Here is a 57,671-nt window from a genome sequence, read left to right as displayed (position 1 = left end):
GCAGACCAACATAGAGTAATGGCTGGTAACCAATTTGGGCAAAATCCGCATCCCTAAAAACAAACAATAAACCCAGCTCTGCAATCACTCCACCAACTAAGCTACCAAACCCTGCAAACAAAATAATCACTTGTAGATAAGGATACACACCTAACTCATTATTCGTTTTCATTCTATTTATCCCATTAACATTCGTCGTTAATTCAGTATAAATATGGTGTTGCCAAAGCCAATGAAATTCCTGTGGATAATTGGTGGATAAGTATCTTGATTTTATTTAGCCTACTAATTAAGCAAAATGCTTACGAATAGGACAGTCACTATCATTACTATTTTGAGATTTATTCTTTAATTGGTTCCAACGATGATTAATAAAATCTATGACGTTTACCATACTTGGCAATACATGTTCTTTGGTCAGATGTGGCGCTGCTGCATCTAAACGCTTGGCAAGCTCAGGTAAATGATTGGATGGTATGGCAGGAAAGAGATGATGCTCTACGTGATAAAGCAAATTAAAGGTCAGCAAGTTGACCAAAGGATTGCGCTCGGTGCGAGCGATTGTCTCATCACAATCATGATGCACACCCCACACCGCAATGATGCCAACACTGGCATTGGCCAACATCATGGTCAGTAGGTGATACATCAATACTTGCGCTAACTTGGTCAGAGCAGGAACAGTTAAAGGAAATACGGTCAGTACGAAAGCAACCAAGACGACTAAAGCAATCAAGCCAAATTCTAGCCAAGCCAATTTTTGATTGCGACGGCTGCTTAGACGCAGTCCTTGACGATAAATATCGAGTCGATAAGTTATCCCGCCGATCAGCGCTTGCCACCATGAGACCTTTGCTAGACTGCCCTCAATATCACTATCGCCCAATGGATTGCGGTGATGTTCCATGTGGGTGGCTCGAATGCTGTGCAAACTGGTCATTAATAGTACGCTGAGCAATAATAATATAGCGGTGGTCGTGCGTTTACCTGTACCCAAACTATGATGATAGCCATCGTGTGCTTGGCGAAATGCGGCAGCAAAGAATAAATAAGAAGCCCCGCATGCTAAGACATACCAAGAGTGGCTGGCAAACCACCATGACAACAATAAAAAAGGATAAGGCAAAATGAGATTATAAGCAATTTGACCGCGCGTTAACCGGCGCAAGTCTTGCCACTCGACTGCAGCAACAGCCTTTTTAATAGCTTGTTCTTTATTAGCGTGTGTTTGATTGACTGTCATTTTACACATCCATTTGTTATTACTGTTTTTGGTTGCTGCTATTTTATAGAAACTTATCTCACTTAAACTCAACTGGCTTTTATATTTATTACATATATTTCTGTCAAAACAGAAATTATATTGCAAATTTTTTATTTTAAATTACACCGCTAACTATTAACGTAAGACTTTTTTAATACTAGCGCCCAGTTTTAGGACTTTTTTGAGGATGCTTGTGGGCAGTTTAAGCATCTCAGATGACCATGTGGTTAGGGTACTGACGAATTCTTGGGTATCACGAATACGTGACTTTACCTCATTATTTTCATGTTCAAATTCAGGACTGTCCATCAATTCTTGTAAGAACTGCACAGTTGGCTCAAGCTCACGCTTTTGTCGTTCAACCACGATGATGCGTGCCAGCTCCCAAACGTCAGTATTGGTCGTGAAGTGATCGCGACGATCACCCAATATCGAGACCTTTTGTACTAAGCCCCAATGCTGCAACTCTTTAATACTATTTGAGACGTTAGAGCGAGCAACACCAAGTGTTTCGGTGATTTCTTCAGCATTTAATGGCTTACCAATGATGAATAACAACGCATGAATCTGTGACATGGTGCGATTGACGCCCCACTGCGAGCCCATTTCACCCCAATGTAAGATAAATTTTTCGGTCACAGGATTTAGTTTCATGATTAATATATACTCTACTTTATAAGTTTTGGTTATTTATTGACTTATCTTGCGCTATTCTTTTATTTCTGTCAATAGTGAAATCAATAGATGACACTCATCACTTGTTTGACTGTCATGCGCTAACGAATCACTAAACCCGTGGTTGCGTCACGAATTTGGCTCGGTAAAGTATAGCCTAGAGTGTCAGCCTGCAAGTAGCTGATTTGCTCGCCAAAATATCCATAAGCATCAGTGAAAGTCATAGCAGGCGGTTGCCCTGATGGATTACAGCTTGTGGAAACCAATAGTCCAAATGGGTTTTGAACGTCGACCAGTTGTTGGCACAATTGACGAATCATAGGATGCGCAATAACTCTAACCGCCACTGTTTGATGCTGCCCTGTGATCCAACGAGGGATAATCTTTTCAAGTGTCTGAGGGATAGGCAGTAGCCATGTATGGGCTTGCTTACCTTGTAGCTCTATACTGTCAGTATCTGCCTGCCAACTCTTGATGATTTGTTGGCGCAGACCTTCTTCTAAAGGCTCTAGTAACGGCTTTAAACGCTCAGCGCTGTCAGTAATGACGATCATGCCTTTGGCTTGTGGACGCTGTTTAATGGATAAAATACGTTGAACGGCTGCTTCGTCATAAGCGTCACAACCGATACCCCAAACACTTTCGGTGGGATAAGCAAGTAGCTGTCCTTCTTTAAGCCATTTGGCAGCTTGAGTGACAGAATCAGTAATAAAAGATGTGGATTTTTCCATGGCTTGAAGGCTTCAAAAAGGTAGAAATTTAAGCACTCATCATAACATAAGACTAAGAAAAATTAGGGCAGCGAAGTTTAAAGCGACCTTATTAGCAGCTACCTAGGTCGTGTCATCAATTAGCACATTAGTACGTTTAGTGGTCTTAAAGTGGCTAAATTTTGCTAAACATCGTCAGCAATTTTGTCAATATGTTCATATTAACGGCAATTGCTTCCTTGTTTATCTACAATTTTTCTCATTTTAAGCCTCACAATCTAATTGATGACACGCCCTAGATTGTACTGTCGTCAATCACTTGGCAGTAGATAAGTGAAAAGCCTAAAGCGATAGAAAGTACGATTTTAGACGCGCAAATACCGTCCGCCTTGCACACTAATGATGCCTAACAATTCAAGCTCCATTAACTGTCCAATCAGCTGCGGTGTGGTAAGTTTGGTAGCGATAATCAGCGCATCTAAATCCTGCCCGTGCCAATCAAGCTGGTCGTACACAAGCGTCAAATGCTCTGGTACGACGATAGCGCTGGGAGCAGATTTGATATTAGAGGGTATTGGATGGTTAGACATTACAGCGATGTTTTTATCTTTATTTGTATGTTTAGTAGCTTTGCTATGATTCGTTTGAGAGCCATTAGATTCGGTAATATCTATACCAATATCCACAGTATCTTCTGATTTATGAGAATAACTTTCATAACCCAACTGAGCATTGACGTCTTCTAGCACTTGCTGTGGATGATAAATTAAGGTCGCGCCTTCACGTATCAAATGATGACAGCCTTCAGCATTGCTATTATCAATATGACTTGGAATCGCAAAAACTTGCTTACCCTGTTCCGAGGTTAAACGCGCGGTAATCAACGAACCACTCTGAATGGTTGCCTCTGTCACAATCGTTGCTAAGCTCAATCCAGCGACCAAACGATTACGCCGTGGAAACGTATGCTTATGTGGCATTGTATGCGGCAATAGCTCACTAATAATACAGCCGCCTTGCTCAATTATTTGGGCAAACAATTTATCATGATGATTGGGATAATTGACCTCAATACCCGTACCCATTACCCCAATCGTTCGACCTTGATATTCAGCGTCTGCCTGTGCTAAAGCGCCTAGATGTGCTCGCTTATCAACACCCATGGCAAGACCGCTGGTGATGATATAACCCGCTTGCGCCAAATATTGTGCGATATCAAAGGTGATTTTTTGGGCATGGGCAGTGGGTTTTCGGCTACCGACGATCGCAATTTGCGCTTGACGCAAACGCGATTTATTGCCTCGGTAAAATAATAAAGGCGGTGGGTCATAGATTTGCGAGAGCTGTGCGGGATAATCAGGCTGGTCAGCAAATAGCAGACCGTAGCGCCCTTCGATGAGCGCTTGCTGAATTTTATCGATACTGGCTTGCGTATGCTCTGGCTGTTCATGACGGGCAAGATGGCTATGATGAATACCCAATTGCCGCCAAGCATCTACTTTGGCGTACCAAGCAAGCTCTGCTGTGCCAAAAGAAGTAATGAGCTTATGATAAGCAGATAATGATGCATTCACCTCAGTCCACAGCGCCAGTACTGCGCGCTGCTCATCTGATAAAGAAGAAGTAACTGCCATCATAATCATCTAGCTCGTATAGGCTAAGTTAGTATATCCCGTCCAAAAATAAGCATGTTCTCACTTATAGTGTACTCATTTATAGATATGGCGGTGGCAACAGCTGATCGCCGACGTTTAATGGTAGCTCTGAATCAAGCACATAAGCATAGCTAATATTATCGAAAGTATTGAATACCATGACCATACCGCTTGGCTCATTTGGTAAGCGTACTGGCGTGTCATTGTCTTTGGTATCGCGGATCAAGGCCCCTTTTTGATAGACAGTCAATACATCACCAGGCTTAGCACCATGGGTACTACCTAAGTTGATAGCAACGACACTACCCTTCGCCGCTGAGCTGATTGAGTCCATGACTCGGACAATCATGCCACCACGACTGACAATTGCAGGGGCTGGATAAAACACAGGTGGAATAGAGTTATTCAACTCAACGAATACGCGATCACCTTCACGCACTTCTTTGTCGTAACTGTCGGTGAGCTGCAAACTGCTGACGCCGTTGGTTTCTGTCGAAGTAACCAAACCCGTCGCAACTTGCGTGACCTCTAAACCGATAACTTCTTGGGTTTTTGGCTCAACATATAGCTCTCCTTCACGGTAGATACCATAACGCTGACCGACGATCAGTGGCACACCTTTGGCATACACTTTATCGCCACTAGCGGTAATTAAATTGCCTTTTTTAGAGGCCAATATATAAGGGGTGGTATTAAAATCTTGTGGATTAACGATGACTGTCTTATCTAACCAGTGTTGAATAGCAGACCACGGAAGTGCTGGAATACTGTTGGCTGTTGAAGTGACTGAGACTGTGCTAGATACCACGTTACCCGTTAATTGTTTTTCAACCCCAGCACAACCTTCGCCAGTATCAACACCAATTAAGGTCTTACCTTGAATCACGCATAAGATAAGGATGTCGTTAGGATAAATAAGATTGGGGTTTTTGATTTGCTTATTGGTTGCCCAGATCTCTTTCCAGCGCCACGGACTGTCTAAATAACGTCCTGATATGTCCCACAACGTATCGCCTTTTTTGACGATATAGCGATTGGGCGCATCCGCTTTGATGGCTGGTGGTGGATTGTTAGCGTGGGCTGTGGTCATCAACATGGCACTACTAAATGTCGTAACTAATAATCCTTTTGCCAGTGCTTTTGCTGTCTTTTTTAAGCTCATCTTCATTGTTATATCCACAATATGTACCGCTGTTGTCGCCACAATTAGTACCATTTAGATCTATTACTTAACCTTAATCTTTGACTGTCATTAAAATAGTGACTAGCAATGAGGGTCGTAAAAGGACTTAACCGTACGATTATCATGACGCTTATAGGGCAGCTGTTCAGTGTAATTGGCTGGTATGATTACTAAAAAAGCGTCTAGCAAAATGATGAGTCGCCGACGCTGTTTCTAATATTACAATTATATCTACCATAACACAATCATAAACACTTTATTACAATAGCGTAACTTCTATATGAATATTATTTCTATAGTTCGTTATTGAAATTTATAGAGTTCCTCATGAAAATAAGCATTAAAATCAACTCTGATTTATGCTGGATTTGGTATCACATGCTGACGAATTTGCTCAGCGACTAATTCGGCATCATTATCAAGCACCACCACATGCTGCGGTAACGCTTCTAAGCCTTCGGTATGGGCTGGGCGTGCGATTTCTATTTGACCTATCGCTTCAACGATAGTATCTGCAAATTTCACTGGCAGCGCGGTCTCAGCACAGACAATCATTTCTCCCTCGCGCTGTAACTCTTTGGCAACCTTGATGCCATCAGCAGTGTGCGGATCAACCAGCTCTCCATGCTGCTCATACAGCGCTTTAATGGTTTGTAAGCGGTCATTATGGGTCGATTTGCCCGCAGCAAAACCGTAGCGAGTGTTGACCGCCTCCATTAGGTCAGGCAAATCAAAACCTTGACCAGATTTCACCCCTTCAAATAACTCATGAACACGCGCGCTGTCTTTATCTAATAGTAAATAAACAAAACGCTCAAAGTTAGAGGCTTTAGAGATATCCATCGATGGACTTGAAGTGATATAAGTTTTATCAGTCGGACGCGGCTGATAAGCACCTTGATTAAAGAAGTCGTTGAGGACATCGTTTTCATTGGTTGCGACGATTAAACGCTCAATCGGCAGACCAATCTCTCGTGCTATATGACCGGCACAAATATTACCAAAGTTGCCTGATGGCACGCTAAAACTAACTTTTTCGTCATTACTTGAAGTCACGGCAAAATAGGCTTTAAAATAATAAACGATTTGCGCTAGGATACGACCCCAATTGATAGAATTGACTGTCCCTAAGTTATAAGCCGCTTTAAACTTAGCATCCTGTTGTAGCGCTTTAACGATATCTTGGCAATCATCAAACATGCCTTCGATGGCGATATTATGGATATTATCATCGGTCAGGCTATACATCTGCGCGCGCTGGAATTCGCTCATTTTGCCGTGCGGTGACAGCATAAAGACTTCGATGTTTTCTTTACCACGCAGGGCATATTCTGCTGCACTGCCTGTATCACCACTGGTCGCACCAATAATGGTGATGCGCGCGTCTTTCTTCTTCAGTACATATTCGAAAGCATTACCCAAAAACTGCATGGCAACATCTTTAAACGCTAACGTCGGACCGTTCGACAAGCCTAAAATGTATAAATTATTGTCAAGTTTGCGGACAGGAACAATCTCAGCAGAACCAAATACCTCAGCGGTGTAAGTGCGCTCAATAATATCTTGCAGATCAGCCACCGGAATATCAGTAGCAAAACGCTGCATAATCGCCATTGCCAGCTGTGGATAGCTCAGCGCACGCCATTCGGTAAGCGTCGCACTATCAATATTCGGATAGTGCTCAGGCAGCATCAATCCACCGTCTGGTGCAAGACCCATTAATAACACATCACTAAAATCCATCGGCGCTGTCTGACCACGGGTACTGATATATTTCATTAGATTGTCCTGTCTACAATGAGATGATTAATTAAAACAGTTTATTCAGCAGTTTATTCAGCAGTTTTTTGCAGCAAGGCATAATAAAAGCCATCGCCGCTCTCGCTATCAATTGGTAAGCACTGGCGACCAATCGCTTGTTCGATACCCCAACTGCAGTCGTCGCTAAATTCAATTGCTTCTACATTATTATAGTAAGTCATGAAATCCTGCATTTGCTCGACGTTCTCTTGCTTTAAGATAGAACAAGTAACGTATAACAGATAACCACCAACTTTAAGTTGTGGCCATAGATTATGCAAGATATCGGCTTGCAGCAATGCCGTTTGCTCAACGTCTTCTTCAGTACGCAAAATACTGATGTCAGGATGGCGACGAATCACGCCAGTCGCCGTACAAGGTGAGTCTAATAATATAGCGTCAAATACGAGTTTGCTCTTTTTCTTACCAGCGCCTTGCCATGTCGTTGCATCAGCACAGACAATATTGAGTTCGATATTTTTCTCAGCTTGCTGCAAGTCGTGCTGACTTAGGTTTAAGCGCTGTAAATTAGTATGAATACGCTCGATACGTGGCGCCTCATTATCTATCGCAGTAATCTTAACTTTCGAAATCACAGGCGACGTTTCAGCATCGTCTTGTTTCACGTGAAACAACGAAGACTCATTTGAGCCGATTAATTCTAACCAATGAGCAAGCTTACCACCCGGCGCTGCACAAGCATCTAAAATGCGGATCTCGTTGTTATTGGTGTCTATATCGCCGTCTGCATCATCGCTTTTAACACTCAGCTTATTAATTAAAGCGTTATGAATAAGCGGCGCGGCAAGCTGAGCATGCATATCTTGTACACTAGCAGCTCCTTCAGCGAATTGCGGTAAGGCATTGACTGCGGTACTTTGATGTAATCTTAACCCTTTGGTTAATATGCTATTAGATGCGGCTGCATCCGATGAGCTGGCTAAATTAAAACCACTCGTTAGCTCAACCAAATCTGCTTCAACTTCAAATTCCACCAAGGCTTGCTGATAATCCTCTACCGAGGTAACCGCTGTATTCACGCGTAAAAACATCGGTGCAGGTTGACGTAAACCCTGCATCAAATCGTCATACTGCTCACTCCAATCTTGCTTAAGCTGATAGGCAAGCCAATTCGGTAAGCTGTGTTTTTTATCACATTTCTTACGGAACTTACTTGGGTTCTTAGCGACTTTACGCAAGATGGCATTGATTAAACCGGTCGCATGCGCAAATTCGATTTCTTTTGCTGCTTCAACCGTTTCATGAATCGCCGCATGATCAGCCACTTGTAAATAAAGTAACTGCGTTAAACCCACTTGGATCGTCGTACGTACTTCTTTTTCATCAATCGAGTTATCAGCCAGACTATCGAGTAGGCGTTCAAGGGCATACCATTGGCGCAACGTCGTTAACAATAACGCATGAGCAAAACCTTTATCACCGTCATGCAAACTGTTTAATAGCGGATCAAGGACGCTCGCTAGCGACTGACCATTTTGAATAGCCAGTAAAGTGCGAATCACGCGGACGCGGACGCTACCATTCATGATAAGGTTACTTGACGGTTTGAGCTTATTGTTTCTTGGCGCAGTGCTTCTCATTAAATTGAATTTCCTTGACGTCTAATAATTAGCGTCTGATAAAAGTTGGATTGTTTGGTATTAAATAACGAATATAAAAATAAATAAGGTTAAGCTGTATTAAACTGATTTAGGAGCAATTATTTTAAGTCTGCTGTGAACTGGTCGCCATCATTTAATTGGTTACCATGGCAGATTTGCTCGGCTGTCATTGGTTTACCACCAGCAAACTGTAATTCGGTAATGGCTAAAGTGCTGGCTGATTGTTCATCATTACTTTCTTTGCCACAAGCTACCAATATCGCTTTGCGTCCAACGCTGATGACCGTACCAGCAGGCTGATTGGTTTGCTGCGACGGATTCACAGGTAAGCTGGCTAAAATCTTGACACGCTGCCCTGCCAAAAAAGTATAAGCACCTGGCCATGGCGTCAAACCGCGAATTTGTCGTTCGATAATAGTCGCTGATTGTGTCCAGTCGATTTCACCTTCAGTTTTGACGAGTTTTTCAGCGTAATTGGCTTGACTGTCATCTTGAGCGATTGCTTGTGCTTGATAATGTGGCAAGTCCTTTAGCACGGTAATAATAGCCGTTGCACCAAGCTCAGCCATTTTATCATGGAGGCTGGCAGCCGTATCATCAGCCTCAATAGGAGCGCTGATTTTGTAAATCATATCACCTGTATCTAAGCCCTTATCCATCTGCATAATGGTAATGCCAGTCTCGCTATCACCCGCCAATAGCGCGCGATGAATAGGTGCCGCGCCGCGCCAGCGTGGTAATAATGAAGCATGAATATTGAGGCAACCATAAGTCGGTGTGGTCAATACACCAATCGGCAATATCAAGCCATAAGCCGCGACAATCATCACATCTGGCTGATAACTACGCAGAGTCTCACGTGCGATCAACCCTTCACTACTAGATTTTTTAAAGGTGAGAGGCTGCTCAACGGCAATATCATGCGCCAATGCGACTTGCTTTACTGCAGAGGCTGATAATTTTTGACCCCGTCCTGCCTTGCGATCAGGTTGCGTATACACAGAGACGATGTCTATATTCAAGGCTTCTTGCTGGCTGATAAGCGCCTCAAGACTAACGGCGGCAAACTCAGGAGTGCCAGCAAAAGCAACTCTTAAGCGCTTACTAGATGAGCAATCTTTCGTCGTAGATGGCATGGATAAATCGGAGGCAGAAGCAATTGTAGTCATAAACAGGCATTATATAGGGTTGATTGACTCATTATAGGTGAGTTTACGATGTTGTGCCATGGTTGTAATAACGGTAATCGAGCGTTACCAATGATACGGTTTGTCTTTATAATAGAAAGCAAGCAGGGCGCTCTTATTGATGAGTTTATTTACAAAATAATGCGTGATTGAGCGATATTCCACTGCCATTCACCATTTTTTTCTAGATAATAGCGGTAAAACCGTAAAAGTTAAAACGGCTTGAATAAACCAGCTACTGTGCCAAACTGATGACTTACTCACTATGTTTCTTGTGTCGATATAGGACCACGCTTTCATGCAACAGTTTCAGTCCTTACAGCGCTTACTCATATTTTATGCACTGACCTTGCTGGTCATGTTGTCTATCTATTATTTTGCGCTGTTTCACGAGATAAAAAAACACAGTGAACAACACAGTATCGATACTTTCCATACATTGCAGTATGAAGTTACTGAACGTGATGATCTTCTAAACCCTGACATTAAAAGGATTTTAGAAAAACCCGTATTTGAAGACATAAGCTATCAGCTGGTTTTTATGATGCCATCTGGGCAGACTTATATCCATCGCCATACTCAGCCCAATGAGCCTGCTTTTGCTAACGTTACGTTTCCTATCATTAGCTCATGCCCTTCTAATAACGGCAGTCATAGTGCTTACACGCTCAATAATCGCAACTTAACCGGCACCATTAAACTCAAAAGTGGTCATCAGCTTTATATTATATTGCGCCATAAACCGCTTATCATTGACTGGATATCTTATCGCTACTGGTTGCCATTGATGGCAGCGATCATGCTTTTTATTATCGCTTTGCTGTATATGCTCAATCGTCGCACCAATTGGGAACAGCTGCTGATTTATACGGACAATCTAAGTAGCCACGCGAAAGAAGCCTATAGTCCGCCGCCTTTTTTGCAAAAAAAATCTACGCCTGAGTTTTTGCGTTTAGGCCATGCGCTGAGCCGTGTCAGCTACCAGCTGCATAATGACTATCGCCGCATTAAAACCCTAACACACCGTCTTGAACGTTTGGTTGATCAATCCCCTTTACCGATGCTAATGATCATGCGTCATGGTCAAATCAGCTTTTTCAATAAACGCTTTGAACAAATATTCATGTCTTTACCGCAAAGCGATAGCAACTATGAACTGACGGATTTTATCGCGGGTAAAGATGAATCCACGCAACGATTGCTGCAAACGTTATCCAACCTACGCGTCACTCGTACCTTAACAGTCTATGGGTTAGAAAATGAACAGACTTACCAATTGCACGTTACACCATGGTTTGGTGAACATGGTCAGGTTCACGGCTTTACCGTACTGCTGAATAATGTTAATGAATTTGCCAGTCAAATAGGGGAATTACAGCAACAAAATCAACGGCTACAACGCCAAATTAATGAATTTAATACGATTAAATCGACGATGGGTCATGATTTGCGCCTACCGTTAGAAGCAATGATTGACACGCTAGAACCGATTGATCCTGAGACCTTGACTGCTGCGCAGAATGATATTTTAATATCCTTAATTAAAAGCAGTCAGAGTATGCTAACGACGCTTAATGATGTGCTAGACATTGAGGAGATAGCGGTAAGAAAAACCCGCCTAAGCATTGAGCCTGTTGATATTTATAGACTGGGGCAACAGGTCAGTCAGTCATTTATAGAAAGGATAAGGCAGCAAGGACTTGAGCTGCTGTACTTTTTTGCACCTGACGGTCCGCGTTGTATTGATACAGACCATCAGCGCCTACAGCAAATCTTGTACGACTTATTAGATAACGCGGTGAAATTTACCACTTCTGGCTATGTATCACTGACCATCGAAACAGTCAGTAATGCAGAGCTATTAGCAACAAAAAACCGAAGCTTAGTAAATCTTAATAAAGACCTTACACTGATTAAAAATAGTCAAATCAATAAAGACAATCCCAATCATGCCTCACACGACTGGATTCGTTTTAGCATAAAAGACAGCGGTATGGGCATCGATATAGCGAAGCAACATCAACTGTTGGTTCAGCTTAATAAAAGCAGCAATCAAAACACCCATCGAAACGTTAATTACATGCAAAATAACACGACTGGGCAAGGCCTAGGGTTAAATAACGTCAATAGTTTTGCGCGATTATTGGGTGGTTTTATTGAAATAAAAAGCACGATGACTGAAGGCAGCAGTCTGAATCTTTATCTGCCTTGCAGACGTCCAAATTATCAGCCTATTTATCATCATAGTCAGCATTTGACTCATATCCATCTAATAGCAGTGATTAAACAACCACTACGTGCCAAACATCTGCGCGATTTTTGCTCATATTTATCGATGCCAGCTACTATCTACACTTCTATAGATAAATTAGATCTACAACAATTAAACGAAAAATTGGCGCAAGACGAGCAAAGACTCGCCCCTATCTTGCTATTAGATTATGAATATTATGAAACCCTGTCTATTGCTTCCGCTAATCAGGCGATAGGGAATGATGATAGACAACAGGCATTAAATACCTTACTCGATAATCCGTCGCTACCAAAGATACTACTTAGTATGAAACCTGAGCGCCGTATTCCCTCTATACTATTAGATAAATATGAAGGATTCTTGAGCAAACCATTAGATGCGACTTTATTGCTCTCTGAATTACTGCGCTTAACCTTACCAGCGAGACAGAAGCTGGTTCAAACCATAGAGATAAAAGAAGAGTGTAAGCAGCTAGCAAACGAAGTAGATAAAGCTGCCAACGAGAATGTATTGCCACTTATCTTGGTAGTAGAAGACAGTCCAACCAATCAGAAAATAACGTGCAAGATATTGAGTAAACTTGGTTATCGTAGTGTGGTCGCAGAAGATGGTCAGCAAGCGTTAGATATGCTACAACAACAGCGTCAAGATATCTCACTCATTTTGATGGACTGTCGCATGCCTGTCATGGATGGGCTACAGGCTACCCAAGCGATTCGTGCGCAAGGCGATAAAATTGCGATTGTGGCGCTAACTGCAAACAACACCAAAGAAGATCGCGACGCTTGTATAGAAGTAGGAATGGATGAGTTTTTAGCAAAGCCGATCAATAAGAAAGAGCTAGAGTCGGTTTTACAGAGCTTTATAAAATCATGACAATCTGTAAAACTGACTCTTCAGGTTTAAACTATTACTTTATAAATCAATTACTTCATAAATCAGCTATTTCATAAAACCATTATCTGCTAAAAATGCTTCTGTAATTTGGCTTTGCGGACTTGGCGTATTCATACCACTGGTTTGCGACTTATTTAACAAACGTTCTAAATAGCGCGCGACGATATCCACTTCGATATTGACTTTATTTCCAACCAGCCAATGCTTAGCGATATTGGTCACTTGTGCGGTATGTGGAATGATATTTAAAGAGACAATATTATCTCGTACAAGGTTGGTCGTCAGACTAATACCATCAACCGTGATAGAGCCTTTGGTCGCTGTATAGTGCGCCAGCTCTTGTGGTATCTCAATCTCGATATAGATAGAGCGCGCATCTTGTTGCAGCTTACTGACCACGCCGACGCCATCGACGTGACCCGCGACGATATGACCACCAAAACGCGTGGTTGGTAGCATCGCTTTCTCTAAATTCACTGTGTGACCAGCTTTTAAAGTTTCTAATGCGGTACGAGCAATGGTTTCACGTGAGACATCGACCGAGTAATGATTACTACCTAGGTCTACGACGGTTAAGCAGATACCATTGGAAGCAATAGAATCTCCTAGCTTCACATCACTAAAGTCCAAACCATCAGATTCTATCGTCAAACGTATATCACCGCCCGTAGGCTGCATGGACTTAACCTTTCCAACACTCTCTATAATTCCAGTAAACATATCGACCTCATTTCATTATGATGTTGTCTTTATAGACAATATATCTTGATCTATTAAGATTGTGGCAGCATTTGTCTAAGCCAGTTTTTTATGGCAACTTGGGCTTAATTGAGCCTATGATGGGATAGATTGTGGATAAGTACCGATAAATCAACTCATAACGTATTAAAACACTCATTTCCATTAAGTTATCCACAGAAAACAAGATGTTGGCTAATATCAAGAAAGATTAATAGTAAAACCTAAGTTACTGATTACATTAGATTAATATAAAATTTTTTATAAAATACCTAGTTTTCTGTTTCATGTGAAACAAAGTTATACACAGTTTCATGTGGAACCTTGTACGACACTGGCTGTTTATCCACACTTAGCAAAAATTTAGCCCAAACTGTGGATAAGCTGTTTATAAATAACAAGTTATAGCGGTAATAAAGTCAGTTTAAGGTCAGGACTTAATGTTTCATGACTATAAATATTAAAACGCAACTGCTGAGCTAGAGACAATGGGTTAAAATCGACCATCGGTCTGGCTTGCGCGCCTAACAAACAAGGTGCCTGATAAACAATCAACTCATCTACCAATTGTTGGCTTAAGAAACTACCAGCAACACTAGCACCGGCCTCTACCAACACGTCATAACACTGATGATCACTGACTAATTTTTTTAGTAATTCAGTCAAATTATCTTCGCGCCAATAAATCGTATCCGGTCGACGGCATAACTGATAGTCAGACGGTAAGCTGTGTTCTAAGCGCTGACGTCTATCGAGTACGACAATTTTGGGAGTAGGAACTTGTTCAGGTGGCACAGCTAATTGGTTGGAACGTACATTAAGCTGTGGATTATCCGCGATAACCGTTTCACTACCAGTAATAATCGCGCCACTTTGAGCACGTAGCTTCTGCACATCTTCGCGGGCAGCCGCTGAGGTAATCCATTTCGACTCGCCAGATGCCATCGCGGTACGACCGTCAAGGCTGGTGGCAATTTTCAGCCGTACATAAGGCATCTGGGTGCGCATTGTCTTTAAAAACCCACGATTTAAAGCTTCTGCTTGCTCAGTTAATATACCGACTGTCACTTGAATCCCAGCCTGCTCTAACAGTTTTACACCGCGTCCTGCCACTTTCGGATTGGGATCAAGCCCTGCAATCACGACACGTTGCACACCAGCATTAATAAGACCCAAAGCACAAGGTGGCGTACGCCCCGTATGACTACAAGGCTCTAAAGTCACATAGGCAGTTGCACCTAAAGCCCTCGCACCCGCTTCTTTTAGCGCAAATACTTCTGCATGAGGCTGACCAGCTTTCCGATGAAACCCTTGACCGACGATCGCTTCTGCTTGCACGATGACACAGCCTACCGCTGGATTAGGTCTGGTGGTATATAAACCCTGTTTGGCTTGTTCGATCGCAAGCATCATAAAGTAGCGGTCTTGCGCATTCTGAGTATGGTTTGAGAGCGTCATAAAGAGATACACTTAATAAAAAAGTAGAGGGTAAAAGCTATTTAACGTTATCGTCAGCTTTTTCATTTGGACGAATATTGGCAATCTCTTGATGGAAAGCATCAATATCTTGAAAGTCGCGGTAAACACTAGCAAAGCGCACATAAGCAACATCATCTAACGTTTTAAGCTCACTCATGATGATCTCACCCAACACCTTGCTACTGATTTCGCGCTCACCCATCTGTCTAACACGCTTCTCAATACGACTGATCATCGCCTCTTGTTCATCAATGGTGATAGGGCGCTTTTGCAATGGTAATAAAATAGAGCGGCGCAGTTTTTCATTATCATAAGGCTCAATTTTACCGCTTGACTTGATGATTCTTGGCATGACTACTTCTACCATCTCAAAAGTAGTGAAACGCTCTTGGCAGCTATTACATGAGCGGCGGCGACGGACTTGCGCACCTTCTGCCGCCAGACGCGAATCAATAACTTTCGTCTCTGACGCGTTACAATACGGGCAATGCATAGCGTTTCCTTATTTCAATATTAAGCACAAGAATCACAGTCACTATTTATAAGACCGAATGATAAGACCGAAATTTCTGAGAATTAACGAGCTGTATCAGGCAATTCAAAAAAATCGGCTGATTATTTTCCAATACAGAAACTACCAAAGATTTTGCCCAACAAGTCATCCGCACTAAACGCTCCCGTAATCTCACCCAAACTGTTCTGAGCTTGGCGTAAGCTTTCAGCGACTAACTCTCCTGCTTGAAAGACCGTTAACTGCTCGTGCGCCTCTGCTAAAGAGTCGGCTGTGCGTCTAAGTGCATCTATATGACGTGTGCGAGCAATTAGGCTGTTTTCTGGCGGATGAAAACCGACCTTAGCACATAAGGCTTCGACTAAATTATCGATACCAGCACCTGTTTCACATGAAACATTAACTTGTTCATAACCACGTTCTTTTATTGCGATTTGCGAGACAGAGGGTATTTGACTGCTACTATCATCTAGTAAATCACTTAACAAATCACTCTTATTAGCAATAATCAATAAGCGTTTAGCCTCTGGTAACTCACCAAATAATTGTTCTGCAAGCTGTAGCGGCGTACTTTCTTCTTCAAGATCACGAGTCACATCGTAGACCATCAGTAGCATATCAGCCTGTGTAATGGCGGTACGTGCTCGTTCAATCCCAATACGCTCTACCGTGTCTTCAGTCTCGCGCAGACCTGCAGTATCGGTCAAATGCAGCGTCAAACCATTGAGTACTACGGTCTCCTGTAGCGTATCACGAGTCGTACCTGCAACATCGGTAACGATAGCGCGCTCTTGCCCTGCCAGACGATTCAGCAAGCTTGATTTACCCGCATTTGGTCTACCCGCTAAGACCACATGGATACCATCACGTAAGAGCTGACCTTGCTTGGCGGTCGCCAATACTTGCTGTATCTTGTCTTGCGTTTGCTCAAGTTTACTTTGTATAACACCGTCTGATAAAAAATCCACGTCTTCTTCGTCAGGGAAATCAATCGCCGCTTCAACATGCAAACGAAGATGAATAAGCTGCTCTAATAGTTGATTAATCTTGTTTGAAAACTCACCACTTAGCGAGCGAATGGCACTACTCGCAGCGGCAGCACTGGTCGCATCGATGGCATCAGCGATAGCCTCTGCTTGTACCAAATCCAATTTATCATTATCAAAAGCACGATAAGAGAATTCCCCAGCACCTGCTTGTTTTGCGCCCAGCTCAAACACCCTTGCTAGCAGTTGATTTTGTAGAATCATGCCGCCATGCCCTTGCAGTTCAATCACATCTTCCCCTGTGAACGAATGCGGGCCTTTAAAGTACAGCACTAATCCTTCATCAATGACTGTACCATCAGCCTGATAAAAACGACAAAAACTGGCCATACGTGGCGTAAAAGCAGACTTACCCGTTAGTGTACAGGCAATGTCATAAGCACGCGCACCTGACAGACGTACAACACCAACGCCACCTCTTCCAAGCGGTGTGGCAATAGCAGCAATCGTGGCCAAGCCAGATGCTTTAGGTGGTTCAGATGCTTTAGGTACGTTTGACGCCATCTCTAGGGAATCCACAATTACTCTCAATAGCTAAAAACCCCATTATAGACGGCTGGACACAGACTGACAAAGCAAACTTTAAATAGCCATGCTTTGCGCTTATTTTATTTCAAATCAGTGAGCGATGATAGAAATGTCACGCATAAAAAAACCACCGCCGTAGCGATGGTCTTTTATCAATTGATGAGCTACTTAGTCCAATACTTTAACAGTACGACGCTTTTGCTCTTCTTCGACTTTTTTATTGACAATATATTGCTGAGTCATACTGAACAAGTTGTTGACTGTCCAGTACAGTACGAGACCCGCTGGGAAAAACAGCATGAAAGCAGTAAAGATGATTGGTAAGAACTTCATCACTTTCGCTTGCATCGGATCAGCTGGCTGCGGGTTTAGCTGCTGCTGTACAAACATCGAGGCACCCATCAGCAATGGTAAAATAAACCAAGGATCCATCGCCGATAAATCCTGAATCCATAAAATCCAAGGTGCATGACGCAGCTCAACACTCTCAACCAACACCCAATATAGCGCTAAGAAGATAGGCATTTGCATCAAAATAGGCAAACAACCTGCCATTGGATTGACTTTTTCTTCTTTATAAATAGCCATCATTTCTTGCGACATCTTCATTCGATCGTCGCCATGCTCTTCTTTAAGTGCGGCTAATCTTGGCGCAATCGCACGCATCTTCGCCATCGAATAATAGCTCTTATTCGAGAACCACATCAGAGCAATTTTGACTAAAATCGTCAATACAATGATTGACCAACCCCAGTTACCGATGACTTTATGAATACCGTCCAAGATAGCAAATAAAATCTTCGATATTGGCCATAACAACCCATAATCGACTGTTTTATTAAGGCCTACTGCCACATCTTTTAGCTCAGACTGTACTTTAGGGCCAGCGTATAACGTGGCATCTAATGTCACTTGTTTATTTGGCGCGACATTGACAGGTTGACTGTTGAAACCGATGAAGTAATCATCGCCTGTTTCACGGCTAAAGAAAGTAGCGGTAAAGTTTTCAGGTATCCATGCTGATACAAAATAATGCTGCACAACACCAACCCAACCTTTATCACTACTAACAGCTAGCTCACCATCATTAAAGTCTTTAAATTTGAGCTTATTATATGGATCATCAGGAGTACCCCAAGCGCCGCCTAAGTAAGTAGCCATACTAAGCGCACCCTTATCAGACATACCTGGATCTTTACTGTCATCACGTTTCAACTGGGCAAATAGCTGACCTTGCCACGGTTGTTTAGAAGCATTTTGTATTTGATAGCTAATATCAATCGGATATTTATTTTCAGTAAAGGTAAAGGTCTTAGTAACGGTCACGCCATCTTTTTTATAAGTCAGCGGTACTGACAGCGTCTGTTGCCCTGCTTCCATGACGTAATTATTAGCAGTATGGCTGTATTTGGCACGACCTTCTGCAGTATCAATACCATTAGGACCAATAAGACCAGACTGAGCCACATACACGCGATTACTATTATTCTCTAGCAATACGAAAGGCTTATCGCTATCGAGCGTTGCGTCATACTGCTTAAGAGCAGCATAAACAATATCGCCGCCTTCTGGGTTGATCTTTATATCATAACGATCGGTAGTGACCGTGATTAATCCCGTGTCTTTAGCAGGCGTTGCCGTCACAGCATCATTAGCGACTGTATTGTTATCAACAGGCAACGTCTGTACCGGAATATCACCTGCTGCACCAGTTGTCGAAGGGATATCAGCACCTACTGAAGTAGTGGTTTCTGACACCGCATCTACAGCTGGCGCATCGGCATAATCATCTCGCCATGCCAAAATCAGCAGATAAGCGGTGATTAACATCGCAATGATGATCATCACCCGAAATATCTTTTGCATAAACCTTTCCTAGATTAAAAAATTAGGGAATGAAAAATTAGGGCATGTGTCATGACCGTACAATTATCATCATATGTGACAACAGTATTGCCAGTCATTTACATAAAATGTGCATCATTTTACTAAAAATCCGCCTTAAATGATACCAAGAGTGTGGATAACTTGTGGGTAACTAAATAGATATCCACAACTTCGCAGTCGATGACGAATGCTATGTTAGTTTCATCATATGGTTTAAGCGAGACACATAGCCTTTATTATCTCTAAAAACATATAAACCTTGAACTTTGACACTAGTAGCTAGTGCGTTAAAAGGTACATATTGATAATGATAAGAGGATAACGGTAGCGGCACAAAATCAATGCCGTGTCCACCCAAAGGATGACAACTGCTGATACGTTTTAATAATAACCAACTGCCTGCTCGGACTCCATGCCATGCCAAAGCTTGTTTACCATAATTCGAGCACGTAGGGTAATAGCGGCAACGAGCAGGTAATAGTGGGCTTATTAACTTTTGATAAAAAACAATAAAATAATAAATAATTTTATAAAGAATATTATTTAAATTAATAAATAAAAAATCCATCTTATTTTTTTTCTACTTTTTTAATAATATTGATTATTTGATTTTTTAATTCTTTGTTATCTATATCTTTTATAGATTTTTTAACAATAAAAACAATATCTTTGTTTTCTAAAGAATGAGCCTTTACACGAAAGTGCTCACGTATTTGACGCTTGATTAAATTTCGCGCGACAGCCGTAGGAACTTTACGCTTGGTAATAGCCATGCCGACTCGTGGCTTATCATGATCATTGGTACGCACAAATGCCATTAGATGGCTCTGATGAAGCTTACGCTCAGGTGCATCAAAAACCTCACGGAAGGCCGCAGGCGTGAGCAAACGCTGCTCTTTGGTGAAGCGGGCATTAGCTGCCGCTGAAACAGTATTGGACATAGCACAACCTAGTATAAGAGCGAATAACGGTAGCGGAAATAATAGCGCAGAAATAACAACAAAGTACAGAGACAAAAAAAGCGCCGATGTGGGCGCTTTTAATATATGGCTAAGTGTCAGTTGTGGTGATTGACTATCGCAATCTATAAATAATAGAAACACAACAAGCCATGCTTATCGCAATCTACTGATTATACAGTAAGACGATGACGTCCTTTAGCGCGGCGACGAGCTAAGACCTGACGGCCTTTTTTAGTTGCCATACGAGCACGGAAACCGTGAGTACGTTTACGCTTGATCACGCTTGGTTGGAATGTACGTTTCATAACTCACCTATCAAAATAATGGACTAAATTCGTAATAACGGAGGATTATACCACCGCATAGAATCTTGGTCAATGAACTAATTTAATCTATGTCGATGCAGACAGATATTTTGACAGAGGAAATATCATTTTAAATGATTCATCGTGTGTAAATTTCATATTCATAACTAAAAAATAACGACTCAGTTAATTAATTCAGTGATGGATTCCCAAAAGTTATCCACAGTTTTTGTCGAAATCTATAATAATTAACTATTAATATATATAAGTATTGTTGTTATTGGGAGCTCGATTATCTGTGGCTAAGTAAGTTTTCCTTTTTATTATCAACATATTGTACTATGGGTAAACCTGTGGATAACCTGTGGGCTAAATATGGATAACTCAACTTTTAAAGTTATGCACAAAAGTATCCACAGCCTTATCCCCAAAAAACAAGGTTTTATCCACAGGGTATTTGTGTTAGATTAGCCCCTACTTAATATATGGCTTCGTATAGTTTATCAACGTAACTCCCAATATGGTTTCCAACGGAAATAATTGCGGAAAATATTAAGGGCTACGCAACAGATCACACTGCTAAAACACAAATATTATTTCAAATTATAGGGTTAGTATTTTTCATGATAGACACAGCAAATATTTGGGATAAATGTCTAAATGACCTACGATATAACGTCAAAGACAACGTATTTACTATGTGGTTGAGACCATTGTCAGCTCATCAAGAGGCGCAAACGCTGACTATACTTGCTCCTAATGATTATTTTGTGACTTACATCAAAAAAAACCACTTGCAAGAGATACAGCAGCTGGTTGCTAAGCACAGTCAGGGAAGTATCGAAGAGGTGGTTGTGCGTGTTGATAACGCTGGCCGCGATAACGAAGACAATCGTCAATTGCAATCAGGGTCTTTGTTTGATGAAGATAAACCCTCCCCTACCCCTGCAGACCATCAGTTTGAAACCATTCATCATAACAATGCAAAAGCAGATATTGATGCCAATATGCGTCACGCAGAATTGGTTGATTCTGCTGATGCCAAGTCGTTAAGTTATCTAAACCCTGACTTTACTTTTGAAACTTTTGTCACTGGCAAATCTAACAATCTGGCTTATAAAGCCTGTTATGAGCTTGGTAAGCGCCAATCAAAAAATCGACACAATCCTTTATTTATATACGGACCTTCTGGTTTGGGAAAAACACATTTAATGCATTCTGTAGCACATCGCTATTTAAAAAATAATCAAAGTTTTTATTATTTCACTTCTGAAAAATTTATTAATCAATTGGTCTATTCATTAAGAAATAACAAAATAGAAGATTTTAAAAAGAAAATTAAAAAAGTTGATTTGTTGATTGTAGATGATATTCATGTATTGGCAGGAAAAACCAAAAGTAGTAATGAGTTTTTGACATTATTTGCAGATTTTACCAGTGGTGATAAACAACTGATTTTGGCTTCAGATCGTCATCCTTCGCAAATGACCGAATTCGATGAACGTTTTAGATCGCGATTTTCTTGGGGGCTCACTGTAGCAGTTGATCCGCCTGAGATTGATACTCGTGTGCAAATTTTGCAGAAAAAAGCAGCTTCATATGGTATGACACTGCCTAAAGAATGCGCATTATTCATCGCTCAAAATGTGGTTTCAAATGTTAGGCGTTTAGAAGGTGCTCTAAATCAAGTCTTTGCTAATGCTAACTTGACGGGTGCACAGATTACTCTTGAAATGGTGCAATATGCGCTAAAAGACATCGTCGCGATGCGTGTGCAAGCTGTGAATATGGATAATATTCGCAAAGTGGTTGCTGAGTACTATGACGTGACCATCAAAGAAATGATGGGTCGTAAGCGTACACGCAGTATTGCTAGACCTCGCCAAATTGCGATGGCACTATCACGTGAATTGACCGGTGATAGCTTTCCTGAAATTGGTCAGTCATTCGGTGGGCGCGATCATACAACGGTGATGCATGCTTGCGATAAAGTTAATGAGCTACGAGCAGCGGATCCTGCGTTTGATAAGGATTACAAAACACTGGCATTGATGCTGCAAGCGGGTTAGTAGGTCGCGGTATCACTATGTTTTAGTGGATTGATATGGTTTATAATATTAAAAATACGAGTAGACAGACAGCGAATGGATTATAGTCAATAGACAGGGTATGATTAAGCCATTATTGTTAAGTTTTATAATAAAAATCATTTAAATAAGAGTAACCAAGCATGCAATTATCGATTAATCGAGAGTCGTTACTAAAAGCCATTAATTTGATCGCCAAGGCTGCTGATAAACGGCACAATATGGTTATTTTGGGCAATATCAAGCTACAGCTATCCGAATCAACGCTTATTTTGACGGCTTCTGATTTAGAAGTAGAGCTGACATCGACTTTGAAACTGCCTGCTGGTGCTTGTGTTGAAGCTGGTACCACAACTTTACCTGCAACAAAATTAAAAGACATCTGTAAATCATTGCCTGCACAAGCTCAAATTAATTTGGCTACTCAAGAAAATGAACGCTGCTTATTAACCAGCGGCAAGAGTCGCTTCACCTTAGGCACATTACCTAGCGAAGATTATCCGAGTTTGGGTAATCCCGAAAATATCACGCCATTAACCATCAGTCGCAATCGTCTGATCGATTTGATTCATAAAACGCAGTTTGCAATGGCGATTCAAGATGTTCGCTATTATCTCACTGGTATGTTGTTTGACGTGTCGCAACAGCAGCTGACGACGGTTGCAACCGATGGGCATCGATTGGCTTTGGCGCGCAGTGTCATCGATGTCAGTGCTGATTTAAGCATGCAAGCTATTTTGCCCCGTAAAGCTGTTATTGAGCTTGAGCGCTTGGCCTCTGAGCTAGGAAAAATGCTTGGTGAGCAAGACAATCAGGTCACCTTGAGCTTCGGGCGTGAGTTTTTGCAAGTGAGCTTACCGTTTGGTGACGTTGATAGTGCAGGACAGGTCAATCAAAACCTGATGGTTACTTTCACTGCGCGCCTGATTGATGGGAAATTCCCTGATTATCGCCGAGTGATGCCAAGTAATACGGATAAACTGGCTTTATTCAATCAAGAAAAAATGACGGACGTATTGCGCCGTGTCGCGATTTTAAGTAATGAAAAATCTCGCGGTGTGGTGTTTAATTTTGCCAGCGACGGCATGGTAGAAGTTCGTGCTAATAATGCAGAGCAAGATGAAGCGGTGGAGATGATACAGGCGAAGTATCAAGGCGAGCCGATGGAGCTGTCCTTTAATGCGGCTTATTTACAAGATGTGCTTGGCGTTATTCAAGGTGACTTGCAAATGCACATGAGTCAATCAAACGCGTCGGTGCTAGTCAATCAGCTGAATGATGAGTTCCATCAATATGTCATTATGCCAATGCGTATATAGTTTCTGTATATTTTCAATAGGCTTGAGCAAAGAGGCTAAAGACACTCAGTTTACACTTAAAAATTAAGGTAAGCTGAGTGTCTTTGATTAAAATCCGGTATTTTAAATTCAATAATTATTAAACTTTTGCCTATTTTATAGGTAGCGTCAATATGCGGCTGTCGGCATTATGATTGAACGTCTACAAATATCGAACCTACGCAACCTGACGCAAGTCAATCTACATGCAACAGCTTGCAACGTCATTATCGGTGCCAATGGCAGTGGAAAAACTTCATTACTCGAAGCCATATTTCTGCTATCAAGAGGAAAAAGCTTTCGTCATCACCAGCCAAAACGCTACATTCAGCACCACCAAAATGCAGTGACTGTGTACGCTAGACTCAATGATAGTAGTACTCTTGCTATCCAAAAACAAGCTGACGCGACCACAATTCTACGTCTGAATCAAACCACTGTCTATAACCAAAGCATCTTAACTGAGCAGCTACCAACGCTACTGATAGATCCATCGACGATGGATATGTTAGAGCAGGGTAGTGCTAGTCGTCGCCAGCTGCTAGATTGGCTAGTGTTTCACATGAAACAAGGCTTTCATCCGCAATGGCTCGCCTATCAGCGTCTATTAAAACAGCGCAATAGTTTGCTAAAAAAGACACGTCATTTGACCCAAGTGCAGCTCGCTGAACTAAAATCGTGGGACAAAGGACTTAGTAATCATGCGGCACTGATTCATCATTATCGTGAACGGATATTTGCAGAATGGCAGCCTTATTTTGCTGAAAGTATCGCGCAGTTATTGCCTGCTTATGCGGAGCAATTGAGCCTTAGCTATAATGCTGGTTATGATACGAATGTTGCGCTGGATATACAGCTTAACGAGCGCTTAGAACAGGATTTGCAACTGGGATATACTCGTATCGGTAATCACCGTGCTGATATTCATGTGCATTGGCGCTCTAATGACTCGGCAGCGTCGAATAATAATTTCTCAGATACAATGCATGAAGCGGACACTAACCTCAAAGTAGCTGTGATAAAAGAGCAGGCAGCCAATGTGTTGTCGCGTGGTGAAAAAAAGCTATTAATTACAGCACTGCGTTTATCGCAACTGCCATTACTGCTAAATACCCAAAAGACTAATGATCTATCAAATGATAGTGCTCATGTTCAGGTGACACCAGTGGTATTGCTAGATGATATTACTGCAGAGCTTGATGGTAGGGCGATAGATATTCTATTGTCGACGTTAGCGCAGCTGCCATGTCAGGTATTTATGACCAGCTTAACCGATGATATTTTGCCGTTAGTGCATGAATATTGGTCAGAACCTAATATGTTTCATGTGAAACAAGGTCAAACCTTTAGTCCTTAATTATCTCCTTTATTTTATTTCCTTTCTCCATGGTCTTTCATATCGATACTTATCTACCTGTCGTTTCGTAATGATATAGGCTATCTTTGCGAGCTGGTTTTATAGGCATAAAACGCTCAGTAAACAGTGACTTAGAGGCAAAAAAATGCTAAAATAGGGCTTTATTTTTGTCCTGTTCTCAGCAAGTTGTTTGATGGCGTTATATAGGTGTTTTCCAATGCCTGTAAATTTCTAAGTATTTGATAAATAGATGTTTTATTTGCTATCTTGGTTTTTATAATGTTTAAAAAAAGAAGCCGATGTTAGAGAAAAAAAGCGCGGACTTGAAACTCTTTTTAAGTCGCTATCAACACTCAAGAATTTTCAGCTAATCGTGTTTTAGCTGGTAATGCTTATCAAAGGTTTTGACTATAAAAATTAAGTCTAAAATAACGTTATGAGGCGTCATCGTAGTGGTGCGCTAATAACAAACGGCTGATTATGGCTAGATTAAGGAATGCACATGAGTGATTCATTACCTACCGACCACGAGCAACTGACGTCAGACAGCATTGCTGAAACTACGGCACCAGCGGTGGTTCCTGAAAGTTTACCTTCTGATTATAGCTCCAAAGATATTCGTGTATTGCGCGGGTTAGAAGCGGTACGCGTACGCCCTGGTATGTACATCGGTGATACGGATGATGGTACAGGCTTACATCATATGGTCTTTGAGGTGGTGGATAACTCTATCGATGAGGCTCTGGCGGGTCATTGTGATCAAATCGATATCATTATCCACGAAGACGAATCTGTGAGCGTCATGGATAACGGTCGTGGCGTGCCTGTCGATATCCATCCAGAAGAGGGTGTATCTGCGGCGCAGGTCATTATGACTGTCTTGCATGCAGGCGGTAAGTTCGATGATAACAGCTATAAAGTATCAGGCGGCTTACATGGTGTTGGTGTCTCGGTCGTTAACGCCCTATCGAAAAAGCTTGAAATGAATATCTGGCGTGAAGGCTATCACTATCATCAAACCTATACTGATGGGGTGCCTGATGCGGACATTCAGCAAATGGAGCCAACCGACAAAACCGGTACACAAATTCGCTTTTATCCAAGTAGCGATGTGTTTACTGGCACCATCTTTGAGTACGATATCTTAGCGAAGCGTTTGCGTGAGCTATCATTTTTGAACTCGGGCGTACGCATTGTTTTAACGGATGAGCGTATTGATAAGCGTCATGAGTTTGAACACAAAGGCGGCTTGTCAGAATTTGTCAGCTACATTAATGCCGGTAAAGATGGCATCAATGAAGTCTTTCATTTTGTGAGTGAGCAAGATGACGGTATCAGCGTCGAAGTGGCGTTACAGTGGACAGATACTTATAACGAAAAAGTATTTTGTTTCACTAACAATATTCCCCAAAGGGATGGTGGTACGCATCTATCTGGCTTTCGTTCAGCGTTGACGCGTTGTTTGAATACCTATATGGATCGCGAGAATCTCTTTAAAAAAGAGAAGGTCGTTGCTACTGGTGATGATGCGCGTGAAGGTCTAACTGCTATCGTATCCGTTAAAGTTCCAGATCCTAAGTTTTCGAGTCAAACCAAAGATAAACTGGTATCAAGTGAAGTGAAATCTGCTGTCGAATCAGCAATGCATGATAAGTTTAATGATTATCTGCAAGAGAATCCAAGCGCTGGTAAGGCTATTGCTGGCAAAATCATTGATGCCGCTCGTGCTCGTGATGCCGCTCGTAAAGCCCGTGAGATGACGCGTCGCAAGACCACGTTAGATATCGCTGGTCTGCCCGGTAAGTTGGCAGATTGCCAAGAAAAAGATCCAGCATTGTCAGAACTGTACATTGTGGAGGGTGACTCTGCAGGTGGTTCAGCAAAACAAGGTCGTAGCCGCAAAACCCAAGCGATCTTGCCACTGAAAGGTAAAATCCTAAACGTAGAGCGCGCACGTTTTGACAAAATGCTGTCTTCTGCTGAGGTTGGTAACCTCATCACTGCGCTTGGTTGTGGCATTGGTCCAGACGAATATAATCCGGATAAAGTACGTTATCATAAAATCATCATCATGACCGATGCGGACGTTGATGGATCACATATTCGTACCCTGTTGCTGACTTTCTTCTTCCGTCAAACGCCTGAGTTGATCGAACGTGGTTATATTTATATCGCCCAACCACCGCTTTATAAAGTGAAAAAAGGTCGTCAAGAGCTGTATCTAAAAGACGACGAAGCACTTAAAGCGTATTTATTATCATCAACGATTGATAATACTAAGCTGCATATCAGTGCCGATGCTCCTGCTATTACGGGGCAAGCGCTAGAAACGCTACTAAATGACTATAACCAAACGCAGCTGATAAAGGCACGTTTGCAGATTCGTTTCCCAGCGGTGTTATTGGATGCGCTGACGCATACGCCGAAGCTTAGCACTGATATGACTTATGATTTGCCTGCGATGCAAGCTTGGAAAGAGGCAATGCAAGCCCAGCTTGAGCACTTCGGTAGTGATTTGAGTCCGGAGATTGAACTGGTCAATATCCATGCGCCGCAGCCTAAAAATATGGATGCTGCTGCTGATTTATTGGGTATGAAGCCTGTCATTGAAGTTGAAGGCGGGGAAAATGTTGACGCTGAAGCTCCAGTAGCAAAAGCACAGTGGCTACCGCGTATTACGGTGTATGTGCACCAGTTAGCCCATCATTATCTGCTAGATGCTAGCTTTATCAATTCCGGCGAGTACAGCAAGTTGCTGCGTCTGTCTGCTGAATGGAATACCTTGCTTGCAGAGGATGCCTTTATCCGCCGTGAAGCAACGACTGGTACGACCAAAGACATTCCTGTACGCGACTTTGATTATCTCTGGCAGCAGATGATGCTTGATGCGCGTCGTGGTCTAGCAATTCAGCGCTATAAAGGGCTGGGTGAAATGAACGCAGATCAGCTCTGGGATACTACGATGGATCCTGAAAACCGTCGTATGCTACGCGTGACGATTGAAGATGCGATTGCGGCGGATCATATGTTTACCTGCTTGATGGGTGATCATGTTGAACCGCGTCGTATTTTCATTGAAGAGAACGCATTGACGGTGTCTAATTTAGACATCTAGGTTGGGCATCTAAGTTGAACATAAAGAGTTGCGAAATCATTGTTAATTAATTAAAAAACCACCGCTTTGGCAATCAAGGCGGTGGTTTTTTAATGTTAGAATTGTTTCACGTGAAACTTAATTTACAAATTGCTTTAGATAATGGATATAGAAATGATTGAAGTTTTTTTACTTGCGATAGCCTTGGCGATGGATGCATTTGCGGTATCAATTGGGCTAGGGGCTAAATCGCAAAAGCAATCATCTGCTTATGTGCTTCGTTTAGCCATTTATGCAGCGCTGTATTTTGGTATTGCGCAAGGCGTGATGCCGCTGATAGGTTATCTATTGGGTGCAGTATTATTAGGCTGGTTAGCGACTGCTGCACCGTGGATTGGTGGTGGGATTCTTATTGTGCTTGGCGCTAAGATGTTATATGAAGCGTTTAATGGTGAGGTTGAAGCGGTATTAGCAGGCAGTTTCGATGGAAACATACAAGAAGAAATCAATCATCGTATGATGTTTACATTGGCTATCGCAACCAGTATTGATGCAATGGCAGCAGGCTTTACTTTGAATTTACAAGCAATTAATGCGTGGCTAGCGTGCTTCATTATCGCTATTATCACCGCTGGATTTGGCTTTTTCGGTATCTATTTAGGTAAGTCTTCTGGAACTTGGCTTGAGGATAAAGCTGAGATACTTGGTGGATTAGTATTGATAGCCATTGGTATAAAAGTGATGTTTATTCGTTAATAAGCATCATTATTTGAATTGATTCTCTACAATAAAAAGCACCCTTTTGATGATCAAAGGGGTGCTTTTTTAATAAAGACTTTGTTTCACGTGAAACTATGACTATTTTATATTAACTACTATCTATTCTTCGTCAGTATCAAAACGCCATGCGAGTATACGTGTGCTTTTTTGACCTTGGCTCATCTCAATGATGCGCATTTGAGCAACACCAAGTTGTTTTAATAATAGCTGTAAAGGCTTCACGTTTTCTGACTTTGAGACTAAACTTGTGAACCAGCCAACATGCTCAGCGAAATCTTGACTCTCTTTTGCCATCTTGGTTAAAAAGGCAATCTCACCACCCTCAGACCATAGCTCTTTATGCTGACCACCAAAGTTTAGGTTTTGCGCGGCATTGCCAGACTTGGTTGAGCTGCGGCTGATTTGTGCGTTCTCATTCTTACCGCGATGTCGTTGCAAATTATGCTGCTTACGGCTATTGGCTTCCATCGCTTCTTCTAATGAGGCATGGAATGGCGGGTTGCAAACCACCACATCAAAGTAATCTTGGCGACCGATGATATTTTTAAAAATAAATTTAGGTTCGGTCTGTAGTTTGACTTTAACGGCACTTTTTAGCTTTGGATTGGTTTCACAAATCAGCGCAGCCGTATTGACTGAAATAGGGTCAATGTCTGAAGCCGTAAAGCGCCAGCCATAGCTTTGGCTACCAACAATCGGATAAATAGCACTAGAACCAGTACCGATATCGAGGGCGTGGATTTCTTTACCAGTCGGTGGCGTATTGTCTTTATTCACATGCGTCGTTTGCGCAAGTAAATCGGCAATATAGTGAATATAATCGGCACGTCCCGGAATCGGTGGGCAGAGATAACCTTCCGGAATATCCCAAAATTTCACACCATAATAATTTGCTAGTAGTGCCTGATTAAGGACGCGCACGGCGGCGCTGTCTGAGAAGTTAATCGTCGACTCACCTTTGGGATTGGTAATGGTGTGTTTAGCAAGCTCAGGCAAAGCGCGAGTCAATACTTCAAAATCATAGCGACCTTGGTGCGGATTGCGCGGATGTAGCTGCCCGAGTTTTTTGGCAGTCTCAGGCGAGCGGTTTCGGTGATTGTTGGCGGTCGGGCGACGGTTCATAGGCTTACTGGTCATAGTATCGGGCTTTGATGTTTGAATATAATGCACCATTTTAGCAGATTTCACGAGTCACTAGCGTCTTATCGACTACGTAAAATCAGATTTAATCCCAATATTATCATCGCTGTACCCAATACGCGGTCGATCCAATGTTCAAAACGCTGAAAGCGACGATGAATGGCAGGAATAGACAGTAACATCACTACGGTACTAAACCATGCCATCTGCAAGACCATCATCCAGATACCATAAATAGCCAATTGCCACAGCGGTATATCGGGTGAGAGTACGAGAGTGAATATCGCCACGAAATATACTGGCGCTTTTGGATTAAACACATTACAAAAAAAGCCACGACGTAGGATGGAAGCTGTAGAGCTTGTATCTATGGATGCTTTTTTAATGGAAATGTCAGTATCTGAATCTATGACATCTGAATTTATAGCAACTGTTAAATCTGCTGGTTTTTTAGCTTTGGCTTGAATACCTTGCCAACCTAAATAAATAAGATAACTGCCGCCCAACCATTTAATAGCGGTCAGTAATGGCTGCGAATGGGCGATGAGCGTTGCCAGTCCTAGCACCGAATAGATAATGTGTACGGCAAGACCTAAGGTAATACCAAGACTACAAATCAAACCCGTGCGTCTACCTTTTGCCAAGGTTTGCTGTGAGACTAATACAAAATCAGGACCCGGGGAGGCGGCAGCGAGTAGATGGACGCTGGTGATAAGCAAAAAACCGTGCCAAAATTCCATAACGTGCTCTGATTCATTTCTTGAGTTGGATAATAGTTGCACATTACCGTAAATGAGGTCAACTGATATTGATGCTGCTTATATGATGCTGCTTATATGATGCTTGCGTTGTACCGAACGTATGTCTATATTAAAAGTAAGTTGCATGATTTTTAGCAGTATTAATTAGCCATAAGACAAACCATAAAACGATCGCTCTAATAAGGATAAAAATATGACTACGGAAAGTACTACTAGTACAGACACTCGCATTACCTATGACGTCCAAGATTACGTCTGCTTGATCGGGCTCAATCGCGCGGATAAACGCAATGCCTTTGATAGCCATATGATTAAGCAATTGTCTGAGGCACTCACTAATTATGAAAACGATGCCAATCTTCGCTGTGCGCTGATATTCGCTCACGGTGAGCACTTCACCGCAGGGCTTGATTTAATGGAGCTGCAAGATAAATGGGATAAAGGCGCATTTGAATTCGATGAAACCCAAATCGATCCGTGGGGAATTGGTGGCAAATTACGCAGTAAGCCAGTCGTCGTAGCAATACAAGGCACCTGCTTTACCGCTGGGATTGAGTTGATGCTCAATAGTGATGTCGTCATCGCAAGTGACAACTGCAACTTTGCGCAAATGGAAGTCCAGCGCGGCATCATGCCGTTTGGTGGGGCGACGGTTCGCTTCGTACAAGCAGCAGGTTGGCAAAAAGCCATGCCATATCTATTGACGGGTAAAAACTTTGATGCGCAAACGGCTGATAAGCTAAATCTCGTTAGTGAAGTGGTCGAAAATGGACAAGAATATGAGCGCGCGCTGACTATCGCCCAAGAAATTTGCAGCGCCGCACCACTTGGCGTACAAGGGCTGCTGTCATCGGCGCAAGATGCCAGCCGTAATGGCGCAAAATTGGCTCCAGCTTCATAATAACTTTGATAACCACGAAATCTAATGCAGTAATTCAAAACACCATCAAGCAAATTAACCATACCAACCAAAAAACCCCCGCCCTAGCGAGGTTCTTGAATTTATCTAGTACATCACTCTTGATAAATAAACGATTATTTAGCTTTTTGGTAGTAATCAATCATCATAGTGCCTAACGTGCCATTGTCATCGATAGTGACGATTCTGACCGTACCTGACTGTGCTGCGGTACTAGACTTCACTTGTCCAGCATTACCTAAGACGACTTGGTTGTTTTTAGCCGCCATTGCTCCGTTACCGATAGCGATGCTATTCATGCCGCCAGCCATAGATTTATTGCCTAACGCTACCGAGTTTGCACCTTGTGCGGCTGCCGCTTCACCAACTGCGGTAGAGCGTACACCACTAGCATCGGCTAGATGACCAAAGGCTTGCGCGCGTTCGGCAGTGGCTTTTGATTGCCAACCGATAGAGGTTGAGCCTAAACCTGCGGCATTGGCTTCCCCGCCAACAGCCGTTGCGGAGTTTAGACCTGCATTGGCTTTATTGCCGACAGCGACCGTATCGTTAGTACCACCAGCGGTTGCCGCTTCGCCGACTGCGGTAGAGCGAACACCGCTAGCATTGGCTAGATGACCAAAGGCTTGCGCGCGTTCGGCAGTGGCTTTTGATTGCCAACCGATAGAGGTCGAGCCTAGACCTGCGGCATTGGCTTGACCGCCGACAGCGGTTGCTGAGTTCAGACCTGCATTGGCCATATTACCGATAGCAACCGTGTCGTTAGTGCCGCTAGACATAGCACTATTGCCTAAAGTAATGGCAGTACTGTTCGTAGTGGTTTGGGTATTTGAAACTTGGGAGTTAGCACCTGTTGCCATAGCAGTGCATGCAGAAGTTGCGGCAATGGCGAGAGTAAGGGAACTGATTTTGAGTGCTAATTTTGATAGGGAATCCATTTTCATCATGCTAAATCCTTTTAGACAAGCCATCTTGGCTTAGTAGGGGGTTTGGGTAACAGCTGATAGATCACAATCCTTGCAATGTCAGCGTACTCTGGCATGAATAACTTGATCATATGTAGAGTCCGCAACATTAATGTAACATTAATTTTTAACCATTATTCAAATAATGATAGCATTATATTTTCAAAGGTCATTTAAGCCGACGAATGAACAGTTATAATATAAAACTACCGTAAAGGAGAGCATCGGTGCTGTACAACTTTGATGAAATAATAGACAGACGTGATACGGGGTCGTTTAAATGGCATTATAGCGATGACACGATTCCGCTATGGGTCGCGGATATGGACTTTAAGACCGCCCAGCCTATTTTAGCGGCGATTGAGCAAGTGACTCAGCATGGCATATTGGGTTACACCGTGCCGACCGAGCCGTTGTATCAAGCGATTATCGACTGGCATGGCAGTCGTTATGGCTTATCGCTTGACACGCAGGATATTCTTTTCTCTCCAGGCGTGGTACCAAGTTTGGTGCTGATGATGAAAGTATTTACCGAGACAGGGAATGCGGTACTTATTAATGACCCGATTTATACGCCTTTTATGACCAAGGTTTTGGACAATAATCGTAAGCTGGTGACTTCTGCATTACAGGAGAATGAGGGGCGATACTATCTGGATTTAGCTGATATAGAAGCTAAAATTATCGAGCATAAAGTTAAGCTGTATTTGTTGTGTAATCCGCATAATCCGGGCGGACGTGTATGGACAGCGGATGAGCTTGAAGCGCTGCTTTTAATTTGTAAAAAGCACGATGTGGCAATTGTGAGTGATGAGATTCATCAAGATTTAACTTTGAGTGGGCATACATTTACACCTTTTTTAACTTTAGTAAAAGGCTATGAGCACAAAGTGGTTAGCCTGACATCAATGACCAAAACCTTTAATATTGCTGGTATCAAAGGCTCGATGATCTTTGCTAAAGACAGCGCATTACTGAGTAAAATTAACCAGCAGCAACGTTTAAGTGACGAGCATGAGCTAAATTTATTTGCTTATACGGCGATGCGTAGTGCTTATCAAGAAGGTGGTGAGTGGTTGGCGCAGGCGCTGACTTATATTGAAGCCAATATTGAATTAACCATTAGCTTTTTAGAAGAGCATTTACCCAAAATTAAAGTGATGCGTCCAGAAGCTTCGTATTTGATTTGGCTTGATTGCTCGGCATATGCGCAAGACGATCAAATGCTCTATGACGCGCTTAGAGAGGCCAAAGTTGAGCTTAGCGCAGGGATTAAGTACGGTGATGAAGGACATCTTAAAATGCGCCTTAATGTGGCGTGTCCTAGAGCGCTGCTGATAGAAGGGCTAAACCGTATGCATACTGCATTAAATAGCAATGATTTCAAACAGTAATATCATTTAGCAGGATACCCCGTAATATCTTGAATGCTTTGATATAAAGGCTTTAAGCGCTCATACATTTTGAGATAGACCTCATTATAAAGGCGTTTGTAGAGCTGAACATTGGCTTCAATGGGTAAGAACTCATCGCCTAAATGCACCATCTCCTTAGTTGCGGTTAAATTGTCAGGATAGACGCCAAGCCCCACTGCACAGTTAATGGCAGCGCCTAAGCCTGAAGCTTCATAAGTATGCGGTCGATAAGCGGGCATACCGAAGATATCAGCCGTCAGCTGCATGGCTGAGTCACTTTGAGAGCCGCCACCAGAAACACGCAAGTGTTTGATAGTTTTGCCTGTGCGTTTTTCAATAGTATCGAAGCCTAGTTTTAGCTCGTAAGCGAGTCCTTCTAATATAGCTCGATAAACATGCGCTCGCGTGTGTACATCACCAAAGCCAATGAGCGCGCCTTTACCCTCAAGACCCGGATGACGAACACCGGGCGACCAGTATGGCTGCATCATTAATCCCATACAGCCTGCTGGAATGTCTTTGACCGCTTGATCGAGGAGCTTTTCGGTATCGATACCCTGAGTTTTCGCCAGTTGCTCTTCATAGTGGGCAAACTGCTCTTTAAACCAACTGACCATCCAAAAACCACGATAAATCATATACTCGTGATTGTAGTAATTGGGCGCGGCAGCGGTATAGGCGGGCATGTGCTTGAGGATTTCGACATAATTTGTTGAGGTGGTATTAATAGTCGCAGTAGTGCCAAAGCTTAAACAGGCGGTGTCTGCTGCGAGACCCGCTGCGCCTAGTGCTTCGCAGGCTTTGTCACTAGCGGCAGCAATCATCGGCGTGCCCTCTAAAATCCCCGTGGCTTTAGCCGCCTTGGCGCTGATGTAACCTAGCGATTGACCCGGAGGGACGATTTTGGGCATTTGCTCTGGTGTACAACTAAATAAGCGCCATTTTAAATCTTTCGGTTTTAGCCACGTTTGCGCTTTATAGTCATAAGGCAAATAGCCAACCGAATGACCTGTCGAATCGGCGAGTTCGCCGGTGAGTTGGTAGGTGAGGTATGCGGAGAGATTGACATAGTGTGCAGTCTTTTTCCAAATCTCAGGCTCATTTTGTGCAAGCCAATTACAGCGGGCTTTTTGCTGCGCCTCATTCACTAACTCACCCATACCTATGGCTTTAGTGAGTGGACCGAGAAAGCCTATGTCATTGGTTTCGCCGCGACGCAAATCCATCCAGACGATAGCTGGGCGTAACGGTTGTTTATCCTTGTCCAAACATATCATGGTATAGCGCTGGGTGGCGAGGCTGACACCGGCAATTTGCTCGGGCGTAATATCGCAGCTTTGCCATAACTGCTGACAGGCTTCGCTTAATTTTTGCCAATAGTAGTCGGCATGCTGCTCAGCAAAATTAGGCTGCGTTGAAAAATATGGCTCGATAATGACGCGGGCTTTGGCAATCTCGCTACCGAATTGATCGAAGATAAGCGCTCTGACGCTTTGGGTGCCGTTGTCGATAGCTAAGAAATAAATAGGGGCATCAAAGTGGTTGGTCATAGTCATCCTTAACTATGTAGTGATAAGCAATAATAAAAATAAGCTTTAAGCCGCAGGCAGATGATAGTAGCGTTGCCATAATTGTGTATAACGGTCAACTTCTCGCTGCCATTTTTGCTCATCCCAGCCCAGCTCTTGCTGACATATTTGTTTGAGCCTATCGCTAATCAACGGCGTCATTGCGCCATGTGGCAGTATCAATCCTAGGCGCGTGCGTCGCAGTAACAAATCGTCCAAGTGAATGACCTGCTCACAGCGAGCAGCAAAGCGAATCTCCGCCCAGATAGTATTGCTATCGGTCACATAAGCCAAATCATCATCATGTGCTAACTCTAATAATGCATCAAGCTGTAGACCGTAAAACCCTTGCAAGCGTTGTTGCAATAGTGGTGTTAGGGTTGAAAATTTGGGATTGGTTGGCGGTTGATTGCTAAAGACTTGGCTGCTATATGAGACATTATTTTGAGTAGCCGACTCATCAAGTTCGAGCACCTTTTGACAAACTTTCAGTACATCAAGGGCGATTAGGCGAAAGGTGGTTAGCTTGCCACCACTGACGGTCACTAAATTATTATCCAACCAGACGCTATGGTCGCGTCTTTCTTTACTCGGGCTGACGCGCTTACCATCACCGCCGTCAGAAATTAGTGGACGCACGCCTGCCCAGGTACTGATCACATCTTCTCGGTTGAGATTAGCATCATCAAAGAGATTATTGGTCGCTGCCAATAGATAATCCACCTCTTCATTAGTGATACCGACTTCATTATCATCCAAGGGTGGATGGTCCAAATCGGTGGTACCAAGGACTGTGCGGTTTTCCCAAGGGAAAACAAAGACGGCTCTTTTGTCGACAGGATGCAAAAAGGTATAGGCTTGATTGAGCGGTAGGCGCTCTTGACTGACCACCAAATGACTGCCACGTGACGGACGAATTTGTTTATGAAATCTTTGTTCTGTTTGTTTGCTTGCCTGCATCCTTAGAGTATCCGCCCAAGCACCCGTCGCGCTGACCACCACTTTGGCATGAATATCGTAGGTATGACCGTTGTCTTCGGATGCGGTATCTTTTATGGTAGCACCAACCACCAAGCCTTGCTCATTAGTAATCAATGATTCGGCTTTAAGGTAGTTAATCGCCTGCGCACCGTCATTAATTGCCTCATTAAGTACGCGCATCACAAGGCGTGAGTCATCGGTCACTGCATCACTAAATTGACTGGCGCCCAAAAACTTATCTTGCTTGATGTGCGGATTAAGCTGTAAAAAAGCGTCTTTTTTAAAGTATTTAGAGTAGCGCTTGCCCGCGAGCCCATCGTAGACACGTAGCAAGGTATTGAATATCCATGGCGGTGGAAACTTGCCTTTATAATGCGGCATGACGTAATGCATCTCGTTGACGAGACCACTTGCTTCGCTTAGCATGCGCTCGCGCTCACGGACGCTCAGCAAAGTGGTTTTATAGTCACCTGAGGCAATGTAGCGCAGCCCGCCATGTACCATTTTGCTAGAGCGGCTGGACGTGCCCCACGCAAAGTCTTTTTGCTCCATGAGTAACACCGCTAAGCCGCGCCTTGCTGCCTCGCGAGCAATCCCAGCACCAGTAATACCGCCACCGATGATGAGTATATCCCATGGTACTACTTGAGACGAGCGACGAGATAAAGGCGCTAATGCTTGCTGGCGTTGTTGGTATTGATCATGCTGATTGGCTTGGTTCATAAATCATCCGTCGTAATTTACACTCAAATTAATCAGTGACTCAGTATTGCTAAGTCATCTGGTCAGACTGTAGCTACCTTTTAATCTTCGATTAAAACGCCTGGGTTCATACGCTGTTCAGGGTCTAGGCTTTTCAGCATATCATGGGTTACTTGAATACCGAGCTTACCTTTTTCGGCAGCAAGGTACGGGGCATGATCGCGACCAACACCATGCTGATGCGATATCGTCGCTGTGCCATTGGCTAAACTTGAACTGGCGGCATGTTTGATTTTTTGCCAGCGGCTTAAGGTACTAGCGTGGTCTTGTGCTGCTCTAAAGAAGTAGGTGGTATAAAGACTGGCACCTTGTTTATAGACATGCGAGATATGAGTAAAGGCCATGACGTTTTCGCCTTCCTCTGCCAGAGCGTTTTTCACCGCTTCTTGCATCTGCTGCATCTGCTCGTCGATATGATTCCAGTTGGTTGCGGTCTCAAAGGTATCGACCATGATGCCTTTTTCCCATAAAGTGCCACGTAGATATGGAAATTTAAAACGCCCGTGCGCCCACACACTACCCATGATATCGGTTATTTTACCCGTGACACTACCGTGCTGCTTTAATAGCTTATTAAACTGCGTCAGTGCCAATTTATTCTGTGCTTTATCCCCTGAGACGCCATAAGTGAGCATGACTTTTTTTGAGCTGAGACCGCGCGCTTTTAGATAAGTGCTGATGGCTAGAAATTGACTAGGGGTTGTACCCAGATGCAAGTGCGCGTCGGTCTCAACCGCATTACTCAGGCGCAGCATAGATAAGCGAATATTTTTTTGCACGGCTTGTCTAAGCACTTCTTTACCCGCTTCCCAGTTAGGCATAAATGCGACTTTAAACAGCTCCTCTTCAGGTTGTTGTTGCACACGCATTTTAACTTCGGTAAAAATACCAGCGCGACCTTCAGTGCCCATCATCATCTCGCGCAGGTCAGGCCCTGCCGCTGACGCTGGAATATCAGCAATATTGAGTACCCCTTGCGGCGTCACCAACGTACCACCGGCAAACATCTGCTCGATGCGCCCGTAGCCTAACGACTGCTGACCACTAGAGCGCGCTGCAATCCAGCCGCCCAGTGTCGATAGCTCCCAAGACTGAGGATAATGTCCCAAGCGGTGGCCGTGTGCGTCCAGTTGTGCTTCGACTGCTGGCCCTTGTGTACCTGCGCCAAAAGTAGCAATTTGGCTATCATTGTCTAAGTCAATCAGCTGATCCATCTTGCTCATGGCGATGGTCAATACAGGGCGTGAGCCTTTTTGCGGGTTAATATGACCCGCTACTGAAGTGCCGCCACCGAAAGGAATGACGATAAGATCATGCTCGCCCGCTAGCTTTAATAAGGTTTCGACATCAGCGGTCGATGCAGGAAAAGCGACCCCATCAGGAAAGACTTCAAAGTCGCCACCGTGCATCGCTATCCAGTCTGGAAAGCTTTGGCCACGAGCATGTCTAAGTCTTACTTCGTTATCGATAGATACGGTATCAAGCTCAGTCATAGCAATAGGTAATCGGGATTTGGGGACGGTTTTAAGTACTTGCTGTAAGCTCACTGATGATAGTTTTCTGGTTTTACCAATGTGCGATTTGATCAGTTTCGCCCCGTGCGCTGAGACTTTTTTATTAATATTGATATTGCCCCAGCCATTCCAGCGCGTTTGCTCGATTGGGGTATTTACCGTATGACCCTTTGAGGCAGCATCTATATTGGTATTTTGGTTATCAGAATTGACTGAAATAGCTTTAGACGGGTCAGATTTAGGGCGTTTTCGGATAAGGGCTTTGATTTTGCTCATAGGGACATACCTGTCAATTTATTATGATTATCTGTGACTATAATAAGTAACTGTTTTCTGTACATTAGTCAACAACGATTGGTGTGCTGTTCCGACTTGCTAATTCTTTATTCTCCACCAAAACCATCAGTCTATGCGCTAAGTAGTGCCAAATAACACCAATAAAATCTAACATATAAAAATACCAATGCGGTGAGACTAAGCTTGCGAAGATTTTAGATGAAGTCCATGTGTTGCCGAATAATATGCGGTAATCATAGGCGATACTGATACAAGCTTCTCTGTAGAATGCTAGGTAAAAAAGTATAATGGCTGCTTTGTAATAACACTTATTTGTAATAATGCTTGAACCAGAATTTAGGCGTTGCCTATAAAAGCATTAGGTCAATTAATCGCGTTTTTATTCTGTTGATTACTCTACAGTGCCTTATCATCGCTACCTAGATGTGGAAAAATATAGAAGAAATGCATTCATTGATGAAATAAAGTAGAGGTTTATACTGATGAGCTATAGATTTATATACCAGTTAGCAGATTAGCGTATTTTTATAACCAATAGACTGCTCAAACTTGTTAAAATAGCGCACCAATTTATTTATTGATGGACACTACGTTATGACAACTGCTGCCAACGTTCCTACTATTAAAGAAGATCGCATCTTAATTCTCGATTTTGGCTCACAGTACAGCCAGCTTATCGCCCGCCGTGTCCGTGATTCTGGGGTGTTTTGTGAGATGTTCCCTTATGATATCGACACTCAGCGCATTATCGATTTTGGCGCAAAAGGCGTTATCTTATCTGGCGGTCCTGAGAGCGTGCACGCTGATGACAGCCCACGCATCAATGATGCCGTATTTGATCTAGGCGTACCCGTATTGGGTATCTGCTATGGTATGCAAGCGATGGCAGAGCGCTTCGGTGGTAAAGTTCATGCCAGTGATATCCATGAATTTGGCGCAGCAACCATCAATATCGATGGCAAATCAACGCTGACTGATGGTATCGAAGACGCAGCAGCGAAGCTAAATGTGTGGATGAGTCATGGCGATAAAGTGGTCGACGCGCCACAAGGTTTCGATATCGTCGCTAGTACGCCAAGCTGTCCGATTGCGATTATGGCTGATGATTCGCGCCATTATTATGGTTTGCAGTTCCATCCTGAAGTCACACATACCGCGCAAGGTTCTGCATTGCTAGGACGTTTCGTCCATGAAATCTGTGGCTGCGCGGGTAGCTGGACGCCTGACAACATCATCGATATGCGTATCGAACAGCTGAAAAAGCAAATCGGTGATAAGCAAGTATTGCTCGGTCTTTCAGGTGGTGTGGACAGTTCAGTCGTCGCAGCATTATTGCATAAAGCCATTGGCGATCAATTAACGTGTGTGTTTGTCGATACTGGTCTTTTGCGTCTGTACGAAGGCGACCAAGTGATGCAAATCTTCGCTGAAAACATGGGCGTAAAAGTGATTCGTGTTGATGCTGAAGAGTTATTCTTGACGGCATTGGCTGGCGAGTCTGATCCTGAAGCCAAGCGCAAAATCATCGGTAAAACCTTTATCGATGTATTCGCTAATAGTGCTCGTGAAGTCAGTGAGCAAAGCGATGGTAAAGTCATCGAATTCTTGGCGCAAGGTACGATTTATCCAGACGTGATTGAATCCGCTAAGTCGCATCAAGGTAAAGCGCACGTCATTAAGAGTCACCATAATGTAGGTGGTTTGCCCGATGATTTGGCATTTGAGTTGGTTGAGCCGTTACGTGATTTGTTCAAAGATGAAGTGCGTAAATTAGGTATTACCTTGGGTCTACCTGCGAAAATGATTAACCGTCATCCGTTCCCAGGACCGGGTTTGGGCGTGCGTATCCTTGGTGAAGTGACCAAAGAATTCGCTGATATCTTGCGTTCTGCTGATGCTATCTTTATGGAAGAGCTTGAGCGTTCAGGCTGGTATGAGAAGACTGCGCAAGCATTTGCGGTATTCCAACCAATCAAATCAGTCGGCGTGGTCGGTGATGGTCGCCGCTATGCGTGGGTAATCGCGCTACGTGCTGTTGAAACCGTAGACTTTATGACTGCGCGCTTTGCGCATCTGCCTTATGATTTGATCGAGACGGTATCGAACCGCATTATGAATGAAATCGCTGAAGTATCGCGCGTGACTTACGATGTGTCGAGCAAGCCACCAGCGACGATTGAGTGGGAATAAACTGTTTAAGTATTCTAAACGGTAACGGTGTTAACCTAGCTAGATGTACAAACACGTACTATCTGCGCTCGGTTGCCTTGTTACCATTTTAGACTACGTAAACTTATCTAAATAGCTTTTCAACTCATGTTTTATGAGTTGATATACGACTAATCGATAATTAGATTAGTTCAATATAGCGATAAAAAAGCACTCAACTTGGTTGGGTGCTTTTTTTTGGTTAAAAAAAACAGGCAACTAAGAATCCTCTAATTTTTCATTGAACATTTGTCTTTATTATCTATAATGTAGTCAACTTTAATTGGCTATTATTTATTAAAGTCGAGATAAGCCTATCAACCGTTCAGTATTTAGTAAAATTAAGGGATAAGATGTTTTGTAATAACTGTAATCAAGAAAATTCAAGCGAGGCAGGATTTTGTTCAAAATGTGGGCATCAGCTCTCTGACGTTCAAGTTCAAGCACAAACACAAACACCGCCACCATTAACGGCGGTTAATATTTCTAAAGATGCGCAAATCCCGAAAAATCAGTTGGCTTCTAGCTCTGAAAGTGCTGATGCTTTATTAGCGACTTTCGTCGGTGAAAAGTATGACAGTTTTTATCGTGACAAATGGTTTAAGGACAGCGAGCCACGCTTAGAGGTTAATAATGATGGCTCTAGTATACACAGTTTTAATTTGGCTGGACTTCTCCTGGGAACGTCTTGGTTGTGCTATCGTAAAATGTATCTAGTCGCTTTTTTTATTGTACTTGGCATTAATGCAGTTGATTTAGTCTTAATGCATCTGCTCGGTATGGAGGCGTATAGCTCTATAGGTCAAACCAGCTTTTTTGTCGCATGGGCAGTACTGACAGGACTTTTAGGTAATTATTTTTACTTTAGTCACAGCGTCAAAAATATAAAAAAAGTCATGAGTAATACAGCTGACCCAGCGACGGTCGAACAGGAGTTAGTGGCAAAGGGTGGTACGTCATGGGTTGGCGCCATCGTGGGTAGCATATTATCAGTATTGCTATCTATGGGTATGTCCTATTTGTTTGCGCCTGAGTGGTATTGGTTGGTGTAGTACGTCTAATAAATAAGGTTAATCTAAGGAGGCGAGACAAAAGTGATGGAACCATTAAAACAAGCATATGATTTGGAACTAACGGATAAGGATCATGGGCAAGGTTGGGCTTTTGGTCGCCCAGTCGGCATCACCACGGCTCAATGGCCGCGAAGCAGGATTAACGGTCTACCGATGGCGCACTTATGGACGATATTAGTGCCTGAAGCGTATCGCATAAAAGGGAAAGATCTCGTGGCAATATCGCTTTTTCAAGCGGATGATCATGTTGAAGATAGGGTAGAAGGTGTTGAAGATATGATTGCTAATCTCACTGAGGTAAATGATACAGACGCTGAGAATTTTTGGGCGTCACTGAGTCGCTATGCTAATCATCGTCACCCTCAAGAAATCTATCTTGAAGATATTATTGGTGGTGGCTGGACATTGATTTGGCTAACCAAGGAGGAGTTTGAAGGTGAAGCGACAGCACTGCCTAATAAAGAAGATAGTATATATCCAAATTATGAGATTGAAGAGTGGAGTAGCACTTGCTTTGCCAAAGATGAACCCGCTCAGTTTATTAAGCACGTTGTCCGAATAGATGATCCTAATGTCGGAAAAATGCTTGATGAGTGGCCAGATGAAGATGATGGAAATGCCTATATTCCGATGTTCTCTGAAAAAGGTGAGATGTTAAAGCTTGATAGGTTTCATGCAAAAAGTCATTTTGGTGGTACGGCCAATCCCATTCAAGCGATACCAGAATTTAGCCCTTTTTATATTGAGTTTGAAGAAACGCTTGGCGATGCCAATATGGGCGGTGGTAATGGGCAAATTGATTTGCTGAATAATGAGTTTGACTGGGCGTGTGGCTAGCTGTTGATAACGTAAAAATGGCTGCGTTTGAAAGTCATTTGCTCCATCTTTATCTACCTGCGAATACAATTGCTAAGATATCACGTGTGACTTATGATGTGTCGAGTAAGCCACCTACGACAATTGAGTGGGAATAATTATCCAATAAGACACTGCTTGTCATCATTAGAAAAGTTCACGTTATCGTGGGCTTTTTTATGTCTGTCATCTTTTCACTGATAGTTCATATAGATTGGTAAGTTGGGAATACTACCTAACTCTCTTATATCTAACTCACTGAATTAGGATGTTTAACGTAAATTTCTGAGATTAAGACTTACTCGACCAAATTGGCTAATAAGAAAAGGCAATTTCGGTACTATTGTATTGAAGAAAAGCCAGTACAATTAGTTCTGGCCTGCCATTAAAAGTAAAATTATTTCATCCTCACTTGGAGGATTTACTCGGCTTTACAGATGGAGTATTTCCTGGAGTGTTTTTATTGTCACGTCGACGTTGATCTGGCTTCCCAGTCGACTTAGCAATTGGTTTCGGTCCTGGCTTCAAGCTCATGATTTAATCCTTTAATTTAGCGAGGTTATTCCTCACCTATGAAATGTGGTCTTCATCAGTAAATTTCAATATACAATTAAGAAAATATTAAAAATCATAAGTAACGTTATTAGAGTTATCAATAATGTTAGTAACTAGGCAGCTACTGGCGGTTACGATGGAGTGGGAGCAAGATTCTAGATAATACTTAGTTTTAAATGATAAAAAAGCACTCAACTTGGTTCGGTGTTTTTTTATTTCACAGCTAACTTTCGACAGGGGACTTGCTCTGTATTAGACTAGTATATACAGGGGATAGACTATTGATTAAATCTGTTACCAACTTATCTATTGCTAGTAATACGTTTTCATATTGGTCAATAGACTCATCACTTACCATTTCTTTAATGTTGTCATATGACATTCGATCAGTGATCTCCTTTATTGAAATAGACTCCGTTTTAGCATTCTCTATGGTTTGTAAAACACATAAATTCTGATTAGAAAAACCAGCCTGATGAGCTACTTTATTTCTAGGTATTCTTAGCTCCTTTATTGTATCTTGCATGTCTTTTAAGACGGCAGCTGAAGGTGGATAGCTCTCTAGTAATTTTTTATTAATTTTTTGGTTACTACCCATTCTTTCTATCTGATCCTCTTCCATCCTAATAGTTGAACCAGCTAATTTATACGAGCGATCCACTACACTAGTTAATCTAAATAAGAAGTTTTCAATATGATGAGCATGATGCTCAGAAAAATTATATCCTGAATCTTCATATTTTTTTTTGCGCAAATAATCCATTGTGATCGACATATTTTTCAGAGCGTTATCAATTTCATAAACTCTTGAAAAAATATTTTGAGCATATATCTCGATAGCTGAAGCGCTATAGCTATTATTACCATTTGAAAAAGCAGCCATACCTTTGGAGAGAGAGTCGGTAACTAGTGGAAAAAATTGCTTTATATTAGGGTTCTCAGTATGGCTCATGATGTTCCTTAATTAAGTAAAAGATGAATAAGAGAAAGCTATAAATAAAAAGCAGTACCTCAAAAGAGATGCTGCCTTTTTTATAATGTTTGACTGCTAAGCTAAAAACCTAACCCCGCACATTCACCACATAACGCCCAACTACCTTACTCGACATAAAGCGATCCAAGTATTCTGGCGTTTGCTCAAGCGTAATCTCTTCACCATAGCTCCCTAGATTAGGTAGTTTCATATCGGTCGCGACACGCTGCCAAATGGCTTCTTTATCCGCCAGTGGAATATACACCGAGTCGATGCCCAATAATGACACCGCACGGGTGATAAAAGGTATCACCGACATCGAAAACTCAGCGCCGCTGGCTAAACCACAACTGGTCACTGCACCGCCAGATTTGGTTTGCTTTAGCAGGTTTGGTAAGTAGTCACCGCCAATGGTATCAATAGCATTTGCCCACAGCTCACGACCGATAGGCTTGTTACCGATTTCATTGATGGTATCGCGATGACGCACTTCGCTCGCGCCCAATGCTTTTAAATGCTCGCTTTGCTCTGGCTTACCTGAGAAGGCAATCACCTCGTAGCCGAGCTGTTTTAAGATAGCGATACTAATTGTACCCACGCCACCAGTTGCACCAGTGACAGCAACTAGACCATCGCTTGGTTTTGCGCCCATTTTTTCTAGCTTTTGCACACTGAGTGCTGCGGTTAAGCCACCTGTACCGTAAGTCATTGCTTCTTTTAACGTCAGCGTTTCTGGGCAGGGCAATGCCCAATCGGCAGGGATAGAGATCATCTGACCCAGACCGCCATCCGTATCCATGCCCAAATCATAGCCAAATACCAATACTTCTTGCCCTGCGGTAAACGTGCCTGATTTGTCGCTGACGACGACGCCTGCTGCATCGACACCGGGGGTATGCGGATATTGTCTGGTGATTCTTTTATTGCCTGATGCCGACATGGCATCTTTGAAGTTTAACGAGGAATAATGTACTTCTATCAGCAAGTCATTTTCTGGCAAGTCACTGATATTGCGTTCTTGAATACTTTTGCTAAAGGTGCCGTCGGTATTTTCTTCGACGACTAAGGCTTTAAAGGTTTTATTATTAGACATCATATTATTCCTAGTGATGTTTTTTAGTGTGTGTCTTTATTTACACGTACATCATTTGCAACTACATCGATGTATGTAAGACAGTCATTTATGCTTTTAACAACACCTTACCATTCTTACTTGCCTGCAATTTCCCATCGACGGCCTTGACGATATCTGCTAAATCAAACGTCGCTTCAACGGGCAGTTTTAAATTGCCGTTGTTAGCACGTTCGATTAGCTCATCAATCAAACGCTGTTTGTTTTCAACGCTCATTTCTTGACTGATTTTACTGCCCCAAAAGCCTTTAATCGTTGCTTGTTTAAAAATAATATGGATTGGATCTAGCACCATTGGTTTGCCTGACATGATGCCAAACGATGCCAATGTGCCACCGTGACCCAGTAACGCCAGCAGATCATTACTCGATTCACCACCGATAGAATCAACTGCGGCACTGATTTTCTCATCACCAAGGATGGCTTTTACTTGGTCTTTCCAGTCGTCATCTGAGGTGTTGATATTATGCTTGATACCCAGTGCTTCTAATTCCTTGATAGCATCGCCACTTCTCACGACATTAATGGTGTTAATACCACGCGCGGCGGCTAGCATGGCGAGCGATTTGCCGACCGCGCCATTGGCAGCATTATGGATCACCCACTGACCGCTTTTTAATGCTAAAAACTCAATCAGCATCAGCGCGCTGAGTGGCATCGCAATGAGCTGCGCCGCCATTTCGTCCTCTAAGCTATCAGACATGACAAATACCATGTCTTTTGAGGCGACAAAATACTCTGCCCATGTCGCTTGTACGCTCGCCGCTGCCACGCGCTGACCAACTTTTAAGTCTTTGATATCCTGACCTACGGCATCGATAATGCCGACCGCTTCGCTACCACCAATCGCTGGCAGCTCAGGTTTAAAGCCATATTGACCGCGAATGGTTAATAAATCATGGTTGTGGATAGAGGCGAGTACCATTTTGACTCGGACTTCATTGGCTTTTGGTTCAGGAATAGGCGTGTCACCTAAACTGAGAACGTCAGATGGTTTGCCGAAGGTACTATAAGTTGCGCTACGCATAATTATTTCCTTTATTTATTTTTAGGTCGTGAGCAACGGTAACAAGTTTGTCTCCGTACCCTCAATGTTACTTTAGTTAAGGAATGTTATGCGTTGCACGTATTGTGCTTAATAATGAATAAGAAGTAACACAATAAACGTCTAATGAGAGGCTTTATCCTCTTGGCTTATGTCGCCGACGATGACTGTAAAATCACTGTCTGCCATCTCTGTGAGTAATGGCTCGCCTTTGTCATTGACGCGAAACAGACCATATTCAGCCGCTTCAAACGCCTCAGCATGACCTTCTTGAAAGAAGAACGCATTGGTCGCCAATTGCACACTCCCGTTACGGATGCGGTAATAAATGGGCAGCTCACTTTTAGTTAAACCTTCACGACTATTACTATCAGCTAAGCGAACAAAATGCCCCACATTATTACCATCGATTTTCACAATGACATAACCGTCGCTTGGCTCATAAATACGAAAATCTGTATCAAGCTCGTCTAATTCTACATCTAGTTCTGAATCTAATTCGTCTTGTGTTGAATGAGGGTGCTTTGGTCGCATGGCATCAAAAATATCGCGCTCTAGCGCATAGCTTAACGCCATATAATCACCTTGCATAAAACCACGTGGATCAACGGGTGCGAGCGCTAATAACACCGTTTTGCCAGTGGTGATATGGGTTTCGTATTTGATGATACTCATGGTCATTACGACCAATATTAGTGCCAATCCAAGTAAGGCAACAGTGATGGTAACGGCTCGTTTTTTTAGCCAATGCGTGGATGGTGACGTGTCATTAATCAAGCGCTTAGTCAAAATTTTATTTTTCATGAGTGGCGCTCCTGACGATCGTTGGCGCTCATTGTCAAATCAGTATCGTTGATAAGGGAGTTAGCGAAATAGCGTTTAATCAATAGCCAACGCCCCATTAGCATGGTCAGTCCGACGATTAGCATTGAGAGAGATTTGATTAGCAATGAAGTATCGAGCTGGTAGTAATACCAAAATATATAGCTGACCAAGGCGGTGACGCCCAAGCCTAACAGCACCCGTTGGCTATTGGCGATCGCAATGACGATGATAAGGCTGGTCGCGAGCAGTCCTGAGACGTAAATGGATATTATCCCAAGCAATACAATCGCACCACCAATGAAGAGTCCCGCTGCCGATAGTAATTTAACGTCGTAACGTTTTAGAATCAGATAAGCGGCATAAAGGCTGGCAAGTGTAAGCAACCCTTGCGCCAAATAGTAATTGTAGCGAAAAGTGTCGCCATAATAAGTAGCAAGGCTATGACTATGTTCAGCGGCGATAAAGTACACAGAAACGCACAACAGCATCAGCGCACTGGCGTAACCAATGGCTTTAATAATATCAAAAACATCCGCTCGCCATTTACGGGGCATACGCTGCAATAGAGAATAACGTGATAAATTGCTGCCAGTCGTAATCAGTGTTAATAGCCCCAAGCTAACCTCAGGTAGATGATAATAGTTAAGCAAATAAATCATCAAACCTAGCGTCATTATGCTACCCAATAGGCGATAGATACGGTTGGGCATAATGACCGTCATAATGGCTTGCACGAGTAAAAACAGCCAAACATCTATAGGATGTGACAAATTATTATCAAATAAAGCAAAGCCAATGTAGGCTTGTCCAGCCGAGCTAATAGCCAATGCTAGGCTACTGATAAAGGTATTATCACGGCTTTGCTTGTTTCTAAATAAGACAAAACCCGCCGCGCTGAGTACTAGACCTGTAATTAACAAGGCAATCACACTGTCAAAGCCATCGATGCCGAATAATAACAAAGACAAAAAGGCGATTAGAAACAGACTCGCTACAATACCGCTAAGACCAAAAAGTATTTGTATAAACCAAGGAATATCGTCTTGAGAGTGATGATTCGCTATCGTTGCCTTAGCACTTGTTTCACCAGTACGGGCATCAATCACATTGCCGTCAATAAGTCCAAGCTGTTGCAGCTGTAAAAGGACATTGTCCGAGTGTTGATTATTCATATCATTACTCATAATTGCCTCCTTTGACGACAGCACTTGGGCGGTTGTTTTCGCTGTTTAGACGTGCCGCATGACGCAGCCAAACGACCGCCGCTGAACTCATGCCAATCAATAATAGGGCTAAGATGAGAAAACCACCCATATCAAAATTGTCTAAAAACAACTTACCTGCCCAAAACATCACCACGACAATGACAGAGCCACATAAATAGGTCAGCATTAATAGATTGATGCGATACCAATAAAATCGCCAAACCATAAATCCGCACCAGCTCATCCATAGCAGCAAAGCGATCAGCGTCATTAAAATATTGGTGTCATCAAAGACACAAAGAATGGCAAGGTAAGTAATAAAATAGCTGCTGAGTAAACCGACGACATAAGCGCTCCAATCCAGCTCGGACTTAAATCGGCTGCGTGTGACTGATGGTGGCTGACGGTCGATAAACGCGAGCCAAAAATTTAGCGCCACAAAATTAACAGCGGCAAGCACGCCTATTTGTAAGACACCTTCATAGAAGTAACTAACAAAGGCAAAGTCCATAACGCCGAAATATAAGATGAGACCAGTATTAATAAGCCCCAACCACAGCAGCCATAGCGCAGGGAAGCGGGCGATGATTACCCACGGAATAATCAATATAGCCCAACCGAAAAACAGCTGCCACGTATCAGCGCCCGTTTGATAAATCTGCCCGAATAGCGCCAATAAGCTACCCGTAATCACGCTAGCAATAAGCAATAATAATTGGCGAACCAGCTGAAATTTCTGTCTAAAAGAAAGCACAACGTAAAGGGCAATCGTGATAACCAAGGCCCCTTCGACCAAAGCGAACTTGCCCATTTTGCCCATATTTATCCAGTTATAGGCAATAAAAAACACCAGTGATAATACCAGCGCGACCGCCCCAATAATCAGCATGGCCTTATCAAAAAAGACCAGCCATGAGCGTTTGCTAGGATAGACTTGCAAATGAATCGCTGCATTATTGGCATGCGTCAATGGCAGTATGCCTTGCTTGAGTAAATGCTCGATAGTACGCCGTGGTTGGCTCATAGCGTCCTCTAAATAAAAAGATGATGTTGCTTATCTTAGCTTTTTTGTGAGAGGCAGATGTACTAAAGTTTATAGTTTTTTACTCAATAAAACTCAATACGACTGAGCAAATGCTCTTGGATGAGATAGGCGCAAATATAAGCGCTCGGCCACGCGACTATAAAGGCATATTTCCATGAGTGAAACAGCGTGATAAAGAACCCATCGACGAATCCTACATTGATCAGCAGCAATGCAGTTGAGATAATCGTGGACATTAGCAGTGCCATTAAAAAGGTAAAAATAAGCCGGTAGTACTTGCGCCGTGTGCGTATTCTGATGGTAGGGAATTTTGCCATAGTGTGGAGGTGTCCTACATGGTGATGGTGGCGTTTGATGAACGATGTTGCGTAGCGTCATGAGTCGTCATTACCAACCATGATATCGTATGTTGATAAGTGGATAAAATCGTTATTATCAATGGTGACATTCGTTATATTTTAATGACTGTTGTCTCATGCATCAAAATAAAAATTCCTGAAAAATAACAAACTAAAGATGATTAATTTTGCTACGATAAAATCGATTACAACCCACAAATAAGGCAATAAAATGACCGTGCACAAGCAGCGAACATTGGGCATCATCGGTGGTATGAGTTGGGAGAGTAGCGAAAGCTATTATCGTCTGATAAATGAGGGTATCAAGGATAAGTTGGGAGGATTGCATTCAGCGGATTTGCTGATTCACAGCGTAGAATTTGGTTTGATTAATGAATTACAAGAGAAAGGTGAATGGGAAGCGTTGGGTATACTCATGGCGAATAGTGCCAAACGTTTACAAGCCGCTGACGCACAAGGATTAATGATTGCTTCCAATACGATGCACAAGCTGTTTGATGCCGTACAAGAGGTGACCGACTTACCTTTGATTCATATCGCTGATGCCACTATTGCCGCCATCAAGAAGCAAAATATGTCTAAAATTGCGTTACTCGGTACACAGTTTACCATGACGCAAGATTTTTATAAGCAGCGTTTGGTGGATGCAGGGCTTCAAGTGTTGATACCAGAGAGTGATGCACGAGCAGAGGTACATCGAATTATCAAAAAAGAGCTGTGCGTCGGTCAATTTAAAGACAGCTCGCGCCAGTATTATCAGCAGGTGATTAAAGATTTAGCAGATCAAGGTGCAGAGGGCGTCATCTTAGGCTGTACAGAAATTGGACTGCTCATTAAACAAGCAGACAGCCCAATTCCAGTATTTGATACCACTTTGATTCATGCAGCGGCAGCGGTGGATTTTTTATTAGAGTAGCGCGGACTGATCAAAAAATTTGAGCCTATGACGTTTTGACCAAGCGCTCTAACAGCTCAATCGTGCGCTCTTGTCTGACCAAAGCGACGCCTTGTCCTGCCCATAAAGACTGATACTCTGGGTCAAGATTATTGGTCGCATGACCACGCAAAAATTTGGTCATCGCATTTAATTGTGGATAGGGCGGTAGCTCATGCGCACTTTCAAAGCGAGCAAAATCACGCAAATAATCATTTAATAAACCACGAGCCTGCTTACCTGAAAACAGTCTCGTTAAGCGTGTCTCAGTGCTGCGCTTATCTTCACTGGCATCAAGTAGTGCTTGCTTATAAATGTCATTAATGCCGCATTTATCTGTGGTCAAAAACGCCGTTCCGATTTGCGCCAGCTCAGCGCCAGCCGTTTGTACCGCTTTGATATCTTGCCCAGTCATGATGCCACCTGCTGCAATTAACGGAATATCGGTACACGCGCGCGTTTGACTAATCAGCGTCAATAATCCCAATGGATCGTTTTCACTTTGCGCGAGCCAGCCACCGCGATGTCCACCAGCTTCGACTCCTTGTACACATACCGCATCAGCACCAATATCGCTCCATTCTTTCGCTTCTAATGGATGATTTGCCGTCCCGATGATACGCGTGCCTAGACCTTGCAGATGCTGAACTTGCTCGGCACTGATAATGCCAAAGGTAAAACTGGCGACAGGAACGGGATTGTCATAGAGCACTTGTAGCTGATCTGCAAAGCTTAGCGCAGGGCGTTCAGGCAGCGCAAACTCGATATTGTTTTCTTGATAGTAATGACTTAGCCAAGCAGGGATTTCGGTATCAAAGGTGCTCGACTCATGCTCAGACAACACCATCAGATTGATCATAAAAGGGCGATCAGTGAGCGATTTAATGGTGTCAATATGGCTATGCAAAACCTCTGGCGGCGTCATGCCCGATCCCAATGAACCCAGTCCACCAAAGTTACTCACCGTCGCTGCCAGCTCAGGGGTGGTTGCGCCTGCCATCGGCGCTTGCACGATAGGGTAGGTCAAATTAAGGGTATTCAGTAAGGTCATGACGGGCTTCCTTTTTATTTTGTTAGGTTTTTATCTCACTTACTTTAACAGAGGTACGCAATGAGTATGTTGGATAGTGTTTATTTAGTTGCTGAATATGGGGATGGATTTTGACTACAATTTCGTAGTTAAAATATTTGACTATGATTCTGTAGCTAAGTATTATAACTATAATAATGTAGTCATAATAAGGAGCGAAGATGAGTGTAGGTAACGTAGTCTATGGCAGCAACTACTTTCCACGTCCAAAAGATGAAAGAGTAATATGGCGCAAGCTTGCTCAGGGCGATCATTTGTTGCTGCTTGCTCCAAGACGAGTGGGTAAGTCTTCATTAATACACCATCTAAAGGATAATCCTAAAAAAGGTTACGCTCTCATTTATAGCTACGTCCAAGACTGTACAGATGAGCAAGAATTTTATAGAAAGCTATTGAAATCTATTACGCAGTCAGAGTTCGTTACCAATACTGCTAGTGTCTCTACAAAGGTGAAAGGCTGGTTCAGTAAACTTGATATTGATTTTTCGGTAGAAGCCTTTGGTGTAAAGGTGGCAGCCGACAAGAAGAATACTGATGAATCTTGTGTCATCAATACAGACATCATTCGACAAATTTTAATGGATAGTTTGAGCGATACAGAGATAACTTTGATAATTGCTATTGATGAGTTTCCTGATGTGCTTATCAATATACACAAACAGCATGGTGAAATGGCTGCTATCAAGTTTTTATCAGGTATTAGAGAGATATGCCAAGATATCGATTTTAATAAAAAAGTACGTTTTATTTTCACAGGGTCTATTGGGCTAGATACCGTTGCCAAAAAGCTCAATCTAAGCAATTTGATTAATGTCTTTGTCCATACAACGATCAATCCATTATCAGCTTTAGAAGCTAAAAATTTCATAGACTTCTATTTTAATAAATCATCTGACCGAGTCTTAAGTGATAACTTGAAAAGTCTTATCATTGAGCAAGTAGGGTGGAATATGCCGTACTATCTCGCATTGGTATGTGAAGAAATACTTGATAACTATGAAGATGACAAGTTGTTAGAAGAACAAGATGTTGTAAGTTGTATTGACCAGCTGTTTGAACAAGAAACCAAAACGAAGTTTTCTCATTGGCGTGAACGCTTAAATCGATTAGAAAAGCAAGAAAGGATATTTGCCGAGTCAACATTGACCCTCGTTTCTGGACATAGTGGAGCATTGCCTTATAGCGAAATTTTTAACTTGAGCCAACATGAGGACTATAAAGATCATATCAATGCCAGTTATGTCTTAACCTGCCTTAAACATGAAGGCTACCTCTACCACTCAGAAGACAATACTTACCAATTCACATCACCTTTACTCAAACGCTGGTGGATTCGTTATGGAAAATAATAATATAAAAAGCCATTCAGTTTTGCTTTATAACACGCAAAATATAGATGCCCAGCTGTTAAAAGCAGGTTTTAGCATACGTAAAAAAGAGTATCAGCGAATTTGGAAAGATATTCAAAAAGGGTCAATGGCGAAGCCCGAGACACATTATCTAATTCAAGGTGTGCGCGGTGCTGGCAAGACAACACTTTTATCACGCCTAGCAAATGAAGTGGGTGAAGATGAAGAGTTAAATAACTGGTTAATTCCTATTCTACTCAATGAAGAAGAGTATGGCATCTTGTCACTATTCACTTTTTGGTTACGTATTGCTGAAAAGCTTGCAGAGCAAAGTGCTGATATATACACGGAACTATTTGAGCAAGTTTCAAGTTTAGATGATAGTGCCGAAATTGCTTGGGACTTGATACAAAGCCATTTAGATAAAAATAAGCAAAAAATAATCGTCTTCGTTGATAACTTAGGAGAGTTATTCAAAGACTTTGACGATATTGAACATGCACAGCTTCGTGAAGTGCTGAGTTTACATCCACAAATTCGTCTCATTGGTGGTTCTAGTCAATTGCTTGAAGCGCATTTTGATGGTGCAGCACCCTTTTATCAGTTTTTTAAATTGGTTAATTTGAAACCAATCAATGAAGCAGAAATGCACGAGCTGCTACGCTCTCTGGCAAAACAAACTGGTGAAGAAGCAGTGAAAACGATTGAAGAAATCATTACTGAGCACCCTGAACGTATAGAAGCGGTCAGACGCTTAACGGATGGTGTGCCACGTACTATTGTTTTGCTATTTCAAATTATCATGGAAGGGGCAAAAGAGAGTAGTTACGCCTATTTAGAAGAAACCATTGATAAGACCACACCTTTATATAAACATCGAATGGATGACTTGTCACGTCAGCAAAAAGCGATTGTCCATACCATAGCGATGAACTGGGATGCGGTGAGTACCAAAGAGATCGCGGAGCAAACACGTCTCCCAAGCAAAACCGTATCTGCGCAATTAGTGAAGCTACAACAGCAATGGATAGTGGATAAAATTGAGACGAGTACCAAGAATCATCTTTATATTATTAAAGAACGCTTTTTTAATATTTGGTATTTGATGCGCTATGGTAATCAGTCAGATAAGCGCCGTGTTTTATGGCTTACGAGGTTTTTAGAGAGTTGGTATAGTAGAGATGAGCTTAATTTGAAGTTAATTGATTTGGCAGTACCTTATATGGATATAGATGAGGAAGAAGGGTATACGTTAGCGAAGCCTAAAGAAATATACGTCAATGCTCTATTGGCTAGTAAATTCATAGATGAAAGCTTTAAAGAAAGTGTGAATATAGTATTAAAACCCTACTATAACAACTTAATAGAAAATAAATATAAAGAAATTTTTTCTAAAAATTTAATAGAGTTATTAAATAAATTAGATGAAGATGATTATACCACTACAAAAATATCATTAGAAAGTTTGTTAGAGTTGAATGTTGGTATAGCTGATTACTTGAAGTGTTTAGAAATGATTTTTAGGCACAGTGATAATAAAGAGCTAAAAGAAATAATTATGGATAAGGTATGGAATAAATCCATGGAAACTGGCACAAGCTACGTTGCTTTACTCCTAAAAATTATGAACTCAAACTATCGAAGTTTTAACGAGTTAGGTGGATTTATTACTGAGAAAGTAAAAATAGAAGAGTTAAATAAAGAAAGTGTAGGGCTGTTTATATTTGCAACTTATATGAAGCTATGGTTTGATGATTTTAAAGGATTTGATAAAAACATCAATATTTTAAAAAGAACAAACTTAAATATAGAGTATAATCCTCTAGATTCAATTTTCTTAGAAAAACTTCTCATTTTGCTTCTTAAAAAAAACCAATTGGAAGTTGCTTACGGACTTATGAAAAATTTTCCACATCTACAGGAACAATTCAAACCTGTTTACTACGCTACAGTCTCATTATTCCAAGACGAACGTCATCAAGAGTATTTACGAATGGGCCCAGAACTACAAGGTATAGTAGATGAGATATTGCAAAAGGTCGAAGAGTTTCGTGTTAAGTACGCTTAGATGAGGCAAAGGTCATAATCTGGTTCTAAGACTAAATTATGACCTTATATATAAAGCTAATTAAAATAGATATTTAATTCAACTGCAAAGACCCTTTCGCATTCATCAGTAGCTCAACCACATCATCACCACTGATCACTTCAAAGCGCTTATCAATTGCGGATTCTTCCACGCCATTGTGCTTCATACACGCACCGCAAACCAGTACTTGACCGCCTTTTTCGATAAAGGCTTCTAGCAATTCGCCCGCAGGTTCAAATGGTGCGCCAATATTGACCTTATCTAATGCATTCGGTAATGCCAAATGTACCGCGTCCACCATTAATATCACTGAGGCAGAATGACCTTTTTTAAGTGCGACACCTGCCATCGTAAATGCTAAGGTGATTTTGCTTGGATTTGATCCACTATTATCAAATAACGTACCGACATAATCCGTCGTGTTAGCCATATTATTCTCCTTATAAGACTGTTTTAATTAGATAGTATTTAGTTGAGCTGAGTATGATGCTCACTACTATACTAACATTTAATATATATATTTATATAATGTATTGTTAGGAAATAGTAGTTATAAGGTTAACTGATTGTGAATAGGTGTTTGTGACTTATGAATAAAGTTAAAAAATAAATGCTAACTTTGCGGTGGCCACGGACGATCAGCATCACTGACGATCCATTCTGCCACATAGCCACTCGGTGGCAACTGCCAATCTGCTTGCCCCAATGAGGCTAGTACACGTGCTGTTTCTATCACCTTACCTTTTTCAGTCACGCCCGTACGCAGTAGAGCAGAGGAGCAAGGTTTGCCCTTTACCCACATCGACTGCTCGATATATATCCAGCGCTCATCGAAGCCGACGATATGCGTTTTCATAGTGACCTTATCAAAAGCGCGAATGCGTTTGCGATATTGGATAGTGCTGCCAGCGACGACCAAACCCCAACGCTGCTTGAGCAGTTGACGACCAAGCCCGCTACGCACCGCGAAGTCAGTACGACCCATATCAAAAAGGGTAAGTACGCGACCATTATTCATCTCTAAGAAGTTGTCGATATCTGTCAGACGACAGCGAAAGCTAATCTCACTCGTATCTTTAAACGTTAAGGTATTGCCTTTTTTGACTTGTAGCGCGGCGTGGGCGATGGTGCTGGCATAACGGATAAATGGATACATAGTGCAATCTCAAAAGAGTAAAAGGTAAGGTGAGTATTCTTATTTTAGGGCTTATTAGATGCTACACCGATATGATTAAAATAAGCGCTGACAGTTTC

48 protein-coding genes and 1 pseudogene (2 of these 49 only partly in view) are annotated in these 57,671 nt (G+C 42.4%); 15 read left to right on the top strand and 34 right to left on the bottom strand.

Annotated features, from left to right (window positions below):
* From ACP69U_RS05005 to fmt, 9 genes are all read right to left on the bottom strand, one after another.
* Window positions 1–172: the beginning of a hypothetical protein gene (locus tag ACP69U_RS05005; RefSeq protein ID WP_426137991.1), read on the bottom strand. Its footprint begins 329 nt before the window's first position; 172 of the gene's 501 nt are visible here — the first part of the coding sequence; it begins with the start codon at window positions 170–172; its stop codon lies beyond the left edge, outside the window.
* A 117-nt stretch (window positions 173–289) separates the two neighbouring features.
* Window positions 290–1,243 (bottom strand): fatty acid desaturase family protein, encoded by a 954-nt coding sequence (locus ACP69U_RS05000; protein WP_426137990.1) that lies wholly within the window; start codon window positions 1,241–1,243, stop codon window positions 290–292.
* 156 nt (window positions 1,244–1,399) lie between these two features.
* Window positions 1,400–1,918, bottom strand: a complete 519-nt coding sequence (locus ACP69U_RS04995; protein WP_045447558.1) for a GbsR/MarR family transcriptional regulator — start codon at window positions 1,916–1,918, stop codon at window positions 1,400–1,402.
* 122 nt (window positions 1,919–2,040) lie between these two features.
* The gene (locus tag ACP69U_RS04990; RefSeq protein ID WP_426137989.1) at window positions 2,041–2,670 is read right to left on the bottom strand and encodes an L-threonylcarbamoyladenylate synthase; all 630 of its coding nucleotides are present in this window, start codon (window positions 2,668–2,670) and stop codon (window positions 2,041–2,043) included.
* Between the two features lie 344 nt (window positions 2,671–3,014).
* Complete coding sequence (gene dprA, locus ACP69U_RS04985) at window positions 3,015–4,286, bottom strand: DNA-processing protein DprA (protein ID WP_426137988.1); 1,272 nt, start codon at window positions 4,284–4,286, stop codon at window positions 3,015–3,017.
* A 76-nt stretch (window positions 4,287–4,362) separates the two neighbouring features.
* Entirely contained in the window at window positions 4,363–5,472 is a 1,110-nt protein-coding gene (locus ACP69U_RS04980; RefSeq protein ID WP_426137987.1) for a LysM peptidoglycan-binding domain-containing protein, read from the bottom strand.
* A 372-nt stretch (window positions 5,473–5,844) separates the two neighbouring features.
* Window positions 5,845–7,266, bottom strand: coding sequence for a threonine synthase (gene thrC / locus ACP69U_RS04975; RefSeq protein WP_426137986.1), 1,422 nt, complete (start codon window positions 7,264–7,266; stop codon window positions 5,845–5,847).
* A gap of 53 nt (window positions 7,267–7,319) precedes the next feature.
* A complete protein-coding gene (locus tag ACP69U_RS04970; RefSeq protein WP_426137985.1) occupies window positions 7,320–8,888 on the bottom strand; it encodes a transcription antitermination factor NusB in 1,569 nt (522 codons plus the stop codon).
* A gap of 119 nt (window positions 8,889–9,007) precedes the next feature.
* Window positions 9,008–10,045 (bottom strand): methionyl-tRNA formyltransferase, encoded by a 1,038-nt coding sequence (fmt, locus tag ACP69U_RS04965; RefSeq protein ID WP_426138023.1) that lies wholly within the window; start codon window positions 10,043–10,045, stop codon window positions 9,008–9,010.
* Window positions 10,046–10,394: 349 nt separating this feature from the next.
* On the opposite strand from fmt, the gene ACP69U_RS04960 reads away from it, so the two are divergent.
* Window positions 10,395–13,226, top strand: a complete 2,832-nt coding sequence (locus ACP69U_RS04960; RefSeq protein WP_426137984.1) for a response regulator — start codon at window positions 10,395–10,397, stop codon at window positions 13,224–13,226.
* 66 nt (window positions 13,227–13,292) lie between these two features.
* Here ACP69U_RS04960 and ACP69U_RS04955 read toward each other — a convergent pair whose 3' ends face one another.
* From ACP69U_RS04955 to rpmH, 8 genes are all read right to left on the bottom strand, one after another.
* A complete protein-coding gene (locus tag ACP69U_RS04955; RefSeq protein ID WP_060492108.1) occupies window positions 13,293–13,967 on the bottom strand; it encodes a riboflavin synthase in 675 nt (224 codons plus the stop codon).
* 420 nt (window positions 13,968–14,387) lie between these two features.
* The gene (gene ribD / locus ACP69U_RS04950; protein WP_426137983.1) at window positions 14,388–15,443 is read right to left on the bottom strand and encodes a bifunctional diaminohydroxyphosphoribosylaminopyrimidine deaminase/5-amino-6-(5-phosphoribosylamino)uracil reductase RibD; all 1,056 of its coding nucleotides are present in this window, start codon (window positions 15,441–15,443) and stop codon (window positions 14,388–14,390) included.
* 37 nt (window positions 15,444–15,480) lie between these two features.
* Window positions 15,481–15,957 (bottom strand): transcriptional regulator NrdR, encoded by a 477-nt coding sequence (nrdR, locus tag ACP69U_RS04945; RefSeq protein ID WP_045442876.1) that lies wholly within the window; start codon window positions 15,955–15,957, stop codon window positions 15,481–15,483.
* Window positions 15,958–16,079: 122 nt separating this feature from the next.
* Window positions 16,080–17,525 (bottom strand): tRNA uridine-5-carboxymethylaminomethyl(34) synthesis GTPase MnmE, encoded by a 1,446-nt coding sequence (mnmE, locus tag ACP69U_RS04940; protein ID WP_426138022.1) that lies wholly within the window; start codon window positions 17,523–17,525, stop codon window positions 16,080–16,082.
* Between the two features lie 192 nt (window positions 17,526–17,717).
* Window positions 17,718–19,415 (bottom strand): membrane protein insertase YidC, encoded by a 1,698-nt coding sequence (gene yidC / locus ACP69U_RS04935; RefSeq protein ID WP_201615104.1) that lies wholly within the window; start codon window positions 19,413–19,415, stop codon window positions 17,718–17,720.
* Between the two features lie 211 nt (window positions 19,416–19,626).
* A complete protein-coding gene (yidD, locus tag ACP69U_RS04930) occupies window positions 19,627–20,004 on the bottom strand; it encodes a membrane protein insertion efficiency factor YidD (RefSeq protein ID WP_198330204.1) in 378 nt (125 codons plus the stop codon).
* 1 nt (window position 20,005) lies between these two features.
* Window positions 20,006–20,377 (bottom strand): ribonuclease P protein component, encoded by a 372-nt coding sequence (rnpA, locus tag ACP69U_RS04925; RefSeq protein WP_045442882.1) that lies wholly within the window; start codon window positions 20,375–20,377, stop codon window positions 20,006–20,008.
* Window positions 20,378–20,568: 191 nt separating this feature from the next.
* The gene (gene rpmH, locus ACP69U_RS04920; protein WP_007394757.1) at window positions 20,569–20,703 is read right to left on the bottom strand and encodes a 50S ribosomal protein L34; all 135 of its coding nucleotides are present in this window, start codon (window positions 20,701–20,703) and stop codon (window positions 20,569–20,571) included.
* A gap of 623 nt (window positions 20,704–21,326) precedes the next feature.
* Between rpmH and dnaA the strand changes: the two genes are divergently transcribed.
* The 5 genes from dnaA to ACP69U_RS04895 all read left to right on the top strand — a co-directional run bounded on the left by dnaA (window position 21,327) and on the right by ACP69U_RS04895 (window position 29,334).
* Entirely contained in the window at window positions 21,327–22,772 is a 1,446-nt protein-coding gene (gene dnaA, locus ACP69U_RS04915; protein ID WP_045442885.1) for a chromosomal replication initiator protein DnaA, read from the top strand.
* Between the two features lie 161 nt (window positions 22,773–22,933).
* Complete coding sequence (gene dnaN, locus ACP69U_RS04910) at window positions 22,934–24,109, top strand: DNA polymerase III subunit beta (RefSeq protein WP_426137982.1); 1,176 nt, start codon at window positions 22,934–22,936, stop codon at window positions 24,107–24,109.
* Between the two features lie 169 nt (window positions 24,110–24,278).
* Window positions 24,279–25,484, top strand: coding sequence for a DNA replication/repair protein RecF (gene recF, locus ACP69U_RS04905; RefSeq protein WP_087814942.1), 1,206 nt, complete (start codon window positions 24,279–24,281; stop codon window positions 25,482–25,484).
* Window positions 25,485–25,986: 502 nt separating this feature from the next.
* Window positions 25,987–28,599: a DNA topoisomerase (ATP-hydrolyzing) subunit B gene (gene gyrB / locus ACP69U_RS04900; RefSeq protein ID WP_426137981.1), complete on the top strand. Its 2,613-nt coding sequence runs from the start codon at window positions 25,987–25,989 to the stop codon at window positions 28,597–28,599.
* A 153-nt stretch (window positions 28,600–28,752) separates the two neighbouring features.
* Entirely contained in the window at window positions 28,753–29,334 is a 582-nt protein-coding gene (locus tag ACP69U_RS04895; RefSeq protein ID WP_087814940.1) for a manganese efflux pump MntP family protein, read from the top strand.
* A gap of 123 nt (window positions 29,335–29,457) precedes the next feature.
* Here ACP69U_RS04895 and rlmF read toward each other — a convergent pair whose 3' ends face one another.
* Both rlmF and ACP69U_RS04885 read right to left on the bottom strand, forming a co-directional pair.
* A complete protein-coding gene (rlmF, locus tag ACP69U_RS04890; RefSeq protein WP_426137980.1) occupies window positions 29,458–30,495 on the bottom strand; it encodes a 23S rRNA (adenine(1618)-N(6))-methyltransferase RlmF in 1,038 nt (345 codons plus the stop codon).
* A gap of 65 nt (window positions 30,496–30,560) precedes the next feature.
* The gene (locus ACP69U_RS04885; RefSeq protein WP_426137979.1) at window positions 30,561–31,238 is read right to left on the bottom strand and encodes a LysE family translocator; all 678 of its coding nucleotides are present in this window, start codon (window positions 31,236–31,238) and stop codon (window positions 30,561–30,563) included.
* Between the two features lie 214 nt (window positions 31,239–31,452).
* On the opposite strand from ACP69U_RS04885, the pseudogene ACP69U_RS04880 reads away from it, so the two are divergent.
* A pseudogene (locus ACP69U_RS04880) lies at window positions 31,453–32,148 on the top strand (crotonase/enoyl-CoA hydratase family protein); the annotation flags it as partial.
* A gap of 146 nt (window positions 32,149–32,294) precedes the next feature.
* On the opposite strand, the gene ACP69U_RS04875 reads toward ACP69U_RS04880, so the two are convergent.
* Window positions 32,295–33,122: a hypothetical protein gene (locus tag ACP69U_RS04875; protein ID WP_426137978.1), complete on the bottom strand. Its 828-nt coding sequence runs from the start codon at window positions 33,120–33,122 to the stop codon at window positions 32,295–32,297.
* Between the two features lie 248 nt (window positions 33,123–33,370).
* On the opposite strand from ACP69U_RS04875, the gene ACP69U_RS04870 reads away from it, so the two are divergent.
* Window positions 33,371–34,537, top strand: coding sequence for a MalY/PatB family protein (locus ACP69U_RS04870; RefSeq protein ID WP_426137977.1), 1,167 nt, complete (start codon window positions 33,371–33,373; stop codon window positions 34,535–34,537).
* Window positions 34,538–34,539: 2 nt separating this feature from the next.
* Here ACP69U_RS04870 and ACP69U_RS04865 read toward each other — a convergent pair whose 3' ends face one another.
* From ACP69U_RS04865 to ACP69U_RS04855, 3 genes are all read right to left on the bottom strand, one after another.
* A complete protein-coding gene (locus ACP69U_RS04865) occupies window positions 34,540–36,108 on the bottom strand; it encodes an FGGY-family carbohydrate kinase (protein WP_426137976.1) in 1,569 nt (522 codons plus the stop codon).
* Window positions 36,109–36,153: 45 nt separating this feature from the next.
* A complete protein-coding gene (locus ACP69U_RS04860; protein WP_426137975.1) occupies window positions 36,154–37,830 on the bottom strand; it encodes a glycerol-3-phosphate dehydrogenase/oxidase in 1,677 nt (558 codons plus the stop codon).
* A gap of 80 nt (window positions 37,831–37,910) precedes the next feature.
* Window positions 37,911–39,659 carry an FAD-binding oxidoreductase gene (locus ACP69U_RS04855; RefSeq protein WP_426137974.1) on the bottom strand — a complete coding sequence of 583 codons (1,749 nt, stop codon included), beginning with the start codon at window positions 39,657–39,659 and terminating at the stop codon, window positions 37,911–37,913.
* A gap of 615 nt (window positions 39,660–40,274) precedes the next feature.
* Between ACP69U_RS04855 and guaA the strand changes: the two genes are divergently transcribed.
* The 4 genes from guaA to ACP69U_RS04835 all read left to right on the top strand — a co-directional run bounded on the left by guaA (window position 40,275) and on the right by ACP69U_RS04835 (window position 43,935).
* Complete coding sequence (gene guaA, locus ACP69U_RS04850) at window positions 40,275–41,870, top strand: glutamine-hydrolyzing GMP synthase (protein ID WP_426137973.1); 1,596 nt, start codon at window positions 40,275–40,277, stop codon at window positions 41,868–41,870.
* A gap of 371 nt (window positions 41,871–42,241) precedes the next feature.
* Entirely contained in the window at window positions 42,242–42,940 is a 699-nt protein-coding gene (locus ACP69U_RS04845; protein ID WP_404644415.1) for a zinc ribbon domain-containing protein, read from the top strand.
* 45 nt (window positions 42,941–42,985) lie between these two features.
* Window positions 42,986–43,798, top strand: coding sequence for a hypothetical protein (locus ACP69U_RS04840; protein WP_426137972.1), 813 nt, complete (start codon window positions 42,986–42,988; stop codon window positions 43,796–43,798).
* Between the two features lie 17 nt (window positions 43,799–43,815).
* The gene (locus ACP69U_RS04835) at window positions 43,816–43,935 is read left to right on the top strand and encodes a hypothetical protein (RefSeq protein WP_426137971.1); all 120 of its coding nucleotides are present in this window, start codon (window positions 43,816–43,818) and stop codon (window positions 43,933–43,935) included.
* A gap of 659 nt (window positions 43,936–44,594) precedes the next feature.
* Here ACP69U_RS04835 and ACP69U_RS04830 read toward each other — a convergent pair.
* The 7 genes from ACP69U_RS04830 to ACP69U_RS04800 all read right to left on the bottom strand — a co-directional run bounded on the left by ACP69U_RS04830 (window position 44,595) and on the right by ACP69U_RS04800 (window position 50,913).
* Entirely contained in the window at window positions 44,595–45,323 is a 729-nt protein-coding gene (locus tag ACP69U_RS04830) for a hypothetical protein (protein WP_426137970.1), read from the bottom strand.
* Between the two features lie 109 nt (window positions 45,324–45,432).
* Window positions 45,433–46,437 (bottom strand): YhdH/YhfP family quinone oxidoreductase, encoded by a 1,005-nt coding sequence (locus ACP69U_RS04825; protein ID WP_426137969.1) that lies wholly within the window; start codon window positions 46,435–46,437, stop codon window positions 45,433–45,435.
* An 88-nt stretch (window positions 46,438–46,525) separates the two neighbouring features.
* Window positions 46,526–47,503 carry a zinc-binding dehydrogenase gene (locus ACP69U_RS04820; RefSeq protein ID WP_426137968.1) on the bottom strand — a complete coding sequence of 326 codons (978 nt, stop codon included), beginning with the start codon at window positions 47,501–47,503 and terminating at the stop codon, window positions 46,526–46,528.
* A gap of 141 nt (window positions 47,504–47,644) precedes the next feature.
* Window positions 47,645–48,325: a GDYXXLXY domain-containing protein gene (locus ACP69U_RS04815; protein ID WP_426137967.1), complete on the bottom strand. Its 681-nt coding sequence runs from the start codon at window positions 48,323–48,325 to the stop codon at window positions 47,645–47,647.
* On the bottom strand, window positions 48,322–49,530 hold the full coding sequence (locus ACP69U_RS04810) for a DUF4401 domain-containing protein (RefSeq protein WP_426137966.1): 1,209 nt from the start codon (window positions 49,528–49,530) through the stop codon (window positions 48,322–48,324). The genes ACP69U_RS04815 and ACP69U_RS04810 overlap by 4 nt, the downstream gene beginning before the upstream one ends.
* Window positions 49,523–50,575, bottom strand: coding sequence for a DUF2157 domain-containing protein (locus tag ACP69U_RS04805; RefSeq protein WP_426137965.1), 1,053 nt, complete (start codon window positions 50,573–50,575; stop codon window positions 49,523–49,525). The genes ACP69U_RS04810 and ACP69U_RS04805 overlap by 8 nt, the downstream gene beginning before the upstream one ends.
* A gap of 83 nt (window positions 50,576–50,658) precedes the next feature.
* The gene (locus ACP69U_RS04800) at window positions 50,659–50,913 is read right to left on the bottom strand and encodes a DUF2798 domain-containing protein (protein ID WP_045442930.1); all 255 of its coding nucleotides are present in this window, start codon (window positions 50,911–50,913) and stop codon (window positions 50,659–50,661) included.
* Between the two features lie 253 nt (window positions 50,914–51,166).
* Here ACP69U_RS04800 and ACP69U_RS04795 point away from each other — a divergent pair, with 253 nt between their 5' ends.
* On the top strand, window positions 51,167–51,871 hold the full coding sequence (locus ACP69U_RS04795) for an aspartate/glutamate racemase family protein (protein WP_426137964.1): 705 nt from the start codon (window positions 51,167–51,169) through the stop codon (window positions 51,869–51,871).
* A gap of 25 nt (window positions 51,872–51,896) precedes the next feature.
* Here ACP69U_RS04795 and ACP69U_RS04790 read toward each other — a convergent pair whose 3' ends face one another.
* A complete protein-coding gene (locus tag ACP69U_RS04790) occupies window positions 51,897–52,940 on the bottom strand; it encodes an NAD(P)H-dependent flavin oxidoreductase (protein WP_426137963.1) in 1,044 nt (347 codons plus the stop codon).
* 200 nt (window positions 52,941–53,140) lie between these two features.
* Between ACP69U_RS04790 and ACP69U_RS04785 the strand changes: the two genes are divergently transcribed.
* Both ACP69U_RS04785 and ACP69U_RS04780 read left to right on the top strand, forming a co-directional pair.
* Window positions 53,141–54,328, top strand: coding sequence for a hypothetical protein (locus tag ACP69U_RS04785; RefSeq protein WP_426137962.1), 1,188 nt, complete (start codon window positions 53,141–53,143; stop codon window positions 54,326–54,328).
* The gene (locus ACP69U_RS04780) at window positions 54,318–56,396 is read left to right on the top strand and encodes a hypothetical protein (protein ID WP_426137961.1); all 2,079 of its coding nucleotides are present in this window, start codon (window positions 54,318–54,320) and stop codon (window positions 56,394–56,396) included. Before ACP69U_RS04785 ends, ACP69U_RS04780 begins: the two co-directional genes overlap by 11 nt.
* Before the next feature lie 73 nt (window positions 56,397–56,469).
* On the opposite strand, the gene ACP69U_RS04775 is transcribed toward ACP69U_RS04780, so the two are convergent.
* The 3 genes from ACP69U_RS04775 to ACP69U_RS04765 form a co-directional block, all read right to left on the bottom strand.
* The gene (locus ACP69U_RS04775) at window positions 56,470–56,847 is read right to left on the bottom strand and encodes a DsrE family protein (RefSeq protein WP_426137960.1); all 378 of its coding nucleotides are present in this window, start codon (window positions 56,845–56,847) and stop codon (window positions 56,470–56,472) included.
* A 183-nt stretch (window positions 56,848–57,030) separates the two neighbouring features.
* Window positions 57,031–57,573 carry an acyl-CoA thioesterase gene (locus tag ACP69U_RS04770; RefSeq protein ID WP_060490140.1) on the bottom strand — a complete coding sequence of 181 codons (543 nt, stop codon included), beginning with the start codon at window positions 57,571–57,573 and terminating at the stop codon, window positions 57,031–57,033.
* Between the two features lie 44 nt (window positions 57,574–57,617).
* Window positions 57,618–57,671: the final stretch of a YheT family hydrolase gene (locus ACP69U_RS04765; protein WP_426137959.1), read on the bottom strand. The gene runs 1,011 nt beyond the window's last position; 54 of the gene's 1,065 nt are visible here — the last part of the coding sequence; its start codon lies beyond the right edge, outside the window — the gene reads right to left on this strand; its stop codon occupies window positions 57,618–57,620.

Source organism: Psychrobacter sp. TWR1-1-1 (assembly GCF_049895865.1).
GTDB classification, from domain to species: domain Bacteria; phylum Pseudomonadota; class Gammaproteobacteria; order Pseudomonadales; family Moraxellaceae; genus Psychrobacter; species Psychrobacter immobilis_A.
This window is presented reverse-complemented; position numbering and strand designations above follow the sequence as displayed.

Excerpts from the sequence above, each read along its gene's own strand:
- ACP69U_RS04805 (WP_426137965.1), bottom strand. The coding sequence starts at position 50,575 with ATGAGCCAACCACGGCGTACTATCGAGCATTTACTCAAGCAAGGCATA.
- ACP69U_RS04895 (WP_087814940.1), top strand. The coding sequence starts at position 28,753 with ATGATTGAAGTTTTTTTACTTGCGATAGCCTTGGCGATGGATGCATTT.
- rnpA (WP_045442882.1), bottom strand. The coding sequence starts at position 20,377 with ATGTCCAATACTGTTTCAGCGGCAGCTAATGCCCGCTTCACCAAAGAG.
- ACP69U_RS04970 (WP_426137985.1), bottom strand. The coding sequence starts at position 8,888 with ATGAGAAGCACTGCGCCAAGAAACAATAAGCTCAAACCGTCAAGTAAC.
- ACP69U_RS04885 (WP_426137979.1), bottom strand. The coding sequence starts at position 31,238 with ATGGAATTTTGGCACGGTTTTTTGCTTATCACCAGCGTCCATCTACTC.
- ribD (WP_426137983.1), bottom strand. The coding sequence starts at position 15,443 with ATGACGCTCTCAAACCATACTCAGAATGCGCAAGACCGCTACTTTATG.
- dprA (WP_426137988.1), bottom strand. The coding sequence starts at position 4,286 with ATGATGGCAGTTACTTCTTCTTTATCAGATGAGCAGCGCGCAGTACTG.
- ACP69U_RS04860 (WP_426137975.1), bottom strand. The coding sequence starts at position 37,830 with ATGAACCAAGCCAATCAGCATGATCAATACCAACAACGCCAGCAAGCA.
- gyrB (WP_426137981.1), top strand. The coding sequence starts at position 25,987 with ATGAGTGATTCATTACCTACCGACCACGAGCAACTGACGTCAGACAGC.
- mnmE (WP_426138022.1), bottom strand. The coding sequence starts at position 17,525 with ATGGCGTCAAACGTACCTAAAGCATCTGAACCACCTAAAGCATCTGGC.
- ACP69U_RS04795 (WP_426137964.1), top strand. The coding sequence starts at position 51,167 with ATGACCGTGCACAAGCAGCGAACATTGGGCATCATCGGTGGTATGAGT.
- ACP69U_RS04800 (WP_045442930.1), bottom strand. The coding sequence starts at position 50,913 with ATGGCAAAATTCCCTACCATCAGAATACGCACACGGCGCAAGTACTAC.
- ACP69U_RS04980 (WP_426137987.1), bottom strand. The coding sequence starts at position 5,472 with ATGAAGATGAGCTTAAAAAAGACAGCAAAAGCACTGGCAAAAGGATTA.
- ACP69U_RS04855 (WP_426137974.1), bottom strand. The coding sequence starts at position 39,659 with ATGAGCAAAATCAAAGCCCTTATCCGAAAACGCCCTAAATCTGACCCG.
- guaA (WP_426137973.1), top strand. The coding sequence starts at position 40,275 with ATGACAACTGCTGCCAACGTTCCTACTATTAAAGAAGATCGCATCTTA.
- recF (WP_087814942.1), top strand. The coding sequence starts at position 24,279 with ATGATTGAACGTCTACAAATATCGAACCTACGCAACCTGACGCAAGTC.
- ACP69U_RS04780 (WP_426137961.1), top strand. The coding sequence starts at position 54,318 with ATGGAAAATAATAATATAAAAAGCCATTCAGTTTTGCTTTATAACACG.
- ACP69U_RS04865 (WP_426137976.1), bottom strand. The coding sequence starts at position 36,108 with ATGACCAACCACTTTGATGCCCCTATTTATTTCTTAGCTATCGACAAC.
- ACP69U_RS04995 (WP_045447558.1), bottom strand. The coding sequence starts at position 1,918 with ATGAAACTAAATCCTGTGACCGAAAAATTTATCTTACATTGGGGTGAA.
- dnaA (WP_045442885.1), top strand. The coding sequence starts at position 21,327 with ATGATAGACACAGCAAATATTTGGGATAAATGTCTAAATGACCTACGA.
- thrC (WP_426137986.1), bottom strand. The coding sequence starts at position 7,266 with ATGAAATATATCAGTACCCGTGGTCAGACAGCGCCGATGGATTTTAGT.
- ACP69U_RS04815 (WP_426137967.1), bottom strand. The coding sequence starts at position 48,325 with ATGAAAAATAAAATTTTGACTAAGCGCTTGATTAATGACACGTCACCA.
- ACP69U_RS04810 (WP_426137966.1), bottom strand. The coding sequence starts at position 49,530 with ATGAGTAATGATATGAATAATCAACACTCGGACAATGTCCTTTTACAG.
- ACP69U_RS04830 (WP_426137970.1), bottom strand. The coding sequence starts at position 45,323 with ATGAGCCATACTGAGAACCCTAATATAAAGCAATTTTTTCCACTAGTT.
- ACP69U_RS04835 (WP_426137971.1), top strand. The coding sequence starts at position 43,816 with ATGGCTGCGTTTGAAAGTCATTTGCTCCATCTTTATCTACCTGCGAAT.
- nrdR (WP_045442876.1), bottom strand. The coding sequence starts at position 15,957 with ATGCATTGCCCGTATTGTAACGCGTCAGAGACGAAAGTTATTGATTCG.
- fmt (WP_426138023.1), bottom strand. The coding sequence starts at position 10,045 with ATGCCATCTACGACGAAAGATTGCTCATCTAGTAAGCGCTTAAGAGTT.
- ACP69U_RS04790 (WP_426137963.1), bottom strand. The coding sequence starts at position 52,940 with ATGACCTTACTGAATACCCTTAATTTGACCTACCCTATCGTGCAAGCG.
- ACP69U_RS04820 (WP_426137968.1), bottom strand. The coding sequence starts at position 47,503 with ATGCGTAGCGCAACTTATAGTACCTTCGGCAAACCATCTGACGTTCTC.
- ACP69U_RS04845 (WP_404644415.1), top strand. The coding sequence starts at position 42,242 with ATGTTTTGTAATAACTGTAATCAAGAAAATTCAAGCGAGGCAGGATTT.
- dnaN (WP_426137982.1), top strand. The coding sequence starts at position 22,934 with ATGCAATTATCGATTAATCGAGAGTCGTTACTAAAAGCCATTAATTTG.
- ACP69U_RS04770 (WP_060490140.1), bottom strand. The coding sequence starts at position 57,573 with ATGTATCCATTTATCCGTTATGCCAGCACCATCGCCCACGCCGCGCTA.
- rlmF (WP_426137980.1), bottom strand. The coding sequence starts at position 30,495 with ATGACCAGTAAGCCTATGAACCGTCGCCCGACCGCCAACAATCACCGA.
- yidC (WP_201615104.1), bottom strand. The coding sequence starts at position 19,415 with ATGCAAAAGATATTTCGGGTGATGATCATCATTGCGATGTTAATCACC.
- ACP69U_RS04840 (WP_426137972.1), top strand. The coding sequence starts at position 42,986 with ATGGAACCATTAAAACAAGCATATGATTTGGAACTAACGGATAAGGAT.
- ACP69U_RS04785 (WP_426137962.1), top strand. The coding sequence starts at position 53,141 with ATGAGTGTAGGTAACGTAGTCTATGGCAGCAACTACTTTCCACGTCCA.
- rpmH (WP_007394757.1), bottom strand. The coding sequence starts at position 20,703 with ATGAAACGTACATTCCAACCAAGCGTGATCAAGCGTAAACGTACTCAC.
- ACP69U_RS05000 (WP_426137990.1), bottom strand. The coding sequence starts at position 1,243 with ATGACAGTCAATCAAACACACGCTAATAAAGAACAAGCTATTAAAAAG.
- ACP69U_RS04875 (WP_426137978.1), bottom strand. The coding sequence starts at position 33,122 with ATGAAAATGGATTCCCTATCAAAATTAGCACTCAAAATCAGTTCCCTT.
- yidD (WP_198330204.1), bottom strand. The coding sequence starts at position 20,004 with ATGGATTTTTTATTTATTAATTTAAATAATATTCTTTATAAAATTATT.
- ACP69U_RS04990 (WP_426137989.1), bottom strand. The coding sequence starts at position 2,670 with ATGGAAAAATCCACATCTTTTATTACTGATTCTGTCACTCAAGCTGCC.
- ACP69U_RS04775 (WP_426137960.1), bottom strand. The coding sequence starts at position 56,847 with ATGGCTAACACGACGGATTATGTCGGTACGTTATTTGATAATAGTGGA.
- ACP69U_RS04825 (WP_426137969.1), bottom strand. The coding sequence starts at position 46,437 with ATGTCTAATAATAAAACCTTTAAAGCCTTAGTCGTCGAAGAAAATACC.
- ACP69U_RS04955 (WP_060492108.1), bottom strand. The coding sequence starts at position 13,967 with ATGTTTACTGGAATTATAGAGAGTGTTGGAAAGGTTAAGTCCATGCAG.
- ACP69U_RS04960 (WP_426137984.1), top strand. The coding sequence starts at position 10,395 with ATGCAACAGTTTCAGTCCTTACAGCGCTTACTCATATTTTATGCACTG.